This window comes from Blautia fusiformis (assembly GCF_020686995.1).
GTDB lineage: Bacteria > Bacillota > Clostridia > Lachnospirales > Lachnospiraceae > Blautia_A > Blautia_A fusiformis.
Genome location: NZ_JAJEPT010000005.1, coordinates 173,015 through 223,780, shown reverse-complemented (window position 1 = coordinate 223,780; position 50,766 = coordinate 173,015). Strand labels below are relative to the sequence as shown.

Sequence of the window (50,766 nt, the reverse complement as noted above, 5' to 3'; positions counted from 1 at the left end):
TCCTTTTGTCCCTATTTGTTAAGGGCTTATTCTCCTGTATTTGTTGCTTGAATCTATGTGCCATAGACAGTTTAAGAACCCACTTTGTATATTCTGTATGTTCTTCTTCTGTCCATTCCGATTCAGGCTTTTTGAATTTTATGACATCTGGCTTAAAATTTTTCATAATATATCCGGCATAGTCTGCGACCGGAATTGTTTTAGGTATTTCGTTATTTATAATTATATTTCCTCCACATCTTCTTTTTCCCTGATATTTCCAAATGTTAGTTATTGGTCACAAGGGATTGTTTCCCACTTGAATGAAAATTTCACATCTTCTAAAGTAGGGTTTTTCTTTATTTTTACGAGATTTTTTAGGTATTCATTTAATTCTTTTTTGTTTTTTAGGTAGATTTTAGCTTTAAATTTTTTCATTTTGCCTCCATTAAAAAAGCGTATCACCGGTTTTGCCAGTAATACGCTTCGTTTTGTTGGTTGGTTTGCTACAGAATAATTGTTTTTACAAATTATAGAAAAATGCTAGTTACTTCTGTACAATTCTCACCAAGAAATTCTTCCGCATCAAGAATCTTGCCGTCTCTCCAAATCCTCTCAAGATCGTAGAAAAGTCTGTTTTCCTCATCAAAGATATGGATGATCATATCACCGTAATCCATGAGGACCCAGCTGGAGTTTCTGGTTCCCTCGATCTGTTTTGCTTCATATCCGGCACGGCCAAGCATTTCATCTGCATTGTCAACCATTGCCTGTACCTGATTCTGGTTGGAAGCACTTGCGATCACAAAATAATCTGCGATCACGGAAACCTCATGGATATCAATGATCTTGATATCCTTTGCTTTTTTATCATCCAGTGCCTTGCAGGCGATCCGGACCATCTCTTTTTCGATACTCATAGAATTTTAATCCTCCTGTCTGTTGGCTGCATCCTGCATTTTTCTGTCATGGAGTTCTTTATAATAAACATAAGCATCCCTGGTCGTACTGTCGATTTCCTTGGGATTTTCCTCCAGATATTCCAGTGTATCCTTTAAAATCTCATACATACACTCATCCAGATCTTCAAAAGCAATCTTTCGCACCTTCGCAAGATTCGGAGCTTTGTCACGCATTGGTTCAATATAGTCTGAAATATATACGATCTTCTCAAGAAGGCTCATTCCCGGTCTTCCTGTTGTATGATAAGTGATCGCTGTCAGGATCTCTTCGTCTTTAATATCATATTTACTGCTGGCCACATAAGCCCCCAGTTTGGCATGAAGAAGAAACGGATGATCCTTTTCAAAATCTGATACCGGAATATCATGCTGGCTGCACAGCTTCAGTTTCTTTTTATTAGGAATACACTTTGCACTGTCATGAAGAAGTCCTGCAGCCTGTGCATCCTCCAGATCATAATCATAAACCATGGCAAGCGCAGCACAAGTGTACATAACCCCCATTGTATGCTCAAATCTGGCCTCATCCAGATATTTGGAAAGTTTCTTTTTTATCTTGATAAAATCATATTTTCCCATCTGAATCATTTCCTTTATAGATATCGTTTTTCTCAATATAGGAAATCACAGGCTTGGGAACATAATAGCGGAGACTCTGCCCGCTTTCATGCCAGGAACGGAGCAGCTCACTGGAAACATCAATATTCATGGTATCCAGTCGAATAAAATTCCCGTTATACTTCTGTGACAGAAGTTGCATCTGCTGATCAAGTTCCTTCAATGGAGTATGATCTCTGGTTGCCACTACCAGTACTGCTTCCTGACAAATGCGTTCCGGTTCCATCCAGGTATCAAAATTAAAAAGCGAATCTGCACCGATGATAAAATAATACTCTGTGTCCGGATTCGCTTTATTCAGCTGTTCCAGAGTCCGGTAAGTATACGTATAGCCTTCCTCATGCATCTCGATCAGAGACAGCTCAAAGTGAGGATTATCCTCTATGGCAAGACGGACCATTTCCGCACGCTGTTCATCAGTCGCTCTGCCCTTACGGTTCCGTTTATGAGGTGGATTTCCGCAGGGCATGAACAAAACTTTATCAAGCTCAAGCTGTTCATAGGCTTTTTCTCCCAGGATCAAATGCCCCATATGAATGGGATCAAAAGTACCACCCATGATTCCTATTTTTTTTGTTGCTTTGCTCATTTATAACCTCCCGAGATTACGGAAGAATGATTTTTTTCTTGTCCTTTTTACCTTCTCTGTAGAGAACGATCTTTTTACCGATCACCTGTACTACCTGAGATCTTGTTCTCTCTGCAAGAACCTGTGCCATTTCACGTGGATCCTCCAGACAGTTCTGAAGAACGCTGATCTTGATCAGCTCTCTTGCTGCAAGAGCTTCCTCAACAGCAGCGGTATTTTCAGGAGTAAGACCACCCTTGCCAAGCTGAAGGATCAGATCCATTGTCATGGCAAGGCCTTTTAAATATGCTCTCTGCTTACTTGTCATTGTCATACCTCTTATTTATAATAATCAAAATCAAAGCCATACATACGAACCGTATCGCCTTCCTGGATACCGGCTTTTTCCAGTTCCTCCAGGATACCGCCCTCTTTCAGGAATTTCTGGAAGAAGGCAAATCCCTTCTCAGAATCCAGATTTGTATAGCCAAGCATTTTTTCAATCTTAGGACCTTCCACAAGGAATACTTCCGGATCTTCCTCGCTGCGCTCCACAGTAAACGGAAGATTTTCATTTACAAGAACATCTTCCGGGAAGAATTCCTGTTCAAACACTACCGGTTTCATCGGGCTCTTATCCAGAAGCTCTTTCACATGGAAAAGGAGTTCTCTGACACCCTGCCCGGTAACGGCTGAAATTGGATAAACCGGAATACCCTGTGGCTCAAATTCTGCTTTCAGTTGATCAATAGGGCTTTCTTCGCCATCATCAAAAATACAGTCAATCTTGTTGGCTGCGATCACCTGCGGTCTTGCTGCAATTTCCGGATTGTAGGCCTCCAGTTCTTTATTGATCTTGTGGATATCCTCCACTGGATCACGACCTTCTACGGAAGCGGCATCTACAATGTGGATGATAACTCGTGTACGCTCAATATGACGGAGGAATTCATGTCCAAGCCCCACACCTTCCGATGCACCTTCGATCAGTCCCGGGATATCAGCGATAACAAAGCCGCCGTTATCAGTATCTACAACGCCAAGATTAGGGCTCAACGTTGTAAAATGATAGTTAGCGATCTTCGGCTGTGCATTTGTCACACGGGAAAGGAAGGTAGATTTACCTACATTCGGAAAGCCTACCAGACCAACATCTGCGATCACTTTAAGCTCAAGGAGAACCTCAAGCTCCTGAGCCGGCTGTCCAGGCTGGGCATATTTCGGTACCTGCATGGTAGCTGTTGCATAGTGCTGATTGCCTTTTCCACCACGACCGCCTTTTAATACGACCTGTCTACGATTCTCACCGGACATATCCGCGATGACCTTGCCGGATTCCGCATCCATGATCACCGTACCTTCCGGAACCTTCAGGACCACATCCTTACCGTCTGCACCATGGCAGCGTTTTTTACCGCCTTCCTGGCCATCCTCAGCTTTATATTTTCTTCTGTGTCTGTAGTCTCCGAGAGTATTCTGGCCCTCGTCGATCTCAAAAATCACATCACCGCCACGGCCACCATCGCCGCCATCCGGCCCGCCATTAGGTACATACAGCTCACGTCGGAAGCTTACATGTCCGTCGCCGCCTTTACCGGAGCGGATAATGATCCTTGCTCTATCTGCAAACATATTACACCTCTATTCCAAAAAAAGGCTCCAAACCGGATCGATTTGAAGCCTTTTACCTATTTCATTACTCTGCGTCTACAGGAACGATAGAAACCTGTTTCTTATCGCGACCTTTTCTTGTGAATCTTACGACTCCGTCTGTAAGTGCAAATAAAGTATAGTCTTTACCGCAGCCTACGTTTTCACCTGGGTGAATCTTGGTTCCGCGCTGTCTGTAAAGAATGTTTCCGGCTTTTACAAACTGTCCGTCTGCTCTTTTCGCACCTAATCTCTTAGACTCGGAATCACGACCGTTCTTTGTAGAACCAACTCCCTTTTTATGTGCGAATAACTGAAGGTTCATCTTCATCATTGTTGTTACACCTCCTTGACTTTTACTGTCAAATATCGATTGTTATAACTACCAGCAATTTCCGTCAGACCGAGAAGTAAGGAATCCATAAGGAGCATCCCCCGTTCAGAAAGATCATTTCTGAAATGAATGGAAACAAATCCATCCTTTTCCTGCACATCAAATTTATCATCTGTGAATTTCTCAAGAGAATTCACCGTGGTAATGATCAGTGCAGATACCGCAGCACAGACAATATCCTGTCCGGCTTCTGCATAACCGGCATGTCCCTTCGAAATAAATTCTTCATAAGATCCGTTTTTCTTTCTGACTTTAATTGTAATCATGATGACACCAGATTAACCGTTAATCTTTTCGATCTTAACTTTGGTGTACTGCTGTCTATGTCCGTTTTTCTTGTGATATCCAGTTTTGCGTTTGTATTTGTAAACGATGACCTTGCGATTCTTACCGTTTTCAACTACAGAAGCGGTAACACTGGCATCTTTTACATCCTCGCCAACCTTTAATCCGTCATTGCTGACTGCGATCACGTTGTCAAATGTTACGGTTTCACCAGCTTCTACACCGAGCTTTTCAACTTTAATTACGTCACCCTCGGCAACCTTGTACTGTTTACCACCTGTTGCAATAATTGCGTACATCTGTGGCACCTCCTAATTATTTACTCGCCAAATTCGGTGGCTCCTGTTCTGAAACTGAAGCTCTTTAACCTCTTTGTGCGGCATACTCAATTATCATAACAGTGACATACTGTTATGTCAATAGTTTTTTTGATATTTTTATTATTTTTTTGTAAGCTCACGAATGTCCTCGATCACCGGACGTCTTACTTTCTTTCTGGTCATTTCCAGGATATGCAATGGTGTGATATCAATGGCCCTGCTCTTTATCGGATCCTTTCTGAGAAGCTTCTGTAAAACATGAAAGAGTTCATCTCTGTGATCCGGATTTTCCATGTTGATAAAATCGATCAGGATAATACCTGAAAGATTACGCAGCCGCAACTGCCGGCCGATCTCCGCTGCCGCTTCCAGATTGATCTTACGGAAGGTTTCTTCCATTTTCTTCTTTCCGATATATTTTCCACTGTTTACATCAATGGATACAAAGGCCTCCGTCTGCTGGATCACCAGAAATCCGCCGCTGTTCAACCATACTTTTTCTTTCTGGATCGCATCCAGTGCGGTTTCCACGCGATACAGCTTATAAAGCGGAAGAAGTTTGTCCTGATAAAAACGAAGCTTTTCTTTAAGCTCCGGGCTGATCTCTTCCAGATATCCTAGGATCATTTCTCTGATTTCCGGCACATCGGTAATGATCTCATCCAAGTCACGACCATAAGCATCCCTTACAGCAGCCACATAAAATGGTTCTGTCTCCAGTACAAGACTGAAACAGGTACGGTTCCGTCCCTGAACTACGGCTTTATGGTAGCGGCCCTTCAGCCACTCCAGTTCCTTCAGGATCTCTTCTTTGGAAGCGTCTGCGGCATTGGTCCGGACAATGATACCGAATTCCTTATCCGGACGCTCTGCTTCCTCTTTCAGCCATCCGCTGAGGCGATGGCGATCTTCCAGTGCCAGCTTGGAAGACAGACCAAACTTTTTATCTCCTGTAGTGAGAACAAGATATCTTCCCGTAAAATTCAGATTGGATGTCAGTGCCGGAAGTTTTCCCTTCATGGCATCCCTGCTCACCTGTACCAGGAGCTCATCTCCAGGCCGCAATGGTCCGTTTCCTTTTCTTCCTGCGGAAAAAACAGCTCTCTGTGCCTCTGCAAGAGAATAGTAGCATCTCTTTCCAGGCTCGATCTGCACAAAAGCCGCCTGGATATTGGATGCGATATTTTCGACCTGTCCGGTGTATATATTTCCAAGAATGGATTTTTCCTGATCGGATTCCAGTCGGATCTCAACGATCCGTTCCTCCTCCGAAAGAGCCGCTACTGTACAGGGCACACCATGGATCTCCATTCTTGTTATGATCAGTTTACTCAATTTCCTCACCTAATGATTCCAGAGTCACAAAACGTGGGCTTGCATTTTCTCCTTTATCGGCATACATTTCCAGACGTTTCACTGTGAAGGCAAATTCCGGAAGTTCTTCTCCAATCCAGTGGAAAAAGGTGTTTGTTACCATCTCCGGCTTCGTATAATTAGAGCTTGCAGATGCCAGCATATAAAAGAACCCATTCTCTCTTACTTCCATTTTATAGATATTCGGACGAAGATCGATCTCCTTTTCGCTACGCTTGGTCTGCTTGGTCACTTTGATCTCCGGCTGTGCCAGAAATTCTTTCACACGGCTTTTCCAGTCAATAGAAGGCTCTTTGCCCGGACGGAACTCCACAAGATAATCTGCTGCTGCCACCAGTGCCATCGCTTTACCCGCTTTTCCATCCTCTACCTTGCGGACGCTAACGATATGCATCCCCTCTGCCATCTGTTCCTCCAGACGGGCTGCGATCTCTGCAGTAGGCATATCTTCTGCCATTTCCAGGTCAAAATAATCTCCGAGACTCTCCATCCCCACTCCAAGTGGAACCGCAAAAGACATGATCATATGCGGGCTGTATCCACCGGAAAACGCTACCGGGAGCTCTGCACGACGAAGCGCTTTCTGGAAATAACGCATGGTATCCAGATGTCCCACAAACTTCATAGGACCCTCTTTGCTGAATTTAATTCTTACCTTCAAGGCAGACACCTCCTTTAAATTTCATAGCTCCACATGCAGAACATTTCTGACGGCAGTTTTCCGTCACAACACCCTCTTTTGCACGCTGCCATTCACGCTCCAGGAATCTGCGGCTGACACCGGTATCAATGAAATCCCATGGAAGGATCTCATCCAGGCTTCTTTCACGAAGTGTGTAGAATGTCATATCCACTCCGCATTCAGCCATAGCTTCCTTCCAGATATCATAATCAAAATTTTCTGTCCAAGCATCGTAAAGGGCACCTTTTTCATAAGCCTTCAGGATCACATCCGCGCATCGTCTGTCCCCGCGTGCGAGAAATCCTTCCAGAGCTGTTACATCCGGTTCATGCCAGTTATAACGGATACTTCTCTGATTCAGCTGGGCGCGGACTTCATTTTTAACCACCTTGGCTTTTTCCACAAAATCCTGCTCTGTATACATTGGTGCCCACTGAAATGGGGTAAACGGCTTCGGCACAAAGAAAGATGTGCTGACGTTGATCTGTACCTTGCCTTTACGCTGTTCTTTCGGAACCACCTCATAATAGGTCTCTGCGATCTTCTGTGCCAGATGAGCAATTCCCTTCATATCGTCTTCTGTTTCTGTGGGAAGACCGAGCATAAAGTAAAGCTTCACCTGATTCCAGCCACCCTTGAATGCTTCGCCCGCACCATGGAGGATCACTTCCTCTGTCAGACCTTTGTTGATAACGTCACGAAGTCGCTGAGAACCGGCCTCCGGAGCAAAAGTCAGGCTGCTTTTCTTTACATCCTGCACTTTACTCATAACATCCAGTGCAAACGCATCGATCCTGAGAGATGGTAAGGAAATATTAACAGCCTTTCCATGAAACTCTTCGATCAGGAAGTTCACCAGTTCTTTCAGCTGGGAATAGTCACTGGAGCTTAAGGAACTAAGGGAAATCTCTTCGTGTCCTGTATTTTTCAGCATGATACGCGCCGATTCCTTCAAAGTCTCCACATCACGTTCACGGGTCGGACGATAGATCATACCTGCCTGGCAGAAACGACAGCCTCGAATGCATCCTCTCTGGATCTCAAGAGTTACACGATCCTGTGTTGCCTTAATGTGAGGAACGACCGGTGCCTCCACAGCACGATATTCCTTTTCCATATCAATGATCAGCTGTTTCTGGACCTTCTCAGGAACACCATCCGCCGTCGGTGCAAAGGATGCGATCGTGCCGTCTTCTTTATAGGTAACTTCATAAAGAGATGGAACATAAATTCCAGGGATCTTAGCTGCTGCCAGAAGAAAATCCTTCCTGCTGCCACCAGCCTTTTTATTTGCCTTGTACGCATCAAAAAGTGCATCATAAACCGTTTCACCTTCTCCGATATAAAACATATCAAAAAAAGGTGCCAGCGGCTCCGGATTATACGCACAGGCACCGCCACCGATCACAATAGGAAAATCCTCACCACGGTCTGCACTTTTCAGCGGGATACCACTGAGATCCAGTACCTGGAGGATGTTGGTATAACACATCTCGTACCCGATCGTAATTCCAAGAAAATCAAAATCCCGGATAGGCTCCTGGGATTCCAGTGCAAACAACGGGATCTTCTCCTCCCTCATCACCTTATCCAGATCCGGCCATGGGGAAAAGAGCCGCTCACACCATACGTCCTCGCGCTGGTTGAACATGTTATAGAGGATCATCATGCCCAGGTTTGACATTCCGATCTCGTAGACATCCGGGAAGCACATTGCGAAACGGATATCTACTGCATTTTTATCTTTCATTACGGAGTTGACTTCACCGCCGATATAACGGGCAGCTTTGTCAACCTTCATTAAAATTTCATCACTAAGTGCTAATTTTCTCATTCTTTTCCTTTCAACAATTGTTACTTTCTGCCAAAACAGAGATTTTCCTGATGGTGGCATACCGTATCCTTTTTTCTGAATAAACTTGAAAAATAGTATGCATTTTCCAGGCCGTTTTGACTCAAAAAATGGCACATGGTCACTTATGTTTTTATTTTAGCATATGCCGTTAATTATCTTATTATAATACAGGTCATTTCATAAATTCAAGGGAAATCGTTTGCTTTTTCCAAAGTGCTAAAATTTGTCTTTTTTCATTTCGGAATATTCTAAGTAAAAAATTTTTTCATTTTGTCAAAAATTGATAAAAATGGAGGGATAATAGAATGCAAATCATACATATCAGTAATGTAAGAGTTAAAAGCAGAAATTAAATCCGCTTATAACTGACCAAAAAACGGCCTGTAATGGCTGATGACAGAAAAGAAAAAAGACATGAAAGAAACAACCGAAAAGAAAGAAGGCATCACTTTGGAAGATTACCTGGAATACTGGTACTACAACAATTACCTTCCCACTTCAACCAGCAGCAGTACAGATGCTTACTACCGCTAGATGATTTTTAGTGTTATTGAGCCGAATCTTCCAGCTATGGGGCTGCCCGTGGAAAAGACATATGCGATATTCCTGAATGCACTTTTGGAACGTGTGAGCATAAAAAGCGAAAATACGGCAGCTTCTTTACACCGTTTTCTCCGTATTCTCATAACAAATGGGCTTGGAAACAAAATTGGAAATCTGTGGCTTTTCCTGGATTTGAAAAATTATTCTGCAATTGAGAAAGAATTGATCCTTTATACGCCGGAACAGCTTTCCTGTTTCCTGTCAGCTGCAAAAAATGATACGGCTTCCCATTATCTTGAATTTGCCCTGGCACTTTACTGCGGACTGAAAGCCGGGGAAATCCTGAACCTTAAGTATGACAGTTTTGATCTGAGAGCAGGTACTGTTACCGTAACTGGGATGCATATCAGAAATTATAGTACCAATGAGCATTATGAATCAAAAGCAGGACAAGAAAAATACAGTAACAGAAAGCTCCGTGGTGAAAGTAACTACCGCACCCTACCTGTGCCAGATTTCCTTTTTGATGAAATTAAATGCAGAAAATCTCAGAATGAGCGCATCCATAAAAAATATCCAGGCCTGGCTGAAAAAGATGTTCTTTGTCTTGGACCATACGGAAAGACAAAGACACTTCCAGCATTAAACACCAGATTGAAAAAGATTACGCAGGCTGCAGGCCTGCCTGGTATCACAATGGGAGATCTTCGCTATATGTATCTTGCCAGTCTTATAAAAGAAGAAAAGCATATTAAAAGGATCATGGAGCTCTTTGGTTATACAAACCCCAGCCGGATGCTGACCCTGTGTCAGCAGATTGCGGAACCGCAGGGAGAACTTTCCACTATGAAATTTATATTACCAGTGATGTTTTAAATGGAATAAAAATTATTCAAAAAATATTCCCTGTAGACGGAATCTCCTGGGAGCAGGTAGACATCTGTTTCTTTCCAGCTACGGGGAACAGGTAGAAGACGGTTCGTAGAAACATATTCCCCGATTGCGTGAGAAATGTCATAAACGTCCGGCTCTTTTACAAACACGTAAACTTTCTTGGTGAAATCCGGGCTGTAATGTCCCAGACACTGAGAAATTGTTTTGATATGGACCTGATAATCAGACAGAATTGTCGCATAGGTATTACGGAATTTTCTCCATTCAAGTCTTGGAAATTCACATTGTTGCAGAATCCGATTATAAGCATCTGTATAAAATCTGCGATTATAGCAGCGTCCATCTTTCTGGCAGCAGATATATCCCAGATTCTGAAAGCCTGGATCTTCTGCTTTGCGTTTTTCATACCGCTGCCGTTCCAGCAGAATCTCGTCAAGGACAAAGTCTGCCAGTTCTACCTGCCGGTGGCTCCTCGCTGTTTTCAGCTGGATTTCCTGCGACAATGCTGGCCGCTCTATATGAGAGTTTTCCGGATACAGACTTCTTCCGAGCTGACGTGTCACGGTAAGTTTTTTATTAAGAAAATCAATATCTTCATATTTCAGTCCGATCGCCTCCGATACTCTGAGACCGGCAGTAACGGCAAGAAGCATAGGAAGATAGATCTGTGGTTCCTGTTTCCGGCAGAGATGTAAAAGATGCGCATCCTGTTCTACTGTATATACGTTTGCTTCTGTTTTCGTTTCTTTTTGAAAAAGACCGGATTTCTTTAATTCATAATTGAGACCGCTGTATATGTTTACTGGAAAATAACTCCGTTCCTGTGCATAGCGCAGAGACCCTGATATCATTCCGATGGCGGTACGCTGTACATTTCTTGAAGGAATCTTCCGTAATGCCCGGATCAGGTCTTTTCTCTGCAGACAATCAAGTTTTTGGTGTCCGATCACGGGAAGGATATGATTATTCAAGATGCTGCGATAAGAAGTATAGGTATTATAGGAAATTCGTTTTTCTCCGATCATATGATGATAAAACCAGTATTCGTAGAATTCCCTGACTGTATAAGAAAAAGGGATGAAAGTTCCCCTGGCAATGTGCATCAGTGCAAGATCCCTTTCCATACGGGCCGTCTGCTTGTCAGATGAGGTTCTCTGTACCGTCCTAACATCACCGGATTCAAAAACCAGTTGAAGACGGAAACAGTATTTTTTCCTGGATGCCAGGTAAACCACATCTCCCAGTGATCGTCCAGAAATAATATTTCCATAGAAAAAGGGTTCTTTTACGGCTGGAAACAATGGATATTTTTTCTTTTGCATAAATAGATTTCTCCTTCTCACCGCTCTGTTCCGGATTCAAAAACAGGATCCAAGGTGTTTCCGATGACTATGCCTATTTCGGGTTCCTCACATGGGAATATACTACAAAATGCCAAAGTCGTATTTAGTTTTGTATGACCGAGAATGGCAGAAATTGTCTCCAGGGAGAATCCCTGTTCCATAAGAAAACGGGCAAACATATAGCGGAGGTCACCCATACAGACTACAGGGAGGCCGGCTTCTATTGCGATCTGTTTTAAAGAAACCCCAAGTGTGTTGTCGGATTTTGTCTTTGCAGCCGGGCCAAGACAGATGCTGGATTTATATTTGGTTTCGGATGGATATTTTTCCAGGATAGAAAGGTTCTTTTTTCTGCGTATGGCAAGTTCCTGGAAAATAAAAGAAGGGATTTTTAAGGTACGGTTTTGTCTGGTTCCGGAAAGCTTTTTGAACTGATAGCCATCTTCTGTATTACGCTGTATGGTATATATACGCTGTATTTTTACTGTACATTCTTTTTTATGGAAATCTGAATATCTAAGCCCAAGAATTTCTCCTTTTTTCAAGCCACAGAAAAGTGCCAGCTGAATCTCCAGATAACTGCTGGAATGTGAAGCTACGTCCAGAAATCTGCGAAGCTGTTCGTTGGAATAAAACGTTACATTTCTCACAGGCTCCGGATAATGTCTGATCTCCTGAAAGTTAATATCCGGAATATAGGAATTATAGTAAGCGAAACGCAGAGCCGTATGAAGAAGCCGGTAAGCGTAATATCCTCCATTGGTACAGACTTTTTGACAGTCTCCCAGAACTTTATTAATATAACCGGTACTGATGCAGTCAAGGAGGATATCTTTGTGAAGATGCGGCAGTATGATCAGTTCTATCACCCATCGATTACGCAACTGGGCACTGGAACTGTTAAAAATCGGTGTATAGACATCTCTGAGCCAGTAATTCAGGTATTCCGAAAAAGTAAACGGCATGTTCCGGGATTTTTTTAACCTGGATATTTGATCCTGGTAAGCATCCATGGACTGCTGGTAACTCTCTAGGGCGTCTTCCTTTGATGAAAAACCGGCACTGCTGCCATATTCAATAGTGCAGATGAGGGAATTCACAGTTTTAGTGAGATGTCTCCAGGTGCCATTTTTTTCCTGAAATACGGGAGTTCTTGTGTGTTCTTGCATTTCTTGTTTTTTCCTTTGTGTGTTATTTCCTTATCGTAAAGATATTTTACATTTTACCATAAACAGATCATGTATCTTTTGCAATCCATATCTAACTCCTCAGTAGTCATTTCTTTCGTATGATTCTGTAATACGTTGCCAGTAGTTCTACCTCGATAAGAATAGATGAATGAATATTCCGGTCAGCAAGTCCATACTATCCAACTATTAGGAAAATGATTGGCAATTATGTAGAATACAAGAAATCTCACAAATGCAAAGCCGACTTACTCCCCACAAAGCGGCTCTGGGCTTGGAATTCACTCAATTCTTATCAATTGTAAACAAGCCAAGCAAACGATATACAAACAAGTGCTTTTGTGTTAATGTTCTCTAAATACAATAAAAGAGTAGAGAACTTATTGATATGCCCCATACCCTTATTCTATTATTTTTGCGTATAATTTTTAAACAACTTTAGAAATTATCATTACATTTGAAAATTTTATTTCATATCCTGCATCAGCAATTCCCATAAGTAACGCTGCCAGAAACGCCGGCGTAAATCCTATGCTTTCAATAAAATTCTGAACATTAAAAATCCTATAGTAGGATTTCCCATTTGGGGCTGTACATATCTCAACTTCATTCAGCAATTCTATTTTTTTTATAACAATCTCAAAATAACTTTTTGATTCAAATATTGGTCTGATTTCTGATTCCAAGAAACTTTTCATTTTTGTAATATCATCCAGGCATATCAAAGAATAATGCTCCATATATTTTTTGAAAAGAAACGGCGTATCAATAACAGAAAGCATATCTTGATACATTTTTCTAAAATATTGCAAAACAAAACTTTTATTTAAATATGGTTGGTTTGTTAAAAATTGTGGGGAATGCTTTTTTTTCATATCATTATATATTTTTTCTATCGCTATGCAATGTTCTTTGAAACTTTTCTCCGCACTTATCCCCTTAGTTCTTTCTATCAGAAAGTAATTTTCATTTCCAATAAACTGAATATGATTCAGTTCATTAAATTTGTTCTTTATTTGATTATAGTTACTAACGATTTGTTCCTTTCCAAAATCATCTCTAAGGCTTATATAAAATTGCTCGATTAAATCTTCCATATCTTTTGGGATAAATCCTTTAATTTTACGTGTTCCATTCCATTCAATACAATATTTTTCAAATATAATACTATACCCCATCCATTGACACAAATCATACATAAACTGGTTTGTACGGTCATCTGATTCATTATAATAATGGTACTCCATGTCATAGGAATAATGGTCACACCAAACTTGCAGATATTCTTTTGCAGATACACGTTTATCATTATACGAAACAAATTGATTCTCAGAAAACTTATCCCATTTATCAATACGCTTTTGGTTGAGATTTTTTGCAAATGCAACTTGCACTGCATGATACTCTGTCAGTTTCGCTGCTCGTAAATCTGCATATTTTACTATTCGATCCCAAATATGCGTGAATTCATGAAATAAAATAACTTTTAAATACTCCATAGGACATTTGGCCTTTAAATATTTTTCATTAATCCTTATTTCAAGTTCACTACTGAAAATTGGAGATACTGCCGCATCACATCCACGCATATTCATAAAAGTTATTTTTTTAATTTCCGGCAATTCGTAAAAGCTAATATATATCTTAAAATTTTCATATTCTTCATAGACCATCTTTCGCAATTCAGTTTCTCTCTTTTTTCGACGCTCTTTAATTTCGCCCTCTGATATCATTATAAAACTTCCTGTAATCATACTTTTTCCTGCCTTTTATTTTATTATCAAAAAATATATTTTCTTTAAGTCCTGCATCATCAACCACTAATGTTTTTATCATAGGTTACACTGTTGATTTCTAATCGTTGTACTTAATTAAGTAATTGTTATTCTTTCTTATCGTAAAAAGTTGCCAACAAACGCAAATCAAATCTGGCTGTAACTCCGGTACTATTATTAAACATATACTTTCTGCTGAAGAACTAACTATCAGATTTCCTGATAGTTACAAGGAACTCTCTTTATAATTGTTATAAAGGCTACTTGGAATAGATATCTTCTTTATTCTACTCTATAATATCATGTATTGCTTTATTCTGCGGCTTCGGTCAATACATTAGACTCATACATTTTTATACTGATCTCAAGGCATCCCGCAATAAAGTCTGTAAATTTTTGTTTGTAATGTTAAAGTTGTATTTCCATTCAACCAAAATGACCCCCTTATCTTGACATATTTTGCGTTTTTTCTCATCGAGAACTTTTCTATGCTCCAATGCTTTCTTTCCTCCAAAAAAATCTACATCCGTATAATGTTGTATTCCCTGATATTCTATTCCAACATTTAATTTGGGAATATAAATATCCAAACTTTGGGGAGAAAGCCATTCCGGTCTATATTGAAATATAGCATCTGAATAAGTTTTCTTTACTAATAAAAAAAGAGATTGTTCATGTTTCCATTTAGATATTATGATTCCATTTTCAATTAATTCTCCCTTTAAAATGCTCTTTGCTGTTTTCCAGTCATAATTCTTATCCCCTGCATTCTGTGCCTTAAGATACATAGCTTGTAAAAAAGGCATTAATGTATTTTTTAAATTCAAATACAATTCAAATTCTGATCTAAAAAAGCCCTTTTGCACTAATCCTTCTATATTCTTTCGAGTAGCATATATTATATATGGATTTGTGTCCTTTCTTGTAACATAACCCTGATAATGCATTAAACTATTAGGAACTCTCATAGTATATGCGTAAGAATCATTTCCACAGCATTCCAAATAATAGCATAAATGAACTCCCAGCAATTTATATCCACCGAAGTTCTCTCCCAATACTGCTGAATAAACTAAGTGATTCATTAATTCTATTGTTTCTTTTTTATCGCGACAAAAAATAGCCAAATGATTAATTGTATCATCATCCGGTAATAAATTTTCTATTACATAATCCTTTTTAGCTTCTTTTTTTATTAATGCTTGTATCATAAAATAATTAGGTGTATATGACTCTGGATAAATAAAAGCAACATCTGAATCATCAATATTATTAAACTGCTCTAAAAAGCTCTGTACATATTTATTAACAACATATTTATACGAATTCTCTTCTAATATTGTCTTTTTTGCATCATCCCACTCTTTCAGTGTTTGCCTCCACAAAAATTTTTCATATCCGGATTCAATAAAATCATCTTTAATTTTTTCTATTCCAACATTATATTTTGAAAAGGCTTCTTCTTTCAAAAATTCATTTAAATTCATTTTAATCTCCATTCCGCCGCCTTCGGCAGACGGCACAAATAGCAATGAAAGTGTTCCAACTCTCTACACTGAAGTAAAAACAGTAGCGTTATCATTCTTAGCTCTGTTAGGCGGAGTCTTTTTAGACTTCATTTCCGCTTTCTCATTCAGACTTCACAACTCAAGCAACTGAGGAAGAGAAAATTTATCGGTATCTCCAAGATTTACGATCTTTTTCATCAGCTCATTATATCCCAGAAGCGCATTCATTGGTGTTCGGATATCATGAACGTTTTCCATCAAATCGTGCCTTTGAGAATCTGTATAAAGCTTTCCTAATATGGAAGCCTGTTTGATAATTGCCTTTGGATTCAGAACTTCATATATATGCTTCAACAGCGTTGATCTTGACATTTGGAATTTGTATTTTATAAATAGGTAAGCCCAAAAGCAGACCTGCCCATCTTCCATATTTATTTCATTATACACAAATATCTATCTGTTTTTTACAATACAGACCAACCAGTATTTCAGATATTATAATTTAACCTATTGTGCTATTTCAAATAAAATGTTTAAAAACTTGTAAAAGCCGCAAAAAATCCCTGTTTTTTGATAAACAAATTTTTTAGAATATCAGTTCTTTGATTTTTCCAAGTTCGCAGGTTTCACCGAAAATACTGTTTAATGCAATGCAGAGGTTGTATGCTAATACTTTATTAACCAAACGGGTGCATAAGCCCTGAAAGCTTTTGGCAAGTACTCTTTCAGCATTTAACTGACCGCTTAACTGTGAAAAGACAGTTTCTACCCGTCTTCTCAATTTGAAGATCAGTTGACGCACCGATTTTGGCCAGTTTTCTTTACTGTTGGAACGCTTGAGTGCAAAAAGACAGATCGTTTGTTCCTGCATTTCCTGCATGAGTTTTTCGCCAACATATCCTTTATCTGCTAAAATTGTAATATTTGAACAATTATCCACCAGATCTCGTAATCCTTCACGGTCATCTGTGGATGCCGGCGTAATCTCAAATGCAGTAATGTAACCTTCTAACGTGACCAGGGCATGCACTTTATAGCCGAAGTAAGTTTCCTTTTTAGAAGGGCACTTTCCGTAATCAGCACCCTGGCTGCGAAATGTTTTGCAGTATCGTGCACGTCCGAATTTGCAAACTGCAAGCGGAAAACTATCAATAATGCAATAAGAACTGACCGGAACCGGAAAAACAGAGAGCATCTTTTGTCTTAATAATTCGGTTGTCTGCATCAGAGCACGTCTCATTTATATATGGATAAAACGAACTCTTTTTCCAGTGTTTCCCGTAAATATAGGAGGGAAGAAAAATCCCTCTTCTTTTTTTCCAAGGAGAAAACCGCCTCCGTGCAGGTTAAACATGACTGGAAGTTTTCCTTCATAATTTCGGGGACGGTAAATATCCATGAAATGACAGGGCTTTCCATCTCCCATATAGTCAATGTCACAAATGAGTTCCACATCTTCCGGAAACGGATATTCCGCTTCATGTTTTTTCAGAAAATTATCAAGAAGTTTTTCTTTTTTTGCGGTTTGCTGTGCAATCATTTTATTAAACATGATTTCCCCTCCAGCTATGAAACAATCTACTATTAATACAAATGAATTTTCTTCTCTACAAGTCTGTCACCTTCATACTGCAATTTTACAGAAAAAAAGCGTTTTTCTCCTGAAAGGAGCAGATCAAGAAATACCTGATCCCCCTCCCATGCCGGAAGATTCGGCACCATGGCTTTGTCAACCCAGCAAAGTTCTCCCTCATCACATTCAATCAGTTCTCCTGCATATTCATCGGCCGTGAACACACACATAAGTTCTGATTCGCATTCACTGTTTATAAATGTCACCAGGCCACGGAACTTATAGGAGGTAAGTGTCAGCCCTGTTTCCTCTTTCACCTCACGAACAAGGCATTCTTCCGGAGTTTCCTGACTTTCCACATGCCCGCCAACGCCGATCCATTTGCCCTCATTCATATCATCCTGTTTTTTTACTCTGTGAAGCATCAGGAATTTATCATCGTTTTCTATATAACATAATGTCGTTGTCGTCATTTGATCCCTTCTTTCAGTTCCATCATCCTGCCACTGCCAGTGTGATATAAACCAGGATTGAGACCACACAATACAGAGAATTTGTTGTGGATGCATAAGCACTGCTCTCTTTCTTTCTCAGAAAAGTCTGCATACTGAATGTAGCAGGCGAGGACATATATGTAATAACCGCCAGGTTCAGAAGCCTGGAACCTCCTACCAAATATTTTACTGCCATGAGAACTCCCGCAATCATCACTGCCTGCAAAAGGATTCTCAGCAATATGGTTTTGAGGCAGGGGCTGATAAGTTCCGGCGCAAGTTCCATACTGTACCCAACTACAATAAGAATAATCGGCGTAATGGCCGTTGTCAGAATATTCTCCACACTGAGATAACAATTGCCAAAAGGACTGTCCAGAAGCCGGGTGATCATTCGTGTCAGTCCTGCAATAATTCCAAGAACCGTTCCTATAAAAGCAGGGGTTCGCAATGCACTGTAAAACAGGCTTTTTGCATTGATCTTTTCCCCGTTTTCCGTCTGTCCCAGCATTCCCATATACACACTGAATCCAAAAAGAAGTCCCGCAATATCCAGCACTGCAATCTGTGAAAGATTTTCGCTGCCACAAAGACTTGTATACAACGGGTAAGCCATCATTCCACCTTCATAGATACAGACCAGAAACGGAAGATATTTCTTATATGGCTCGTCCATAAATCTTTTCATCCAGAATCCTGCCCCAAATGAAATCAAGAGCATCACAAACATGATCAGAACCAGAATTCCGATCTTTCCACTGTACTCTGCTGTTGCCAGTGCATGAAAAATTGCCACAGGAAGCATAATATTTGTTACCAGTGTTTTCATGTTATTGACACCACTCTGATCTAAAAGTTTCCATTTTCTGCACAGGATTCCAAGAATGATCATCGCCAGTACAGGCAAAACAATCTCCAAAACTTCCATCTCTCTGTCTTCCTCTCCATTGTCTTTAATCTTTTGTTTTTATCTGTTTCTGTGCATCTGCAAAATCTCCATCATCACTTCATATAACGCCATATTCTCTCTCACCACCAGAGCCAGGCTCTCTTTCGCCTGATTCAAAAGATGAAAAAGTTTTCGTACACTGGAATATTTTTCCGCGGAGCACCTGGATCTTAAATATCCTTTTTCGTCGTAATAATACTGTTCATCCAGCAATACAACGATCTTCTCCGCATCTCTCACTGCCTGGATACCAAGCTGTCCAGAACCCTCTGGCATCCGCTGCTGATATCCCTGTCCCGCAAAATCATTCAGAAAATTTTCCACCTCGCGGTCATTATTGGCATACACCACTGCAATATGCGGATACCATCTGGGGCTTCTTTTTTCCGGCAGGTGCATCATGTTCTGGATAAAAGAGGAAAGTTCCGCATTGGTACGGATCCGGTTTGTCAGATGGAATTTCTGGATCTCCGGCAGATTTCCCAGGCTTTCCACAATGCTACGATCCATCTCTTCCGGTGAGATCACATCCTCGGAATCACTGGAAAAGATCACCGGCCTGTGCTCACTCCATGTAAGCAGAACCGATAATTTTTCCAGGGACAGAAGATGTGCTTCATCTACCAGAATGCTGCTGTAACAGCCAAGATCCGTCGTTCCGTCCAGCTGAGTATCTGCCAGAAAATCTATCCGCCGCAGACGTTCATGAAGAATCTTCCATTCTTTTCCCGCCTCTCCACAGTGAATGATACAGACTCTCTGGCGCACGGACAACTTCATCGCAATATCATAAAGCAACAATGTTTTTCCGGTTCCTGGAAGTCCGCTGAACCAGAAATATCCTCCTCTTTCTCCACGTATTCTCTTCAGAATCTGCCGTTCAATATCTCTCTGCTGGGAAGTAAGGAAATACTCTTTTTTGAGAAAACGCTCCGGTTCTGTCAGTGGAGAGATCAGATAAAGCTCTGCCTGAAACAGATCCTCGATATCTTCCTCATAGTCCGGGCTTTCTTTCCCCAATGCAATACATAGCTGTTTCCAGTCCCCCTCCACAATGTGATCGTGATTGGTCAGTCTCACCAGACGATCTTCACTGCTGATATAGGTATAAGACAGGATCGATTTCCCAAAAACAGACAGATAATACCGGTTCTGAATCAGCTGTCTTCGAATGGCCTCATCCGATACACTGCCGCTTTTCAGTTCAATATTTACGATCTGATCATCCTTGATCTGAAGGAGATCAAACTCCTTTCCAAGCTTCGGGATCTGGAACGAATAAAAAAGCCGGAGCTTATATACCTCTTCCATATGCAGTTCCAGTTGCTTCACCAGTGCTTTCATACTTTCCAGTTCCCACTCTTTGATCCTGAGAAAAAAATCTCTGCTGGAAAGCTGGCGTTCCAGCTTCTGGACACATTCCATATTCTGATTTCTTGTAAGTGCATAGATCGATATTGCCTTCATATTTTAACCCTTACCTGCTGTTTATTTCTTTATCCGCAGTGTCCTGAGATGATCCTTCTGCTCCTGTGTGATCCGGTAGCTTTCAATGGATTTCTGGATCGTCTTGTTATGAGTCCAGATATCCATTCTCTGCTCTTCCAGGAATGGAAGGATCTTCTCATACTGTTTTGCCAGTGCTGTAGCAAAATACCAGGCTCGCATCATATTTACATAATATTCTTCCGAGCGGATCGCTGCCACTTTCTCCGGATATTCCGGTTTAAATCCTTCGTCCAGATAATGGCGCATCAGCATACTGATCCCGAACCGGATAGTATAGGGCTGATCCGATTCCATCCAGCGATAAACCTCCCGGATAAATATATCACGGTGTTTTTTCATCATATGGAGCGTCAGCAGATCACAGGTCGCCCAGTTATCAATATACGGAAGAAAACGCTCCAGTTCTTTCAGACATTTATCATAATCTCTGATCTGCTCGATCAGCAGGCCATGGAGATTATTTTCCTCATAATACTGATGAGGAAGAACCTTCAGGAACATTTCGGATCTTTCTGTTTTTCCAAATTCTTTTGCAAATTTCCGGAGTATCGGTGTCCGGATACCGATGATCTTTTCTTTCTCCACAGTCGGAACCAGCCTTGCATGAAAATCCCGATATCCTGTATCCTGCATTTCAAACAGTCTTTTCCGGACATCCCGGATCATCTCTTCCTGATTCATTTATCATCCCCGCCTTTTATACCAAAGATCGCGATCAGAGAACTCACCAGCAGAAGCATGGGGTAAAACAGTTTCGGCATGATCTGAAAAGCAGAAAGCTCAAATCCCAGTTCCTTTGCCGCAGAAATGGCAACCAGCATCTGGGCTCCATATGGGATCACCCCCTGGAAAATACAGGAAAATGTATCCAGGATAGAAGCTGTCTTTCTGGAAGTGATCTTATATTCCAGCGCCATTTCCTTTGCAATGGGGTTGGCCATAACAATGGCCACCGTATTATTGGCTGTTGCGATATCCATAGTTCCAACCAGAAGTCCCATACCAAGAAGTCCGCCTTTTTTCCCTTTAAAAACTCTCTGTATTCCAGAAAGCAGTGCTTCAAAGCCTCCATGCTCCCGGATCAGCGCACACATGGCTGCTACAAGGATAGCCACCATACAGGTCTCGAACATTCCAGAAACACCGGATCCGATATTGGTCAGAAGCTCCACTGGCGTGATATGTCCTCCAAGAAGCATAATAAATGCTCCGGAGACAATTCCGATCAGAAGTACCACAAATACATTGATGCCGATAATCCCGCCAATCAGCACCAGAATATATGGAAAGATCTGTATAAGATGATAATCCTGTACCACTCTTCCCTGGATCTCTGTCTGAAAAGACAGGATAAGGATCAGGATCAGTGTAACAACAGCTGCCGGAAATGCGATCCAGAAATTTTCCCGGAATTTATCTTTCATCTGACAGCCCTGACCGTTGCAGGCTGCGATCGTGGTATCAGAAATAAAAGAAAGGTTGTCACCAAACATGGCTCCTCCCATCACCGATGCCACACAAAATGCCATATCAAAACCGGAAGCTTTGGAAACCGCTACCGCAATAGGGGTAAGAAGCGTGATCGTCCCAACGGAAGTTCCCATAGCCACAGATACGAAGCAGGCAACTACAAACAATACCGCAACAGAAAAACGTGCCGGTATCAGAGAAAGCATACAGTAGGCCACACTTTCTGCACTGCTGCGCCCCACAACACCCACAAAAGAGCCTGCGGTCAGAAAAATCAGAAGCATGGTGATGATATTTTTATCTCCTACTCCTTTTGCCATAAGCTCCAGCTTTCTGTCAAAGCTGATCGTTCTGTTCTGAACACATGCCACCAGGATCGCAGACAGAAAAGCCACAACGATCGGTACATTATAAAATCCCATAGGGATCTTCATCACATACTCAAACAAAATCCCCAGTCCCAGATACAGGACCAGAAAAACACCGATAGGCAGCAGTGCGATCACATTTCCTTTTTTCTTCATTTCCTCCATAAAACAATTCCCTTCATCACTTATTATATTCCCGGTTTTTTTCTCCGGGTGATCTGTTTTCTATCATATCATATTTCCCCATTCCTGTCCTGTTGCTGACGGAAACTTCTTCATATTTCCGTCACGATCCTGTTATCTCTGATATTTTTTACCTTATTTAACAAGATTTTCACCAATTAAATCGTTCCTTCCGTTGAAATCCAAAGCTTTTTTCAGTATAATTGGCTGTAGACAATTGTGAAAAAGATATCCGAAGGATTTATGTTGATATCTCTGATCACAGTCATTAAAGGAGGAATATGATTATGGCAACATGGAAAAATCTGGACACTCTTGCTTCTTACAGCAAACTTAACAGTCTGAAAGATCACGTGAACATTGCAGAAGCAATGTCCGGCGAGCAGGGTGCAGAACGTGTAAAGAAGTACAGCGTACCGATGGCAGCAGGTCTGGCTTACAATTACGCAGCTAAGGAAGTGGACGAGACCGTTCTTGACGCACTTTCCAAACTGGCTGATGAGGCAGAACTGATCGAAAAATTCCAGGAATTATATAACGGCGCAGTGATCAACACAGGCGAGAAACGTATGGTCCTTCATCATCTTGCACGTACACAGCTTGGCGAGCCTGTTGTTGTTGACGGTGTGGACAAGCGAGAATTCTATGTAGCTCAGCAGAAGAAAGCTGCAGATTTTGCAAACAAAGTACATGCAGGCGAGATCACAAATGAAGCCGGTGAGAAATTCACTACGGTTGTACAGATCGGTATCGGCGGAAGTGACCTGGGACCGCGTGCATTATATATCGCACTTGAGAACTGGGCAAAGGCAAACAACACCTTCAAGATGGAAGCAAAATTCATCAGCAACGTTGACCCGGATGATGCAGCTGCTGTTCTTGCATCTGTAGATCTTGCTCACTCTCTTTTCATCGTTGTATCCAAATCCGGTACAACACTTGAAACTCTGACAAATGAGGCATTCGTAAAAGACGCCCTTACAAAAGCGGGCCTGAACCCGTCCAGACATATGCTTGCTGTAACCAGTGAGACCTCTCCTCTTGCAAAGAGTGATGAGTACCTTACCGCTATTTTCATGGACGACTATATCGGCGGACGTTACTCTTCCGTTTCCGGCGTAGGCGGAGCGATCCTTTCCCTTGCATTCGGACCGGAAGTATTCGCAGACATCCTTGACGGAGCTGCCGAGGAGGATAAGCTTGCAACAAATAAGAACATTCTTGAGAACCCGGATATGCTGGATGCCCTGATCGGCGTTTATGAGAGAAATGTACAGGGTTATCCTTCTACTGCAGTTTTACCATACTCACAGGCATTAAGCCGCTTCCCTGCTCATCTTCAGCAGTGTGATATGGAGTCTAACGGTAAATCTGTAAACCGCTTTGGTGAGCCGGTGGATTATGTGACCGGACCGGTGATCTTTGGTGAGCCAGGAACCAACGGACAGCACTCCTTCTACCAGCTTCTGCATCAGGGAACCAATATTGTTCCGCTTCAGTTCATCGGCTTTAAGAAGAGCCAGCTTGGTGTTGATGTTGATATCGAGAACAGCACAAGCCAGCAGAAGCTCTGTGCAAACGTTGCAGCACAGATCGTTGCTTTTGCATGTGGAAAAGAAGATGAGAACCTGAACAAAAACTTCAAGGGCGGACGTCCTTCCAGTATCATTGTTGGTGAGGAACTTACACCGAAGTCTCTGGGTGCGCTTCTTGCACACTTTGAGAACAAGATCATGTTCCAGGGCTTTGTATGGAACCTGAACAGCTTTGACCAGGAGGGTGTACAGCTTGGTAAGGTTCTTGCAAAACGTGTTCTCGCTCATGATACAGACGGAGCACTGAAAGTTTACAGTGATCTTCTTGATATCTGATAAACAGATAGGTACCGTCCCGGAAAATGTTTTTTCGGGACGGTTTTTCTGTATATGTGACCTTAACCGGGAAAGGAAAGCTTAAATATGCAGCAGATAAAAATGATCGGTCTTGATCTGGACGGAACTCTTCTGAATACAAAAAAAGAACTCACAGAAAATACCAGGCGCGTTCTCAGGGAAGCTATTGATGCAGGTATCCTTGTTCTGATGGCTACCGGCCGGCCATATACCGGCATTCCCGCGGAACTGAGAAATTTTCCGGGAATTCACTATGCTCTCACCTCCAACGGAGCCAGAGTCCTTGATACAGACCATAATAAACTTCTTATCGAGCAGCTTCTTCCCATGGAAAGTGCAAAAAAAGCTCTCCGTATCTTTGAAAAATATGATACTTTAAGTGAGATCTATTTTGACGGCCAGGGATATGCAGACGCTGCCAAGCTTGATAATGTAGGAAAATACCATCACGACCCTAATATGTGGAATTATGTCCGTACTACCCGTATCGCGGTTCCGGACATCCAGGATGTCATTACAAAAGAAAACAGAAGCATGGATAAAGTCCAGGCGCTTTTTGCAGACATGGAGGAACGTGCCTCCGCCTGGAAGGAATTAAGTGAACTTAAGGAGCTGGAGCTTGTAGGCTCCTTAAGCTACAATATTGAGATCAACGCCGCCGGTGTCAACAAAGGAACCGCTCTTGTTGCTCTTGGCAAAATGCTGGGAATCCCAAGGGAATCCATTATGGCATGCGGAGACGGTGACAACGATGTCCATCTTCTCCGGGAAGTCGGTTTTGGCGTAGCCATGGCCAATGCACAGCCCCAGGTAAAAGAAGCAGCCGATTATATTACTGCTTCCAATGACGAAGACGGTGTAGCACGCGCCATTGAAAAGTTTGCGCTGCACCGATGAGATATTCTATTATGTATGCCAAAAAGGAACCGACAGTTTTTACGCTGTCGGTTCCTTTTTTAGAATGGGATTGAATAGCGGTACATTCACATTCGATCAATATTCATAGTTTCCTGCCGGCTGTTTGATCCTGGTAAGAAGATCATGCCAGGACTGATCCCAGATATACCATTTTCCGGTTTTGGAGTGCTTATATGTACAGATCCATCTGGAACTGTCGCTACCTGCAAAATCAGTAAATGATCTGTAGATCGCAGGAGTGGTCTGGGTCGGTTCAAAATACGGGATATCTTCACTGATGGAATTTCCCTTACCCGGAAGTGTGTCCTGTCTTAACGTAATGGAAATCGGTTTAGACGGAGTATAATTGTTGGCTGGAGTTGCTCCGTTCAGGTAAGAATTGCCAAGATATTTATATCCGTTATCCGCTTTCATACGATCCCTCAAAAAGTTTTTGTAATACTGAGTCATCTCTTTATTATTGAGATAAGAAATCATCTCCTCGCAGTCCGTCGGATTGGTCGGTGTCCAGGTACGATATGCAAGAATCAGCAGAGCCATGGTCTTATAGCGTCCGTCTGCCGTTGTGATATCATACTGTTTCAGCTCCTCTGCATTGGTCGGGATCGTGGTAAAGGTGTAAGTATAGGTATTTATCGTTACATTAATAACTTCCTTCTGTCCTTTATCATTGGTGATCTCTTTTTTTGCAGATTTAGTTCCTTTTGTAAGAACCGGCTCCACCTGTTTCTTTACTGTCTGTGTCACGTGGACAGTACAGCTGCCTCGCCAGGTACTCTTATCCCGGACCTGGATCTTTGTTGTTCCCACATTCACTGCCGTTACCTTACCTTTACTGTCTACAGTTGCAACAGATGTATCATCACTGGTCCATACAAGAATCTCTTTATAATTCTTTACCTGAAGCTGTCTCACATCACCTTTATTCATATTTAAGGTGGTGTCACTTAAAGATGGTTTCGGCACCGGTGTAGGTGTCGGCTTCGGTTTCTGCGCTGCTTTTACTGTAACCTTACAGTTGAATTTCTTCGTATTTGCCTTCGCTGTGATCACTGCTGTTCCTTTTTTCACTGCGGTGATCTTTCCTTTGGAATCCACACGTGCGATCTTCGGATTGGAAGAAGAATATTTCACCTTCACAGTTGTTCCTGTCAATTTAATGGCACTGGATTTCTTTTCTGTTAATGTCAGCGATGTCCTGCTGAGCTTCGGTGTTTCTACCTTTACAACACATTTATACGTTTTTTTGCTTACCTTTGCATAGATCGTTGCGGAACCTTTATTTTTGGCAACCACCTGACCTTTGCTGTTTACGGTCGCAACACTCTTTTTGGAAGATCTCCAGGCAACCTTCTGCCTGGTTCCGGTAACCTTAAGTGTTGTCTTCTCACCTTTTAAAAGAGTTACTTTTGTTCTGTTCAGTTTTGGTGCGGCGCTGACCGTCACACTTCCAAATGCCATCGTAAAAATAAGGCTGATCAGCAGCACAAAACACAATAGATTTTTTCTCTTTTTCATTCTGATTTCCCCCTTTCCGGTAAAACGTATATTTACGTCATATATTGCTTTAATCACATTTTAGAGGAAATCCCTTATAAAAACACTAGCACTTATGATAGTATCCTTGTAAATATGATCGTTTATATTCTTTCATCGCCCATACCGGGGCTTATTGTCAGGAAACAAAAATAAAACAGGACTGATTTTTGATACAGATACTTGAAATCGAAAGTTTCATCTGTTTAAAAATCAGTCCTGTTATATAAAAAATATCATGGTTGATCCGTAATAGCAGGCAGATCAAGACATTCGCTATCTGCTCATAATGATACAGTCACGTAACATCGCCAGTGCATGCGCTGTAGTCTGCTCGCGGATCCGCATGCGATTTCCTGTAAAGTGGAACTCTTTGGCAATAGCCTTGCCCTTATAGCAGCAGCCCATAAATACAGTACCAACCGGAGTTTCCTTTGTTCCGCCTCCCGGTCCTGCCAGACCCGTCACGGAAATACTGATGTCTGCTCCGGATGCTTTGCAGGCGCCCTTTGCCATTTCTCTGGCACATTTGGCGGAAACTGCCCCCTGCTCCTTCAGAGTACGCTTCTTCACTCCCAGACATTTATGCTTGGCCTTGTTACTGTAAGTCACAAAGCCATAGCCAAACACCTCAGACGCACCGGATACATTGACAATGCGCTGGGCGATCATACCGCCGGTAAGCGATTCCGCCAGGGAAAGCTTCAGATCTTTCTCTTTCAGAAGATCGATCACTGCTTCCTCCAGTGTCTTGCTCTCATCTGTAGCGAAAACATTCTCTCCAAAACGCTTCTTTAGCTCCTTGACAACCGGTTTGATCAGCTTTCTGCAGGCCTTTTCATTCTCTGCGCTTGCTGTCACACGAAGATGCACTTCACCGGTTTTTGCATAAGGTGCAATGGTAGGATTGGTCTGGCTTTCGATCAGATCCTGGATTTCCTCTGCTACCTGACTCTCACCGATCCCGCTGATCTTTACCATCTGGGACACAATGATCTCCGGCTGGTTTTTCTGCAGATATGGGACAACGTACTCCTCGAACATGGGCTTCAGCTCATTGGGAGGTCCAGGAAGAAGGATCGCGGTTTTTCCTTTTTTCTCAAGGATCAGTCCCGGAGCAGTTCCGTTATGATTGTCAAGAACAATGGCTCCCTCAGGAACCATGGCCTGTTTATAGTTGTTCTTCGTGATACGTCTCTGAGGATTGTTTTTCTCATATTCCTTCAGATATTTATCGATCAGTTTCCTTGAGTGGGAATCTTCCTTAAGAGACATTCCCATCAGATCCGCAGTTACTTCCTTGGTGATATCATCCTCTGTTGGTCCAAGACCTCCGGTGAGGATCACAACATCGGAACGATCCAGTGCAGTACGGATCACGTCACGCATACGGCCTTCATTATCACCTACTACATCCTGATAGTAAACACTTAACCCAAGCAGGGCGCATTTTTCAGAAAGATAGGCGCTGTTGGTATTTACGATATTTCCTAGAAGGATCTCGGTTCCTACGGATATCAGTTCTGTGATCATGAAAAGAAACTCCTTTCGTATACTCTGATCCCTACTCCTGCATGGAAAGGACCTTTCTGTTCTGCATGATATAAGTCAGCAGGGAAATAATGGTCAGTGCAACGGACAGCCAGATAAATATCTGTGTCAGCACTGCAAAAACACCTCCGAAATCCAGCATCAGAAGTATGATCATGATCATCTGGGAAACGGTTTTGAATTTTCCCCAGTAGTTTGCGGCAATGACAATTCCGTTCTCCGCTGCGATCAGACGGAAACCGCTAATGATAAATTCCCGTCCGATGATAATGATCACAACCCATGCCGGAAGCTTGTCAACCTCGATCATGCAGATCATGGCAGAGCATACCAGAAGCTTGTCTGCCAGCGGATCCATAAATTTTCCAAAATTGGTTATCAGATTATATTTTCTGGCAAGATGACCGTCAAACCAGTCTGTCACACTTGCTGCGACAAAAATCGCAAGACAGATCCAGCGGTTTGCTTCTCCTCCCCAGCCTGTCAGTAAGAAAACTACAAGAAATGGTACAAGTATCATTCTTGCAACTGTAAGTTTATTCGGTGTATTCATCGCTCAGCACTCCTATCAAATCATACTCAAGCGCACCTGTCACACGTACCTTTGCAAAATCACCTGTCATAAGCAGTTCGCCTGTCTGAACGAAAATGTATCCGTCAACCTTCGGTGCATCCCCGTAGGTACGTCCGATATAGGCACTTTCATCTGCAACTTTTCCTTCGATCATAACAAGAAGTTCCTGTCCGATACGGTCCTGGCCTCTGTCATAAGAAATCTCCTGCTGAAGCTCCATCAGCTCGTCTCTGCGTTCTTCCTTCACTTCTTCCGGAACCTGGTCTGCCATCTCTGCTGCCGGGGTATTCTCCTCCGGAGAGTAAGTGAAGACACCGAGACGGTCAAATTCCATCTCATCTACGAACTCCTTCAGTTCTTCATGGTCTTCCTCCGTCTCACCCGGAAATCCGGTGATCAGAGTTGTACGCAGTACGATATCCGGAATCTCCTTACGGAGCTTTCCGACAATATCGATCAGTTCCTGTTTGGAAGTACGGCGGCCCATTCTTTTAAGAATTCGGTCCGATGCGTGCTGGATCGGAATATCCAGATAATGACAGATCTTCTTCTCATCACGAATAGTTTCGATCAGTTCATCGTAAATCTCCTCCGGATAACAGTAAAGGATGCGGATCCAACGGATACCTCTGATCTCACAGAGCTTCTTTAAAAGAATGTGAAGAGATTTTTTGCCGTAAAGATCCTTTCCGTAAACGGTGGTCTCCTGTGCTACCAGGATCAGCTCTTTCACTCCCTGTTCAGCCATATCCTCTGCCTGGGCGATGAGGCGCTCCATAGGAACGCTTCGAAATTTACCTCTGAGCTTCGGGATGATGCAGTAGGTACAGTGCTTGTCGCAGCCTTCCGCGATCTTCAGGTAGCCGAAATGTCCACCTGTTGTAAGGACACGTTTGCTTCCTGTATCCGGCAGATAATCAATATCACGGAATTCTTCGAAATGATTTCCGGCTACTGCTTCCTCCAGAGCCTTTACGATGTCGCCGTAGGATGTGGTTCCAAGAACAGCATCGACCTCCGGAACCTCCTCAATGATCTCTTTCTGGTATCGCTGTGCCATACAGCCGGTAACGATCAGTGCATGGCAGCTTCCTGTTTTTTTGTACTCTGCCATTTCAAGAATGGTTTCCACACTCTCTTCCTTGGCATCCTTGATAAAACAGCAGGTATTGATCACGATTGCATCTGCCTGTGTTTCATCGTCTGTGATCTCATGACCTCCGGCTGTAAGAAGTCCCAGCATTTCCTCAGAATCCGCCAGGTTCTTGTCACAGCCAAGAGAGATGAATAATATTTTCATAAAACTACTCCGCTTCTGTCTGAGCTGCTTCTGCAGTCTCAGTGCCTTCTGCGGTCTCGCCCTCTGCTGCCTCAAGAGCCTCCTTCTCAGCTTCAAGAGCCTCCAGCTCTTCCTCTTCCTCCTGTCCGGGAAGGATCTTTACTTTGCCCTTGTAAAGCTCATCAATGGCAACGGAAAGCGGTTTCTTTCCTGCTGCACCCGGTACAAGCGGCTCTGCTCCTGCGATCAGCTGGCGGGCACGTTTGCTTGCTGCAAGTACAAGAGAATAACGGCTGTTCAGCACGAGAGCCTCATCGTCGTCCTCGTTGTTTGTGTTGATAGCCTCAATTAATTCTGAATAAGATGGATGTATCATATCTTTTCTCCCTTCTGTAACGGCAGGGCCGTATTTAACTTGTTAATTGGTATTTATAAAAAAGCTTCCGCTTCTTTCTGGATCCTGGATACAAAATCATGATTCCTGGATGTACGCATGCGCTCACACCGGATGGTCTCATGAAGTGTATCAACACATTCCTCCAGATCATCATTGATCAGGAGATAATCATATTTATCCATTCCTCTGGATTCTTCAACCGCTCTTCTGAGACGCCCGTTGATCACATCCAGAGTCTCTGTTCCGCGACCTACCAGACGGTTCTTAAGCTCCTCCATAGACGGCGGACATACAAATACCAGCAGTGTATCCGGAAACTTCTCACGGATCTTCATGGCACCCTGGATCTCGATCTCAAGGATCACATCTTTCCCTGCGGAAAGCTGCTCCTCTACATATTTGCGGGGTGTGCCATAATAATTCTCCACATACTGTGCATACTCGATCAGTCCGTCTTCCCGGATCAGCTGTTCAAATTCTTCTTTTGTGCGGAAGAAATAAGCCTCTCCGTCCTTCTCGCCTGGTCTTGGATTTCTGGTAGTAACAGAAACAGATAATGCATAATTGTCATATTTTTCCATCAGCCGTTTCATGGCAGTACCTTTTCCGGAACCGGAAAAGCCCGAAACAACAACTAAAATTCCCTTACTCATTTCCTTCCTCCTTCGTTTCCTCTCCATACGCTTCCGAAAATCTCCTGGCAATGGTTTCCGGCTGCAGAGCGGAAAGGACAAGATAATCATCGGAAGTAACGATCACTGCTTTTGTTTTTCTTCCCTGTGTGGCATCGATCAGAGTTCGTGTCCCCTTGACACTCTGTATCATGCGCTTTACAGGAGCGGCATCCGGACTTACCACAGCCACGATCTTGCGTGAATTGACAACATTTCCAAAGCCTACATTAATAAGTTTCGCCATTTACGCTCTCCCTTTCTGTCTGTGTACAGCCTGTTTCCTGTCCGGTTACTCGATATTCTGGATCTGCTCACGGATCTTCTCGATCTCTGTCTTCAGATCGATGGCCGCGTTGGATACAATAAGATCATTAGATTTAGACAGGATAGTGTTCGCCTCACGGTTCATCTCCTGTGCCATGAAATCCATCTTACGCCCCACGCCCTCGTTCTCATCCAAGATCTTTCTCATTCCGTGGATGTGGCTTCGAAGACGTACCGTCTCCTCATCATTGCAGATCTTATCTGAAAAAAGTATCACCTCTGCGGCGATCCTGGAATCATCGATCTGGTTATCTTCAAGTAGCTCGTGCATCTTGGCTTCCAGTTTCTCCCGATAAGCCTTCACTACTTCCGGAGAACGTTTTTCCACTACATCGACCTTTGCTTCCAGTCCGTCCAGCTTCCCAAGAAGATCCTGTTTCAGATTAGCACCCTCACGCTGGCGGGTCTCCACAAATTTCCGGCAGGCCTCATGAAGCGGACCCTCCAGAAAATTCCAGAGCTCTTCCTCATCCGGAGCCTGCTCTTCCATCGTAAACACATCCGGATATCTGGAAAGTGTGGAAACACGGATATCATTCTCGATCCCCAGTTCCTCACTCATCTGGTTCAGATAACCCAGATATTCCTTTGCCAGCTCTGCATTGTATTTCAGAGCCATTCCGCCCATTGTATAGTCTTCATAGGTGATGAACACATCGACTTTGCCGCGGCGGATATAAGTCTTCATCACATTTCGGATCTCTCCCTCAAAATAGCTAAGTCTTTTCGGCATTTTGATGTTCAGATCCAGATATCTGTGATTGACGGATTTCAGTTCAACAGAAACCTTACGCTCTCTGGAAACTGCTTCTGCCCTGCCAAAGCCGGTCATACTTTTTATCATGTTATCCTCCAATACTGCCTCTTAAGTTTATCAGCTGCTGATAAATACAGTAACTGATTGCATACGGATTTATTATAGTTCATTCCAAAACCCTAGTCAAACTCTTTTTTTACTGTTATAATGATTGATGTTGAAATGGAGGTAAAATCATGGCATTTGACGGAATTACAGTTTCTGCTCTCGTGGCAGAGATCGATGATAATTTAAAAGGCGGACGTATCAACAAGATCGCCCAGCCGGAAAACGATGAACTTTTGATCACAGGAAAGGGCGCAAATGGACAGAAACGTCTTCTCTTAAGTGCAAGCGCATCCCTTCCTCTGATCTATTTTACAGATAAGAACCGTATCAGTCCTTTAACTGCACCGAACTTCTGCATGCTTCTCAGAAAGCACATCGGAAGCGCCCGTATCCTTGATGTGAAACAGCCTGGAATGGAGCGTGTGGTGGAATTTGAGCTGGAGCATCTTAATGAGCTGGGGGATCCCTGCAGAAAGCGTCTGATCATGGAACTGATGGGCAAGCACAGCAACATCATCTTCTGTGACGAAAAGGGAATGATCCTGGACAGCATCAAACATGTCTCTTCTCATATGAGCTCTGTCCGTGAGGTTCTTCCCGGAAGAGAATATTTCATTCCCAATACCAGGGATAAAGAAAATCCGCTGACTGTTTCCGAGGAGGAGTTCACACAGCACATCTGTAAAAAGCCTGTGAATATTTCCAAGGCGCTTTACACTTCACTCACAGGTATGAGCCCGGTAATGGCTGAGGAGATCTGCTACCGTGCATCCATTGACGGGAGCGATGCATCGCAGTCCCTGGATGAGGCAGCCTGCACCCATCTTTATCATACCTTTCTCCGCCTTATGGAACAGATCCGGAACAGAGAGTTCACCCCAAATATTGTCTACCGCGGAGAGGAACCTGTGGAATACGGTGTCTTTCCTTATCAGCAGTTTGGCAGTGAATACCGCAGCGAAATCTTTGACAGTGTCTCTGTTATGCTGGAGACCTATTATGCTACCAAAAGTCTGCTGACACGTATCCACCAGAAATCCTCCGATCTTCGCCGTGTAGTACAAACCGCTCTGGAACGTAACCGAAAAAAATACAACATCCAGAAAAAGCAGCTGAATGATACTGCAAAAAAAGATAAATTCAAGGTCTACGGTGAACTGATCAACACTTACGGATACGGGCTTGAGGAAGGCTGCAGATCCTTTAAGGCACTGAACTATTACACCAACGAGGAGATCACTATCCCTCTTGACCCGACACTGACTCCGGCACAGAATTCCAAGAAATATTTTGATAAATACGGAAAGCTGAAGCGTACAGAGGAAGCCGTCACAGAACAGATCACAGATACGGAAAGTGAGATCTCTCATCTGGAATCTATCTCCAATGCTCTGGATATCGCCAGATCTGAAAGTGACCTTTCCCAGATCAAGGAAGAGCTCACTGAGTACGGCTATATCAAACGTCACTACACAAACAAAAAAGGCCAGAAAGCCCAGCCGAAATCCAAACCGCTCCACTACATATCCAGTGACGGTTTTGATATCTATGTGGGAAAAAACAATTTCCAGAATGATGAGCTGACTTTCAAGTTCGCAACCGGAAATGACTGGTGGTTCCATGCAAAGAAAATGGCTGGTTCCCATGTGATCGTCCGCACCAAAGACGGTGAACTTCCGGACCGTACCTTCGAAGAAGCAGGCCGCCTGGCAGCCTGGTACTCCAAAGGACACTCTGCTCCCAAGGTAGAGATCGATTATATCCAGAAAAAGCATGTGAAAAAACCTGCCGGTGCGAAACCCGGTTTCGTTGTTTATTACACCAATTATTCTCTCATGGCTTCTCCGGATATTTTGGATCTGAAAGAGGTTACGGAGTAATAACTATTCAACAAAAAACCTTCCTGTGTTTTCTTATTTCTTCAAGACCGGATACCTGTATCTCTGCAAGTATCTGTCCTGAGAAATTTTTCTGTAAACACAGGAAGGTTTTTTTTATTGAACATTCGCACTCCGCTTCGTTACATGCTCACGAACAAAAATCGCAAAACGATTTTGTTCAGATCTCCAGTTTTTTCTTCACTGCCGGTGCAATAGACGTATCTGCTTTATGATATGGGATCAGTGTAGACTGCAGTGCATGGTACAGATCGGATTTTCCGGGCCATACGGTTCCTTTCAGATGATTCTGCTCATCCAGCTGATGAAACCAGGAGCCGTTTTCGTGATCCATGACCACTTCATCCAGGTACTTCATAAACGCAGCATAATCTTTCGCATATTTCTTCTTACCGGTCACCTGATAAAGAACTGCAGAGGTATTGATCGCTTCCGCAAGAGTCCAGTGCATACGGTCATGTACCACCGGTTTGCCATTCCAATCTGTCGTGTATACAATTCCCGGTGCACCATCTGCGTTCCAGCCATCTTTTATTGCTGTTGTGTAAAGGTTTTCTGCTGCCTGAAGATGTTTTTCCAGTTTTTCTTTCTCTTCTCCACAGTTTGCAAGCGTCCACTGTGTGATCAGCCTTGCCCATTCGATTCCATGTCCCGGTGTTGCGCCGTATGGCTTGAACGGATCATCCGGACGGTCACGGTTGCAGTCAAGATCTGCCACCCATTCCTTCGTAAAATGTTCCGGGATCCTCCAGTTATTATCTTCTGCCCACTGGATCACATGATCAATGATCCTGCCTGCACGAATGTGATATTTTTTATCCCCGGTGACATCTCCTGCTGCCAGAAAAGCCTCTACCGTATGCATATTGGCATTTAATCCCCGATAATCATCCAGCACAGTAAATTCTGTATTCCAGGTGTCACAGGCCAGCCCTTCTTCTTCATTCCAGAAATGTCGGTCATAAACAGCCAATGCCTCTTCAAGGAGCTCTTTCGCCCCGGGCCTTCCGGCTGTCAGTGCGGAAGATGCAGCCAGGATCACAAATGCATGGGCATAACACTGTTTATTGGGCACAATATCTCCTTCCGGTGTTACACCTGCATACCAGCCACCGTTTTTTTCATCGTGAAGCTCTCCCTTCAGACCTTTCAATGCCGCATCCGCAAGCTCTCCGCTTCCCTCATGGCCAAGCATCAGACCCAGACTGTATACATGAGCCATACGACAGGTGATCCAGGTTTCCCGATTTCTGTCCTTCCATGGTGTTCCGTCGTCCCCCAGATAATAGGAACCTCCATTCGGTGAAGGAAACCGATGTCCGAAATTCAAAAGCTCCTCACAGGATGCTTTCAGGAATTCCCGGTTTTCTTTTGTGCTGATCTCATATTTGCTGTTCATTTCAACCACCCCATCTACTTTTTTCTTTAGGATACCATTCTTTTTTGGGGACTTCAATTCCTTTGGATTCTTTTGACAGATTGACGAAAAAAGGAGAATGCCCTATATGCATTCTCCTCATATCAGATTTCTTAATTCCATTACCGTAACGGTCACAGATATCCCTGTATTAATCTTCAAAACAGGTGATCACATAACGCTCACTTTCCATGATCACATCGGAAACATTGTCTCTGTCCCAGATCGCATCACTGATGATATCTTTCAGCTTATCATCCATAACGATATTAAAATTCTCCTCGATCACCTGAAACGGGACTCCCTCATTCTCCTGTGCATACTCCATGATAAAATCAAGAATCTTCTCTTCCATACCTTAAAATCTGCCTTTCTGTAAATACTAACGTTTAATATATTACATCAGATTTCCGCAGATGTCCAGATATTTTCCAGCCATGTCCATGCGGTATTCCATAAGATATTATGCCAGTATACACACCCCTTCACATTTCGTTCTATATCAGAATTTGGTATGTCGGTTCACATATTTTGCTTTATATTTGGAGTACACAATGGTCTGATCCTTGTAAAGGCCATAATATCCCGATGCTGCATAGCTGATAGATACTGCGATCAGATAGAAGGATACTCCCTTAAATCCAAACATTTCAAAAGCGATCAGGATCGAAGTGATCGGACAGTTGGTCACACCGCAGAAAACTGCTGCCATTCCGCAGGCTGCACAGATCGACGGAGAAATTCCCATAAGATTACCCATCACACAGCCAAAGGTAGCTCCAATGCAGAAAGAAGGTACGATCTCTCCCCCGCGGAATCCTGCGCGCATAGTCAGTGCTGTAAGCACCATTTTCCAGAAAAAGGCGAAAGTATCCGCCTGTCCGTTTTCCACCGCTTTTTCAATAAGCTCCGCACCAGCGCCCATATATTCATCTGTTCTCAGAATAAAGGTGACAACAATGACCAGGCAGGCGCCCACTGCAACCCTGACATATTTATTCTTAAACCATCTGCCATAAAGTCCTGCTGCACCATTCAGCGCAATACAGAACATAATGCTGACAACTGCACAGCCCAGAGCGATCACTCCCATTTTCAGGCCAGTTTCCACAGTCAGTGCCGGAATATCCGTCACATGAAAACTTTCCGGTGTGACTCCCATTCCGGCTGCAAATCCGGAAGCAATCAATGACGCGATCATACACGGCATCAGTGCTGCATAATACATCACGCCCACACTGACCACTTCCAGCGCAAAAACTGCCGCTGCCATCGGTGTTCCAAACAATGCGGAAAACGCCGCGCTCATGCCGCACATGACAATTACATGACGGTCCTCCTCGTCCAGATGGATCCATCTTCCAAGCTGGTTGGCAATACTTCCTCCAAGCTGGATCGCTGCTCCCTCACGTCCCGCAGAACCACCGGCAAGATGAGTCAGCGCCGTTGTGATAAAGATCAGAGGCGCAGAAAGGATTGGCACATCATCTCTGGAACGCACGGTAGAAAGAACCTGATTGGTCCCTCCATCCTCTTTTCCAAGCTTCTCATACAAAAATACAATGACAAGTCCGGATAATGGCAGCAAAAGAAAAATCCATTCATGCGCCTTCCGATAACTGGTCACTGCCTTCAACGTAAAAGAAAACAGTGTGCTGGCAGCACCTACGATACATCCTGTAATGACAGCAAAAACCAGCCACTTGATCAGATTTGAGATATCCCGGCTGATTCTTGCACTGTAATAATATAAATGTTCCTTTAATCTTTTGTTATGATCGATCCCCATGTTCCTTCCCTTCTTTTCTTTACTGTCTGCATTATACTACATTTTTCCTCTCAGTAAAAGCAGGAAGAGAAAGCCCTGTTATTTTTTCTTCCGTGAAATATGCCTGTGTATCAGGATCGAGAATACACTGATCATCACAAGAAGCACTGCGGAGAGCCAGAATGCCGGAGACTTCGGATTTTTGATATTTGCTCCAAATATTGTAGCGAGAATAACTCCCGGCAGCGTTCCAAGCACGCCACCTGCCATATAGGTTCCAAATGGAATCTTTTCAGCTCCGAGAAACAGACTCACAGCATCTCCCGGTAAAAAGTTCAATGTCCGCATAAAAAATGAAATATACAGGCAATTTCCGTTCTGGTAATCTACTACTGTTTTCAGTTTCGGATATTTAGCTGTAAGACTTTCCACCATGGATGCACCTGAGAAGCGTCCCATCCAATATGGAAGTGCCAATGTGACTGCTCTTCCCAGAAAGTTCACCAGAAGTGCTGTTCCTGTAGAAAACAGATGCCCTACAGCAAGCTGCAGGATCGCAATGGGGAATACAAAGGAAACACTTTTCACGGCATAAAACACAAGCATAAGCAATGCAGCCTTAACAGGTTCCTTCGGCGTATAGCGCAGAATCTTTTCCACAGACAGATCCTCTCTATAACGGATACAGAAAAGGAGAAGCACAAGAAGGAGCACCGCCGGCAGATATTTTCTGATGTTATCAATCATTTTTTTCATGGTCTGATCCCTCCGTTTTCAAAAAAAGAGCACCGGCACCTGTTTCCGGTACCGTGCTCTTTCATAAGTTCTGCTTTTTTAAGTTTCAGGATCAGCAGCCTTTCTTCGCTGCCTTTCTCTCCTGGTCTTCCTTCCACATTTCCTCTGCTACCGGCTTCCAGTTTTCAGCATACCGGTCACATTTCGCACAGAGATGCTCTGCACTCTCCGGTGACTGAAGATCTGTGGAATGTGCTCCGGATTTTTCTACCATTTCTCTCAGCTTCTGCGGATTTTCAAGCATCGGGCATGGACGGTACATATTGTCATTAAACGGCTGTCCGTCATGATATGCCATCATCATCGGAGACTGCAGTGCTTCCAGAAGTGTTTTCTCGCGGATATTGGAATCAGAATAATGGATAAACACACATGGATCGATATCGCCGTTTGCATTGATATGCAGATAGCGACGGCCGCCTGCAATACATCCTCCCACAAACTCTGCATCATTCTGGAAATCCATGGCAAACAACGGCTTTGTTGCACGGTATTTACGGATACGCTCATAGGTTTCTCTTCTCTGTGCAGGAGTAGGAAGCAGCTCCGGTGCTGCATCATTTCCAACCGGCATATAATGGAAATACCAGATAAAGTACGCTCCAAGATCGATCAGGCTGTCGTAAAATGCCTCTGATGTGATAGACTCGAAATTTGCACTCGTATAACATGCAGAGATACCAAATACAAGCTTCTTCTCTCTGAGAAGATTGATGGCCTTGATAACCTTCTGGTATACACCATTTCCTCTTCTGCCATCTGTTGCAGTCTCAAATCCTTCCAGTGAAATTGCAGGAACAAAGTTTCCTACCCGAAGCATATCATTTGCAAAATCCTCATCGATCAGTGTTGCATTTGTGAAGGAAAGGAAGATACAGTCATTATGTTTCTCGCAAAGACGGATCAGATCCTTTTTTCTTACAAGTGGCTCTCCGCCTGTGTAAATATACATATAAACGCCAAGCTCCTTACCCTGGCGGATGATGTCATCGATCTCATCGTAGGTGAGGTTCAGCTTGTTTCCATACTCTGCTGCCCAGCATCCTGTACAGTGCAGGTTACATGCACTTGTTGGGTCAAGAAGGATTGCCCACGGGATATTACAGCCATATTTCTCACGGCATTCATCCTGTTTCTTCCAGCCTGCAAGATTTGCATTGATAAAGAAGTTTGCAACCAGAGTTTTCATAACATGCGGATCAATATCAGTTACCAATCTATGAATAAACGGATAATACGGATGTTCCGGATTGGAAATGACTTCGCGGATCATTGCTCTCTGTGTAGGAAATCCACCACCGGAAAATTTATCTGCCCAGTCCATGATCTTGATAAAATTCTTATCCGGATCTTTATAAACATAATTGAATGCCTGTTCAAGTCCGAATTTCTTAAGTGTGTTCATTGCGCTCATACTATCTCTCCTTATTTCTCTCAATGTAAATATGCAATCTAGCTAAACGGACATCTTCATTCCGTCACACTGCATTTCGAGTACCAAAGCTTTCTTACTATCTTTGCCTGACTCATGGTGTTACTGTACGTTTTTTCCATTTGAATAACAATAGGCAATATAATTGGTATGACCGAAAACTAGGCAAATCTGTTAAAATGCCTAAATATTTTTTAATAATCCCTATAAATAAAGGGTTTTTAGGTCAATATTTGTGAGTTGACACCATTTTTACACCATTTTACCCAGGCTATTCAGCTCGCCTTCTTATAGTTTCGTTCATCGCATCTTCAAGCATTAATATATTGTGAGTTTTTTGAGATTCATTGATATCCGTATAGATATCAAGTGTAGTATTTACGCTCTTATGTCCTAAATATGCTTGTACAATTTTAGGATTGATACCTTCATCAAAGCATCTTGTCGCAAAAGTATGTCTTAATGTGTGTGGATGTGTCAAGTATAGGACAAAAAAAATTTTATTTTTTTCTGCCGAAGACTATCTGACGCTCCCATCAGGTAGTCCCAGCACCTCTATTATCTTTTGATAAGTCATTCTCGTCCTGCTCAAGTTATCTCTGTTCTGAAAAAATATCGTCAAAATTCCATTCGATTTCAATTTCATCCTGACTATGAACACGGATCACCTTGATAATCTCACGCAGCTTCTCTGTATCGAACTTCTGAATTCCCAAGAAATCTTTTAGTTTTATTTTATCAGGAAGTTCATTTTGTTCAAGAAGCTTTTTGCTATTCTCCGCATCTTCTATTTTTCGTTTGATTTCATCCAGCTGTCCACTTATCTTTTCAGCTCTCTGCTTATACAAATCACGATCCATACGACCATCTTTGTAATCATCATAGAGCTTCATCTTTTCTGAAGTCAATTGTCGGCTCTGTTTTTGCAATTCTGCAGTATTGATCTCTTTATATTCGCATTGACTTTTGGAAGATGTTTTCTTTTCTTTTTCCAACAATGACGCTGCATACTGATGGACAAGTTCAAGGATATTCTCCTCCAGCGGTTCCCGTCGGATCACCAGACTTCGGCACACAGGATCTCCATTGGTTCTGGCATCAGAGCATTTCAGCAGATGCTCTGTTTCTTTTAACAGAGAATGCCCACAGTTGGCACATATCAGCAATGCCGGCTGTTTTTTACGTCTTTCCAGAGTAAAATTGGTGCGTGATTCTGCAACAATTCTCCGTTTTTTCGGATGCATTTCATTTGCTTTTTCAAACAATGCCCTGTCTATAATTGCTGTATGATGATTTTCCAGGCGAACCCATTCTGTTTCATCATTCAGAACTGCTTTATGGGCAGTATGCATACTGCAACGTGTTTTGCCCCAGATTCTGGTTCCAATATAAATCTCATCCCGGACAATTGCCGCTACTGTCGTAGCACTCCAGTGTTTCTTTTTGATTGTATCAAACCTCTGGAACTGCACCTGATCCCCTCTTGATAATTTCTGCTCATCACAAGTGGCAATCGCCTGTCTGTTCAATCCCCTTGTAATATCTGCAAAACTTGTTCCTTCCGCTGCCATCTGAAAAATCATTTTCACGACTTTTGCAGCCTCCGGATCAACTTCCAGCCTTCCATCTTTTCCTTTTTTATAGCCATATCTGGCATTTACCGGAAGACGTGTGCCGTTTTTTGTTCTCGTCTGCATTGCTGATGAAATTTTCTTTGACAAATCCAGGCTATACATATTGTATACCAGATTCTGCAATGCTACATTCATTCCACCAGTCATTCCGTTGCTTGCTGCACTGTCATAGCTGTCATTAATCGAAATAAATCGAATCTGTAGAAGCGGGAAAATATATTCAATATAAAATCCAACTTCCAGATAGTCTCTTCCGAATCTGGAAAAGTCTTTTACAACTACACAGCCGATTTCTCCGCTTTTCATGTCATCCTGCAGCTGTTGAAATCCCTGCCGTTTAAAGTGAGTACCGCTGACACCGTCATCCACATATTCCGGGATATCTGCCTCAACAACACCCAACTGATCAATCACAAATGATTTTAACAGAATTCTCTGAGAAGTTACACTGTCGCTCTCTTTTTTGGCTCTGCCATCTACATTGTCATCCTCTGCGGACAAACGGATGTAAACAGCTGTTTTTCTAAGATCTGTCATCTTGACTGCGCCTCCTTCTCTTTCTTTAATTTCTGTAAATCTGCAAACTGATCGTCATATACCAGCTTGATCTCATAATCATACTTACCATGGATGATAATTGAATCCACAAAGGCATCTGCCATTTCTTTTGTCAGCTTACGCTTTGACATATAAGTATGTATCACATTTCCCCAGCCTTCTTCGATGTGGTAATCCTGGGAATAACGAACCTGTGCCGCTAATACTGTGTCCAGACGGCTCTTGATATTCTCAATTTCATTGGAATAGATCCGAGAAAACTGTATGTACTCTTCTTCCGTAATCAAACGTTCCGAGTAATCTTCATATAAATCCGATTTACGCTTACTGATTCGGCTTAGTTCCCGTCGAAGTTTCCCCACTTCTTTATCCAAAAGCAGGTACTGTGTCTGGTTTTTGGAAGCTGCATTCATTTCCTGAATCATTTTTTCTGTATCCAATACGGTTTTCATATGCGTTTGGATCAGGCGAAGAACATCGTCATCCACATATTCTTTTCTGACTCTGTGCCCTTTGCATTGCTTTCCTCCGGATTTATGGTTAGTATTGGCTCCGCAGATATAAAAGAATGTGCCATTTCTTTCTCTGGACAACGTCATGCGGTTGCCACAGCCTCCGCACCATATCTTTCCTGTATAGAAATTATGGTTTCGAATAGCCCCATTGTTCTGCTGATGTTTCTTCTTATAAGCTTCCGTATATTCCTGGATTTTAGATTGTACCTGTTGAAACAACTCTCTATCTATAATCCCTTCATGCGTGTTCTCCACATGCACCCATTCACTCTCTGGTCGATTTCTCTGTTTATTTCCCTGGAAAACACTTTGCTGATATTTTCCAAATACAGAATCACCTGTGCAATGAACATCCTGAAGAACTCGTTTCACTTCATAATTATTCCAGGGTTTTGACTCCGGAAGCGGCTTTTCACCAGTTTTATAGAATTTTCTCTGTAAAGTCGGCGATAAAACTCCATCTTTATTGAGCTGTCTTGCAATATCACTATAGTTCCTGCCATCCATATACATAGAAAATATACTTTTCAGATGATCTGCTGCTTCTTCATCAACAATCAACTGATGATTGTCTTCTTCTGACTTTCTGTAACCATACGATTCCCAGGCACTTGTAAATTTTCCCTCTTTCCAAAGTGCTTTTTTTGCGCTGCTGCTCTTCTTGGCAAGGTCTTTCGAATAGAATTCATTGATAATATTCTTAAGTGGAACTGTAAGATCTACACCCTCTCTGAAGGAATCGAAATCATCTGTCACAGCCAGGAATCTTACATGGAAAAACGGGAATACTCGTTCAATATAATTGCTGGTTTCGACATAATTTCTTCCAAGTCTGGACAAATCTTTTACAATAACACAATTGATTTTTCCATGCTTGATATCTTCCATCATCTGTACGAATCCAGGACGGTCAAAATTTGTACCTGAATAGTCTGAGTCCTTATAGACTTCCGCAACCGAAATATCTTCTGTATCTGCTACAAAGTTTTTCATCAATTCCACTTGAGTTTCTATCGTTCCTCTTTCTAATGTTTCTTCTGTTTCCATTGAAATTCTGGCATACAATCCTGCCCGGAACGGTCTGCTCACCTCTGTCTGGACGGTTGCACTGCTGACTACTTCCGGAATGTTTTTCCTGCTCTTTCGTGCCATTTTATACAACCTCCTTTACCTTGATCTGCAGATTATTATCATTATCTATTACCGTATCAACTCCCATAGCGGGTAATTGATTCAGCAATGTCTGATAACAATCATCAAAATCAAAAGTGATTTCTATATCCTTTTTATCATATATTCTGATTTGCCTGATCAGTTCTACCACCACAGTGCGGGACAGTTCTTCAATATCCTGATATTTCACAAAATAATCCAGCCAGGTATTGGCATTGTCTGCTTTTTCTAACTCACTATCCATTTCTTTCTGGATCACACGGATACTCTCTTCCGCATTTCTAAGCCTCTTTCCATAGGCTGCATGAAGCTCTACATAGTCTTCTTTTGATACAATGCCCTCTTTCATATCCGAATAAAGCATCATCCGTAACTCCTTACAGCGTTCTGTCTCCTGCTTTTTCTTCTCCAGCCTGTCCTGCAGCTTCTTCATATTGATCTCCTGAAATGGCACAGTACCAATAAATTCCAGGACTCTTTTCAGGTGCAGGATATTCTGGATATGCTGTTTTAGCATCACCAGTACGGCATCTTCCAGATCCTTTTCCGGTATTCTATGACTGGAACAACGTTTTGTTTCTTTATTTGTGGAACATAAATAATAAGCATATTTTTTTCCTGCCACAGTAGAAACTTTTCTTGTCATAGGTGCTCCACAATCCGCACATATAGCAATTCCGGATAACAGATATACTTGCTTTTGGTCAGGTGAAGTACGTGTATCCATGCCAAGAAGCCTCTGAACTATTTCAAAATCGCGGTCACTCACCAGTGGTTCATGATTTTTCTCAATCCGGATCCAGTCATCTTCCGGTTTCACATAAGTCTGCTTCACTTTATGGTTCGGTGTCGTCCTTTTTCCCTGCACAAGGTTTCCGATATAAACCTCGTTTTCCAGTATCCTGCGGACGGTAACGGAACTCCAAAGTGCCTGTTCCTTCTGCCGGAAGCCTGTTTCATAACGACTGCCGTTGCTGATTTTATACTCAAATGGGGAAAGAATACCCAGTTCATTTAAACGATTAGCGATCGCATCCTGACTCATTCCCTGCAGCTTCATCTTAAAAATATCCTGTACTACACTGCCTGCAGATGGATCAATCTCTAATTTATGCTTATCTGTCTTTGTCTTCCTGTATCCAAAAGCTACAAACGGGGTCACACACTCACCTTTTTTCCTCTTAATCTCAAGATTACTCCTGATCTACTACAATATATTTATGGTTAATATCCCTTACAGCCAGTAAGGATTTATCCATCTTGTTGCTTAAGCTGTATAATGATGGAGCAATTGGTATATCGTCCCTTTTCTTGGACATCGCGTCCGCAATTAAGACTGATAACCAGCTCCTCATTCGCAGCGTTCGTTTTATGCAGGTTGAATCGCCATAGGTGCATTCGCGTCACACCACAGTAGATTGAATAGGCAATGAGTAAAACTGGTATTTATCCATTGCAATAATCTTAAGGAGTGACAATTTATGAACGCAGTAGGTATCGATGTTTCAAAAGGTAAAAGTATGGTTGCTATCATGCGACCATTCGGTGAAATTTCACTAAAAAAAGAGCTTCAAGATCTGGGCGTTACCAAAATCCCAACCTCTGAAAAAATCCAGAAGCGGATTGAAAGCCTTGAATCGGAACAGGCTGCTGTTATCTGCGAAAAGCAAGAATTACAGAAAAAACATGGAATCATTCAACAGAATTTTTCCGCACTGCTCAATGTTCCGGTAATGCAAATTCCAGTATCCAAAGCAGAAAAAATTCTATAAAAAATAGAGGTGCCAACATGGTACCTCCATTTATTCCTCGACTCTTCCTAATATTTTTTCTGTAATAACATACACTTTTCCAAGCATTCCTTGACTTTTTTTCTAGAATAATTTTCATTATTGCTATACTCTATCAGATACCAGTATATATCAGAATCAACATTTAAATATTCCTTAAAAGCTACTATTGCTTCCTCATACTGCCTCTGTTCCATAGAACAATAACCATATTGTAGTATTGCAAATCTTTTTTGCTGCCAGTCATCAACTACAAAAATACTTATCAGCATCACACACAGCACTACTCCAATTATAGCTTTTGCTTTCAAAGATGTCCGAGTTATCTGTTCTGACTTATCTTTAAATTTCCATTTTATCATTTCTCTCTACTCGTATAATCACATTTTCATAATATTTTTCCTAAGTTTTTATATTTTTCTATACAGATTTCTTCAACTTTGTAGATAGCGATATTCTACATATCAGGAAACTCTTTAATGTATAAATTCCTATCTTTTGTCTCACTTAAAGAATCCGATATAAAATGTATTGGAATCAAGAATTTCAATAGACTCCACTCTCTTCATCTCTAATTTTTGTTGCATTTACTGATTATTTTGTTATTTAATCATCGTACATACCAGTAACATCTTTTCTTTTTCGCATCCTCAAATTTAATTATGAATTTTCTTCATCGATTTGTGCTGTTCCAAAAAGCTCATCGAACTTAGCTTCCAAAATTTCCTGCAAGGAACAGTCTTCTTCATCAAAATCATTATCAACATTCCTCTGTTTCTTTTCTTTTTCCTCATTATGACGCATAATATTCCTCATTGCTTCTGCAAATTCTTTATGTCTATCAGTCAATTTATTTCTCCTCCATATACTTATTAATTTTCCTCAGCCAGTTTAATCTGCGCTCTTCAACAATTATTAAACAAATGTATCTTTGCTCTCACGGATATCCCTGATGCAATAATCAGCTTTCTATTATTTTTTCCTGGTTTCTTGCATTGATCACCTGAATTATTCCATTGTTACCATGAGCTATGAAAACAAGTTCATCCATTGTATAATCTCCTCCCCGATATGCATATTCAATTTTTTGATACTCTGGTGTCACAATTACATTGCCATCATAATCAACAACTCCCATCAGGTTGTCCTCTGTCCAAACAAAAGCAAATTGACCATTATAAACACAGGAAATTCTCACAAAAGATTCATAATTTGCAATAATTCTTATTTCTTCTTCGTTTTGTTCAAACGGAAGTAATTCAAACAAAACTGCTTTTCCATCGACTATTGCACTTCCTAAACACGTTACGTTTGGCAAATCTCCAATCATTTCTGCACCAGAAAAAATGACCTTATCGTCACGATTAATAATTTCCCATGTACCATCCTCTTCTTGAACTCTGCAATATAATCCTTGCATTTCAAATGTTAGTGATCCATCTTGATAATCTTTGGTTATTCTTTTTCCTTCTTCATTAATGTAATAAATTTTTCCCGATGTTTCTTGAACTCTTGCTGTTCCATCTGCAAATTCAGCTGCTTCTACAAAAATAGGATCCGTCAAAAGGTTTCCATCTTTCTTGAGGTATCCGTATTTCCCGTTATTGCCGATGTATCTTGCAACATTCTCCCAGGAAAAATAGAATTCATCCGTATACAGATACTTGAACGGCCCTACATCAATACCCGTGGGGGCATGGTATATAGTGCCAAATTGGGTATACTCAAATCTATTTTCTTCAGATGTATTCTTCGCACAATCTGTTTCATATGCAATTTGTTCGTTCATCTGGTTAATCGCTGGAACAGCACCTGTGGCAATATGTAGTGTATATTTCCATGCCAAGCACGCAACTATAATCCCAAAGATCACCAAAGCAACACTTAATATCTGGTTATTTGTAAAACAATTCTTCATCTTCTTAATCATTCAACCACCTCCATACAATCAGGTCTATTATTCTCCATATATTTCTGAAGTATTTCACTTCTAACAGTGTCGTCCTCAACATCATGCCAAAGATCTGTATCAGCTGATTTTTCAACAATAAGCACACAAGTTTCATCCAAATCTATTGGTCTTAGTACCATTACATTATGCTCTTTATATTCTTCAGCAAAACAAATCACTGTAGCTTCTTCAGCACAAGTCAGTACAATCTTAAATACATTATCCTCATCCCAGTCCATAAGCTTAATCTCTGCCCCTTCAAATATATCGGATACTCTTTTATCAGCATAAAAACTCTCATCAATACACTTTGATTCGATTACAGACCAGATTAACAATCCCAAAGCAATTGTGTCCATGTAAAATCCTATTCTACCCGCAAATGGAAGAGCGATTGGCAGCGGAAGAACACCTATGCTATATGGAATCCCCCAAATCACCCTCATTGCTAACGTCCACCAGGCAGCTTTATACACGAGATAATTTCTGTTAAAGACTACATTTTTACCTAAAAGTCGATATGACGCAATCAGAAACAAGAGCAATACTATGACAATAGCCACCCCAACTACCCAACCGCCATAATATAGTCCAGCAAGGAAGTAATTATTTCTATCAGCCAGAAAAGCTGTTACCGTACTATTAGAAATCAGTTCAGATGAACACCCAAATGCAGACGCTCCGGTAATGATTTGCTTTATATTATTCTGATAGACTCTCCAATCCTTGCCATACGAATACTGATCAAATGACATACCCGTACGATAAAACACAACTAATAAAGCACCCCAAAAGAATATATATAACCCTATGAGGGCAAGTACATTGCCTTTTTTATTGCAACAACTCCATGCATATTTTCTGACTGCAACAATCACAGTAATAATTTCAATAGCAGCCAACTCAATCAGCCAGATGTTTGGCAACTTCATAAAAAGCAGATATGAGATCAGTGAAAGCATTAGCAGCTGCATAACACCTGATATTACTGCTTTCATGCTATAGTATTCTTCACGGATCCCTCTAAAGATCATCTGCGTCCACAATGGAAATACAATAAAGAGAATTGGATCAAACATATATTTTTTATTTATGTTGAGAAATCCTATCGTAATATAAGTAGAATCTGTAAACACAGTAATATCTGTCCACATTTCAAATACAAAAGCCAGAAGACAAAGAAACGCTAAGCTTCCCATTGTAAGCATGGATTTTCTCAATATGCACCATCTTTTGCCATCCCCACCAGGCATCTCTTCTATATAGTCCTCCGGTTCATCATCAAAAAGAATCGAAAACCAACTGCCGTTTCCCGCTGGCTTAAGTAGGGACCAGTAGAAGAAGGTTCCTAGCAGAGTTATAACTGCAAATATCAAAAAACTGTATGCTCCAGTTCCTTCATCATAACTTGCCATATATGTAAATGTTCGAAGCCAGATAAACGTGAGCCAACATACTATAGATAACAGAACCGATATTTTGTATCCTTTTTTACTCTTAATCATGTGTCTATCCTTCATCCTTTCTGAAATTGATGACCAGACTATAGCCGGTCACCAGAAACCAATATTTGTGTTTAAGCGTTCTCATCCCGAGCGTCTATTGGGGAAAATTCTGCACGATAATGCATAGATAATGCATAGCCTCAACCTTGTTTCCGACCTCATGTAGCACATTAGGTGCAGCATCTGCAAAGGCTTTTGCCTCCTTGAGTCCCATCCAGTTAATTCACGTACTGCCTTAATGACCTTAACTTTTTGCGATCTGGAATTTATCAACCGCATTTCATATCCTGTTTCAGATAAAACATGATTAACAACACCTCTCTTTCACGATGGTTTGCTTTTAAGGCAACATTATCTTAACAATTCCTATTACATTGCTCAGTTCCATATCCGAAAAATGAGTTATCTAATCAGCTACCATCCAGTTGGTAAACACGGTAAGCATCACTGCATTCAACGGAGGCTCCCATATTGAGCAGTATTCCTGCCACAATTGATCTATGACATGTTTTTTCCTCATCATCAGGGCAAAAGCAAACAAGACATATATTCTTTTCGTTGCTTACAGCCACAAGCTTTCTAATCAGTTTCATAGAAGCATCACAGCCTTGAATATCATTTAAAAATCTCGGCACATAGTGTTCTGTAAAGGCTTGTTTGTTCCACAGTCCTGAATGAACCATACTTCTATACTCTTTAAACAGGCTTTCTTTTGGCGCCAATTCCGGAACATGAAAAACATTATCAAAATCCTCAAACAGACTTCTCAACTCATCGACTGCAAAGCATATAACCCAAACTTCATCAAACTCTGCCGGATTGGTTTTAAAAATATTACCAATGGAAATCATACATATCCTCCTTTCAGGCTGCCTCTCGGAAAGATTCTTTTCTTTCCGGAAGGGCATACCAATTCTGTGTATTATCATCTGCCAAAGCGTAGATAGACACTAAAGAACGCTTCATATTCAGCAGGTCTTCTGTGAAGAGAATGGTGTTTTCCTCACTCCACATTCCATTTGCTCTTAAATACTCTGCAATCTTGATGTTGTGATCACGAGATTCACCGCAGATAATCATCTGCGGATATGAAGCATCCCCATGATAATTAGAATCAAGATATGTCTCATTGTGAATCAGATTGTAGTAGCGTTCGAGCTTGCTCATTAACTTCTCATAAGAATCCGGAGTATCACGAATCACTTCATAAGCCAGCACTGAGGTGTTATCGATCTTTACAGTTGCGGCTGTTCTAATCATGCAACTGCTCCCTGCCAGTTCAAGATTTGTAGCACGCATAGTCTCCATGATACCGAAGCGCTGCATCTGCGTATTACTCATCATAAGGTTGAGAATAATCTGATTGCCAACCAGGATTCTCTTTACATCACAGGCAGTATCATCAGGCATACCCTTCTCTCTTCTCTTTGAAAAAGACACGTAACGGTTGCCCATATGGAAGTTAACACCTTGTTCCAATGCAAGCTGATATCCGAAATAGTCAAGCTCATAATACTTAAGTCCATGTTCTGCACCAGCTGACACCATCTCGTTCTCCTGGATCACACGATACTTCATCAATTTAAGAATACGCTTTCTCAGTTTAGGACGATCAACGTCATAGCCTCTCAGGGTAATATACTCAAAAATCTGGAGAGAATTGAGATACTTAGAGCAAGCAACTTGCTCCACAATTGCATAATCAACGCTGTCAAGGAGCTCACGAAGTTCATCTACGCTTGTCATGCAGTATTGTACACGTGAATGTTCAATATGCTCATCGTCTCTTGCCGCAAAAATCGGGGTCTCCGGCACGGTATACGCTGCCAGTTCTGCA

At 42.0% G+C, this 50,766-nt stretch carries 50 protein-coding genes and 2 pseudogenes (1 of these 52 running past the window's edge); 5 read left to right on the top strand and 47 right to left on the bottom strand.

The genetic code is table 11. The features are described 5' to 3' along the window. Positions 1–270: 270 nt before the first annotated feature. The 12 genes from LKD46_RS06730 to LKD46_RS06675 all read right to left on the bottom strand — a co-directional run bounded on the left by LKD46_RS06730 (position 271) and on the right by LKD46_RS06675 (position 8,666). Positions 271–417 (bottom strand): hypothetical protein, encoded by a 147-nt coding sequence (locus LKD46_RS06730; protein ID WP_158526511.1) that lies wholly within the window; start codon positions 415–417, stop codon positions 271–273. A 92-nt stretch (positions 418–509) separates the two neighbouring features. Beyond that, a complete protein-coding gene (rsfS, locus tag LKD46_RS06725) occupies positions 510–899 on the bottom strand; it encodes a ribosome silencing factor (RefSeq protein WP_021652066.1) in 390 nt (129 codons plus the stop codon). Between the two features lie 6 nt (positions 900–905). Then, complete coding sequence (gene yqeK, locus LKD46_RS06720) at positions 906–1,520, bottom strand: bis(5'-nucleosyl)-tetraphosphatase (symmetrical) YqeK (RefSeq protein WP_015525164.1); 615 nt, start codon at positions 1,518–1,520, stop codon at positions 906–908. After that, positions 1,507–2,148, bottom strand: coding sequence for a nicotinate-nucleotide adenylyltransferase (nadD, locus tag LKD46_RS06715; protein WP_021652068.1), 642 nt, complete (start codon positions 2,146–2,148; stop codon positions 1,507–1,509). The genes yqeK and nadD overlap by 14 nt, the downstream gene beginning before the upstream one ends. Positions 2,149–2,164: 16 nt before the next feature. Then, on the bottom strand, positions 2,165–2,455 hold the full coding sequence (yhbY, locus tag LKD46_RS06710; RefSeq protein ID WP_227573944.1) for a ribosome assembly RNA-binding protein YhbY: 291 nt from the start codon (positions 2,453–2,455) through the stop codon (positions 2,165–2,167). Positions 2,456–2,466: 11 nt separating this feature from the next. Continuing rightward, positions 2,467–3,759 (bottom strand): GTPase ObgE, encoded by a 1,293-nt coding sequence (obgE, locus tag LKD46_RS06705; RefSeq protein WP_110104101.1) that lies wholly within the window; start codon positions 3,757–3,759, stop codon positions 2,467–2,469. A gap of 64 nt (positions 3,760–3,823) precedes the next feature. After that, positions 3,824–4,111, bottom strand: coding sequence for a 50S ribosomal protein L27 (gene rpmA / locus LKD46_RS06700; RefSeq protein ID WP_015525168.1), 288 nt, complete (start codon positions 4,109–4,111; stop codon positions 3,824–3,826). A 5-nt stretch (positions 4,112–4,116) separates the two neighbouring features. Further along, complete coding sequence (locus LKD46_RS06695; RefSeq protein ID WP_015525169.1) at positions 4,117–4,437, bottom strand: ribosomal-processing cysteine protease Prp; 321 nt, start codon at positions 4,435–4,437, stop codon at positions 4,117–4,119. Positions 4,438–4,449: 12 nt separating this feature from the next. Then, positions 4,450–4,755, bottom strand: a complete 306-nt coding sequence (gene rplU / locus LKD46_RS06690) for a 50S ribosomal protein L21 (RefSeq protein WP_015525170.1) — start codon at positions 4,753–4,755, stop codon at positions 4,450–4,452. A 141-nt stretch (positions 4,756–4,896) separates the two neighbouring features. After that, positions 4,897–6,120 (bottom strand): ribonuclease E/G, encoded by a 1,224-nt coding sequence (locus LKD46_RS06685; protein ID WP_110104102.1) that lies wholly within the window; start codon positions 6,118–6,120, stop codon positions 4,897–4,899. Then, positions 6,104–6,820 carry a TIGR03936 family radical SAM-associated protein gene (locus tag LKD46_RS06680; RefSeq protein WP_334292737.1) on the bottom strand — a complete coding sequence of 239 codons (717 nt, stop codon included), beginning with the start codon at positions 6,818–6,820 and terminating at the stop codon, positions 6,104–6,106. Before LKD46_RS06680 ends, LKD46_RS06685 begins: the two co-directional genes overlap by 17 nt. Continuing rightward, positions 6,795–8,666 carry a TIGR03960 family B12-binding radical SAM protein gene (locus LKD46_RS06675; RefSeq protein ID WP_110104122.1) on the bottom strand — a complete coding sequence of 624 codons (1,872 nt, stop codon included), beginning with the start codon at positions 8,664–8,666 and terminating at the stop codon, positions 6,795–6,797. The genes LKD46_RS06680 and LKD46_RS06675 overlap by 26 nt, the downstream gene beginning before the upstream one ends. Before the next feature lie 603 nt (positions 8,667–9,269). On the opposite strand from LKD46_RS06675, the gene LKD46_RS06670 reads away from it, so the two are divergent. Further along, a complete protein-coding gene (locus tag LKD46_RS06670; RefSeq protein WP_158526512.1) occupies positions 9,270–10,106 on the top strand; it encodes a tyrosine-type recombinase/integrase in 837 nt (278 codons plus the stop codon). On the opposite strand, the gene LKD46_RS06665 is transcribed toward LKD46_RS06670, so the two are convergent. From LKD46_RS06665 to LKD46_RS06610, 12 genes and pseudogenes are all read right to left on the bottom strand, one after another. Beyond that, positions 10,103–11,446 (bottom strand): tyrosine-type recombinase/integrase, encoded by a 1,344-nt coding sequence (locus tag LKD46_RS06665; RefSeq protein WP_021652076.1) that lies wholly within the window; start codon positions 11,444–11,446, stop codon positions 10,103–10,105. The two genes, LKD46_RS06670 and LKD46_RS06665, sit on opposite strands and share 4 nt — an antisense overlap. Positions 11,447–11,463: 17 nt before the next feature. Beyond that, a complete protein-coding gene (locus tag LKD46_RS06660; protein WP_110104103.1) occupies positions 11,464–12,636 on the bottom strand; it encodes a site-specific integrase in 1,173 nt (390 codons plus the stop codon). A gap of 446 nt (positions 12,637–13,082) precedes the next feature. Beyond that, positions 13,083–14,408, bottom strand: coding sequence for a hypothetical protein (locus tag LKD46_RS06655; RefSeq protein ID WP_129974506.1), 1,326 nt, complete (start codon positions 14,406–14,408; stop codon positions 13,083–13,085). A 374-nt stretch (positions 14,409–14,782) separates the two neighbouring features. Then, complete coding sequence (locus LKD46_RS06650; RefSeq protein WP_118752692.1) at positions 14,783–15,916, bottom strand: PDDEXK family nuclease; 1,134 nt, start codon at positions 15,914–15,916, stop codon at positions 14,783–14,785. Positions 15,917–16,069: 153 nt separating this feature from the next. After that, on the bottom strand, positions 16,070–16,366 hold the full coding sequence (locus tag LKD46_RS06645) for a hypothetical protein (protein WP_021652613.1): 297 nt from the start codon (positions 16,364–16,366) through the stop codon (positions 16,070–16,072). A gap of 157 nt (positions 16,367–16,523) precedes the next feature. Further along, a pseudogene (locus LKD46_RS06640) lies at positions 16,524–17,174 on the bottom strand (IS982 family transposase); the annotation flags it as partial. A gap of 3 nt (positions 17,175–17,177) precedes the next feature. Next, positions 17,178–17,489 carry an alpha/beta hydrolase family protein gene (locus LKD46_RS06635; RefSeq protein ID WP_021652615.1) on the bottom strand — a complete coding sequence of 104 codons (312 nt, stop codon included), beginning with the start codon at positions 17,487–17,489 and terminating at the stop codon, positions 17,178–17,180. 32 nt (positions 17,490–17,521) lie between these two features. Further along, positions 17,522–17,983 (bottom strand): NUDIX hydrolase, encoded by a 462-nt coding sequence (locus tag LKD46_RS06630; RefSeq protein ID WP_021652616.1) that lies wholly within the window; start codon positions 17,981–17,983, stop codon positions 17,522–17,524. Between the two features lie 22 nt (positions 17,984–18,005). Further along, the gene (locus LKD46_RS06625) at positions 18,006–18,932 is read right to left on the bottom strand and encodes an AEC family transporter (protein ID WP_110104105.1); all 927 of its coding nucleotides are present in this window, start codon (positions 18,930–18,932) and stop codon (positions 18,006–18,008) included. A gap of 39 nt (positions 18,933–18,971) precedes the next feature. Continuing rightward, entirely contained in the window at positions 18,972–20,420 is a 1,449-nt protein-coding gene (locus LKD46_RS06620; RefSeq protein WP_110104106.1) for a P-loop NTPase family protein, read from the bottom strand. Positions 20,421–20,441: 21 nt separating this feature from the next. Continuing rightward, complete coding sequence (locus LKD46_RS06615) at positions 20,442–21,143, bottom strand: DNA alkylation repair protein (protein ID WP_110104107.1); 702 nt, start codon at positions 21,141–21,143, stop codon at positions 20,442–20,444. Then, on the bottom strand, positions 21,140–22,465 hold the full coding sequence (locus LKD46_RS06610; RefSeq protein WP_110104108.1) for a Na+/H+ antiporter NhaC family protein: 1,326 nt from the start codon (positions 22,463–22,465) through the stop codon (positions 21,140–21,142). Before LKD46_RS06610 ends, LKD46_RS06615 begins: the two co-directional genes overlap by 4 nt. Positions 22,466–22,770: 305 nt before the next feature. On the opposite strand from LKD46_RS06610, the gene LKD46_RS06605 reads away from it, so the two are divergent. After that, positions 22,771–24,354, top strand: a complete 1,584-nt coding sequence (locus tag LKD46_RS06605) for a glucose-6-phosphate isomerase (protein WP_044962188.1) — start codon at positions 22,771–22,773, stop codon at positions 24,352–24,354. Positions 24,355–24,441: 87 nt separating this feature from the next. Further along, a complete protein-coding gene (locus LKD46_RS06600; RefSeq protein WP_173741185.1) occupies positions 24,442–25,272 on the top strand; it encodes a Cof-type HAD-IIB family hydrolase in 831 nt (276 codons plus the stop codon). A gap of 96 nt (positions 25,273–25,368) precedes the next feature. On the opposite strand, the gene LKD46_RS06595 is transcribed toward LKD46_RS06600, so the two are convergent. From LKD46_RS06595 to LKD46_RS06560, 8 genes and pseudogenes are all read right to left on the bottom strand, one after another. Next, positions 25,369–26,811 carry a DUF6935 domain-containing protein gene (locus LKD46_RS06595; protein WP_110104110.1) on the bottom strand — a complete coding sequence of 481 codons (1,443 nt, stop codon included), beginning with the start codon at positions 26,809–26,811 and terminating at the stop codon, positions 25,369–25,371. Between the two features lie 294 nt (positions 26,812–27,105). Next, positions 27,106–28,362 carry a competence/damage-inducible protein A gene (locus tag LKD46_RS06590; protein ID WP_110104111.1) on the bottom strand — a complete coding sequence of 419 codons (1,257 nt, stop codon included), beginning with the start codon at positions 28,360–28,362 and terminating at the stop codon, positions 27,106–27,108. A 31-nt stretch (positions 28,363–28,393) separates the two neighbouring features. Next, complete coding sequence (gene pgsA, locus LKD46_RS06585) at positions 28,394–28,933, bottom strand: CDP-diacylglycerol--glycerol-3-phosphate 3-phosphatidyltransferase (protein WP_015525184.1); 540 nt, start codon at positions 28,931–28,933, stop codon at positions 28,394–28,396. Continuing rightward, a complete protein-coding gene (rimO, locus tag LKD46_RS06580; protein ID WP_021978070.1) occupies positions 28,917–30,254 on the bottom strand; it encodes a 30S ribosomal protein S12 methylthiotransferase RimO in 1,338 nt (445 codons plus the stop codon). Before rimO ends, pgsA begins: the two co-directional genes overlap by 17 nt. 100 nt (positions 30,255–30,354) lie before the next feature. Beyond that, positions 30,355–30,609: pseudogene (gene rpoZ, locus LKD46_RS06575) on the bottom strand (DNA-directed RNA polymerase subunit omega); the annotation flags it as partial. A gap of 53 nt (positions 30,610–30,662) precedes the next feature. After that, the gene (gmk, locus tag LKD46_RS06570) at positions 30,663–31,283 is read right to left on the bottom strand and encodes a guanylate kinase (protein WP_110104112.1); all 621 of its coding nucleotides are present in this window, start codon (positions 31,281–31,283) and stop codon (positions 30,663–30,665) included. Continuing rightward, positions 31,276–31,548, bottom strand: coding sequence for a DUF370 domain-containing protein (locus LKD46_RS06565; RefSeq protein WP_110104113.1), 273 nt, complete (start codon positions 31,546–31,548; stop codon positions 31,276–31,278). The genes gmk and LKD46_RS06565 overlap by 8 nt, the downstream gene beginning before the upstream one ends. Positions 31,549–31,593: 45 nt before the next feature. Next, positions 31,594–32,472, bottom strand: a complete 879-nt coding sequence (locus tag LKD46_RS06560) for a YicC/YloC family endoribonuclease (protein WP_015525190.1) — start codon at positions 32,470–32,472, stop codon at positions 31,594–31,596. 149 nt (positions 32,473–32,621) lie between these two features. Here LKD46_RS06560 and LKD46_RS06555 point away from each other — a divergent pair, with 149 nt between their 5' ends. Further along, on the top strand, positions 32,622–34,373 hold the full coding sequence (locus LKD46_RS06555; RefSeq protein ID WP_110104114.1) for an Rqc2 family fibronectin-binding protein: 1,752 nt from the start codon (positions 32,622–32,624) through the stop codon (positions 34,371–34,373). Between the two features lie 178 nt (positions 34,374–34,551). Here LKD46_RS06555 and LKD46_RS06550 read toward each other — a convergent pair whose 3' ends face one another. The 9 genes from LKD46_RS06550 to LKD46_RS16650 form a co-directional block, all read right to left on the bottom strand. Continuing rightward, complete coding sequence (locus LKD46_RS06550; protein WP_110104115.1) at positions 34,552–35,790, bottom strand: AGE family epimerase/isomerase; 1,239 nt, start codon at positions 35,788–35,790, stop codon at positions 34,552–34,554. Positions 35,791–35,959: 169 nt separating this feature from the next. After that, entirely contained in the window at positions 35,960–36,163 is a 204-nt protein-coding gene (locus LKD46_RS06545; protein ID WP_015525195.1) for a hypothetical protein, read from the bottom strand. A 147-nt stretch (positions 36,164–36,310) separates the two neighbouring features. Then, positions 36,311–37,597: a chloride channel protein gene (locus LKD46_RS06540; protein WP_110104116.1), complete on the bottom strand. Its 1,287-nt coding sequence runs from the start codon at positions 37,595–37,597 to the stop codon at positions 36,311–36,313. A gap of 78 nt (positions 37,598–37,675) precedes the next feature. Continuing rightward, a complete protein-coding gene (locus LKD46_RS06535; protein WP_110104117.1) occupies positions 37,676–38,332 on the bottom strand; it encodes a TVP38/TMEM64 family protein in 657 nt (218 codons plus the stop codon). A gap of 91 nt (positions 38,333–38,423) precedes the next feature. Next, the gene (locus LKD46_RS06530) at positions 38,424–39,785 is read right to left on the bottom strand and encodes a radical SAM/SPASM domain-containing protein (RefSeq protein WP_110104118.1); all 1,362 of its coding nucleotides are present in this window, start codon (positions 39,783–39,785) and stop codon (positions 38,424–38,426) included. Positions 39,786–40,074: 289 nt separating this feature from the next. Continuing rightward, entirely contained in the window at positions 40,075–40,284 is a 210-nt protein-coding gene (locus LKD46_RS16735; RefSeq protein WP_207724838.1) for a tyrosine-type recombinase/integrase, read from the bottom strand. 112 nt (positions 40,285–40,396) lie between these two features. Beyond that, the gene (locus tag LKD46_RS06520) at positions 40,397–41,974 is read right to left on the bottom strand and encodes a recombinase family protein (protein ID WP_110104120.1); all 1,578 of its coding nucleotides are present in this window, start codon (positions 41,972–41,974) and stop codon (positions 40,397–40,399) included. Further along, on the bottom strand, positions 41,971–43,662 hold the full coding sequence (locus tag LKD46_RS06515; protein ID WP_110104121.1) for a recombinase family protein: 1,692 nt from the start codon (positions 43,660–43,662) through the stop codon (positions 41,971–41,973). The genes LKD46_RS06520 and LKD46_RS06515 overlap by 4 nt, the downstream gene beginning before the upstream one ends. Position 43,663: 1 nt before the next feature. After that, a complete protein-coding gene (locus LKD46_RS16650) occupies positions 43,664–44,845 on the bottom strand; it encodes a recombinase family protein (protein ID WP_227573943.1) in 1,182 nt (393 codons plus the stop codon). 319 nt (positions 44,846–45,164) lie between these two features. Between LKD46_RS16650 and LKD46_RS16600 the strand changes: the two genes are divergently transcribed. Further along, the gene (locus tag LKD46_RS16600; protein WP_110103855.1) at positions 45,165–45,455 is read left to right on the top strand and encodes a hypothetical protein; all 291 of its coding nucleotides are present in this window, start codon (positions 45,165–45,167) and stop codon (positions 45,453–45,455) included. A 47-nt stretch (positions 45,456–45,502) separates the two neighbouring features. Here the strand turns inward: LKD46_RS16600 and LKD46_RS06500 are convergent, their stop codons facing one another. The 6 genes from LKD46_RS06500 to LKD46_RS06475 form a co-directional block, all read right to left on the bottom strand. Next, the gene (locus tag LKD46_RS06500; protein WP_110103856.1) at positions 45,503–45,835 is read right to left on the bottom strand and encodes a hypothetical protein; all 333 of its coding nucleotides are present in this window, start codon (positions 45,833–45,835) and stop codon (positions 45,503–45,505) included. 298 nt (positions 45,836–46,133) lie between these two features. Then, entirely contained in the window at positions 46,134–46,322 is a 189-nt protein-coding gene (locus tag LKD46_RS06495) for a hypothetical protein (RefSeq protein ID WP_110103857.1), read from the bottom strand. A gap of 112 nt (positions 46,323–46,434) precedes the next feature. Next, positions 46,435–47,403 (bottom strand): WG repeat-containing protein, encoded by a 969-nt coding sequence (locus tag LKD46_RS06490; RefSeq protein WP_110103858.1) that lies wholly within the window; start codon positions 47,401–47,403, stop codon positions 46,435–46,437. Next, positions 47,400–48,929, bottom strand: coding sequence for a hypothetical protein (locus LKD46_RS06485; protein WP_227573942.1), 1,530 nt, complete (start codon positions 48,927–48,929; stop codon positions 47,400–47,402). The genes LKD46_RS06490 and LKD46_RS06485 overlap by 4 nt, the downstream gene beginning before the upstream one ends. 410 nt (positions 48,930–49,339) lie before the next feature. Then, a complete protein-coding gene (locus tag LKD46_RS06480) occupies positions 49,340–49,780 on the bottom strand; it encodes a DUF488 family protein, N3 subclade (RefSeq protein ID WP_158526491.1) in 441 nt (146 codons plus the stop codon). Between the two features lie 13 nt (positions 49,781–49,793). Further along, positions 49,794–50,766, bottom strand: partial view of a hypothetical protein gene (locus tag LKD46_RS06475; RefSeq protein WP_110103862.1) — the 3' portion only. Its footprint extends 50 nt past the window's final position; the window shows 973 of its 1,023 coding nt (coding positions 51–1,023); the start codon falls outside the window, past its right edge — the gene reads right to left on this strand; its stop codon occupies positions 49,794–49,796.

Excerpts from the sequence above, each read along its gene's own strand:
- LKD46_RS06730 (WP_158526511.1), bottom strand. The coding sequence starts at position 417 with ATGAAAAAATTTAAAGCTAAAATCTACCTAAAAAACAAAAAAGAATTA.
- rsfS (WP_021652066.1), bottom strand. The coding sequence starts at position 899 with ATGAGTATCGAAAAAGAGATGGTCCGGATCGCCTGCAAGGCACTGGAT.
- yqeK (WP_015525164.1), bottom strand. The coding sequence starts at position 1,520 with ATGGGAAAATATGATTTTATCAAGATAAAAAAGAAACTTTCCAAATAT.
- nadD (WP_021652068.1), bottom strand. The coding sequence starts at position 2,148 with ATGAGCAAAGCAACAAAAAAAATAGGAATCATGGGTGGTACTTTTGAT.
- yhbY (WP_227573944.1), bottom strand. The coding sequence starts at position 2,455 with ATGACAAGTAAGCAGAGAGCATATTTAAAAGGCCTTGCCATGACAATG.
- obgE (WP_110104101.1), bottom strand. The coding sequence starts at position 3,759 with ATGTTTGCAGATAGAGCAAGGATCATTATCCGCTCCGGTAAAGGCGGC.
- rpmA (WP_015525168.1), bottom strand. The coding sequence starts at position 4,111 with ATGATGAAGATGAACCTTCAGTTATTCGCACATAAAAAGGGAGTTGGT.
- LKD46_RS06695 (WP_015525169.1), bottom strand. The coding sequence starts at position 4,437 with ATGATTACAATTAAAGTCAGAAAGAAAAACGGATCTTATGAAGAATTT.
- rplU (WP_015525170.1), bottom strand. The coding sequence starts at position 4,755 with ATGTACGCAATTATTGCAACAGGTGGTAAACAGTACAAGGTTGCCGAG.
- LKD46_RS06675 (WP_110104122.1), bottom strand. The coding sequence starts at position 8,666 with ATGAGAAAATTAGCACTTAGTGATGAAATTTTAATGAAGGTTGACAAA.
- LKD46_RS06665 (WP_021652076.1), bottom strand. The coding sequence starts at position 11,446 with ATGCAAAAGAAAAAATATCCATTGTTTCCAGCCGTAAAAGAACCCTTT.
- LKD46_RS06660 (WP_110104103.1), bottom strand. The coding sequence starts at position 12,636 with ATGCAAGAACACACAAGAACTCCCGTATTTCAGGAAAAAAATGGCACC.
- LKD46_RS06655 (WP_129974506.1), bottom strand. The coding sequence starts at position 14,408 with ATGATTACAGGAAGTTTTATAATGATATCAGAGGGCGAAATTAAAGAG.
- LKD46_RS06650 (WP_118752692.1), bottom strand. The coding sequence starts at position 15,916 with ATGAATTTAAATGAATTTTTGAAAGAAGAAGCCTTTTCAAAATATAAT.
- LKD46_RS06645 (WP_021652613.1), bottom strand. The coding sequence starts at position 16,366 with ATGGAAGATGGGCAGGTCTGCTTTTGGGCTTACCTATTTATAAAATAC.
- LKD46_RS06635 (WP_021652615.1), bottom strand. The coding sequence starts at position 17,489 with ATGTTTAATAAAATGATTGCACAGCAAACCGCAAAAAAAGAAAAACTT.
- LKD46_RS06630 (WP_021652616.1), bottom strand. The coding sequence starts at position 17,983 with ATGACGACAACGACATTATGTTATATAGAAAACGATGATAAATTCCTG.
- LKD46_RS06625 (WP_110104105.1), bottom strand. The coding sequence starts at position 18,932 with ATGGAAGTTTTGGAGATTGTTTTGCCTGTACTGGCGATGATCATTCTT.
- LKD46_RS06620 (WP_110104106.1), bottom strand. The coding sequence starts at position 20,420 with ATGAAGGCAATATCGATCTATGCACTTACAAGAAATCAGAATATGGAA.
- LKD46_RS06615 (WP_110104107.1), bottom strand. The coding sequence starts at position 21,143 with ATGAATCAGGAAGAGATGATCCGGGATGTCCGGAAAAGACTGTTTGAA.
- LKD46_RS06610 (WP_110104108.1), bottom strand. The coding sequence starts at position 22,465 with ATGGAGGAAATGAAGAAAAAAGGAAATGTGATCGCACTGCTGCCTATC.
- LKD46_RS06605 (WP_044962188.1), top strand. The coding sequence starts at position 22,771 with ATGGCAACATGGAAAAATCTGGACACTCTTGCTTCTTACAGCAAACTT.
- LKD46_RS06600 (WP_173741185.1), top strand. The coding sequence starts at position 24,442 with ATGCAGCAGATAAAAATGATCGGTCTTGATCTGGACGGAACTCTTCTG.
- LKD46_RS06595 (WP_110104110.1), bottom strand. The coding sequence starts at position 26,811 with ATGAAAAAGAGAAAAAATCTATTGTGTTTTGTGCTGCTGATCAGCCTT.
- LKD46_RS06590 (WP_110104111.1), bottom strand. The coding sequence starts at position 28,362 with ATGATCACAGAACTGATATCCGTAGGAACCGAGATCCTTCTAGGAAAT.
- pgsA (WP_015525184.1), bottom strand. The coding sequence starts at position 28,933 with ATGAATACACCGAATAAACTTACAGTTGCAAGAATGATACTTGTACCA.
- rimO (WP_021978070.1), bottom strand. The coding sequence starts at position 30,254 with ATGAAAATATTATTCATCTCTCTTGGCTGTGACAAGAACCTGGCGGAT.
- gmk (WP_110104112.1), bottom strand. The coding sequence starts at position 31,283 with ATGAGTAAGGGAATTTTAGTTGTTGTTTCGGGCTTTTCCGGTTCCGGA.
- LKD46_RS06565 (WP_110104113.1), bottom strand. The coding sequence starts at position 31,548 with ATGGCGAAACTTATTAATGTAGGCTTTGGAAATGTTGTCAATTCACGC.
- LKD46_RS06560 (WP_015525190.1), bottom strand. The coding sequence starts at position 32,472 with ATGATAAAAAGTATGACCGGCTTTGGCAGGGCAGAAGCAGTTTCCAGA.
- LKD46_RS06555 (WP_110104114.1), top strand. The coding sequence starts at position 32,622 with ATGGCATTTGACGGAATTACAGTTTCTGCTCTCGTGGCAGAGATCGAT.
- LKD46_RS06550 (WP_110104115.1), bottom strand. The coding sequence starts at position 35,790 with ATGAACAGCAAATATGAGATCAGCACAAAAGAAAACCGGGAATTCCTG.
- LKD46_RS06545 (WP_015525195.1), bottom strand. The coding sequence starts at position 36,163 with ATGGAAGAGAAGATTCTTGATTTTATCATGGAGTATGCACAGGAGAAT.
- LKD46_RS06540 (WP_110104116.1), bottom strand. The coding sequence starts at position 37,597 with ATGGGGATCGATCATAACAAAAGATTAAAGGAACATTTATATTATTAC.
- LKD46_RS06535 (WP_110104117.1), bottom strand. The coding sequence starts at position 38,332 with ATGAAAAAAATGATTGATAACATCAGAAAATATCTGCCGGCGGTGCTC.
- LKD46_RS06530 (WP_110104118.1), bottom strand. The coding sequence starts at position 39,785 with ATGAGCGCAATGAACACACTTAAGAAATTCGGACTTGAACAGGCATTC.
- LKD46_RS06520 (WP_110104120.1), bottom strand. The coding sequence starts at position 41,974 with ATGACAGATCTTAGAAAAACAGCTGTTTACATCCGTTTGTCCGCAGAG.
- LKD46_RS06515 (WP_110104121.1), bottom strand. The coding sequence starts at position 43,662 with ATGGCACGAAAGAGCAGGAAAAACATTCCGGAAGTAGTCAGCAGTGCA.
- LKD46_RS16600 (WP_110103855.1), top strand. The coding sequence starts at position 45,165 with ATGAACGCAGTAGGTATCGATGTTTCAAAAGGTAAAAGTATGGTTGCT.
- LKD46_RS06500 (WP_110103856.1), bottom strand. The coding sequence starts at position 45,835 with ATGATAAAATGGAAATTTAAAGATAAGTCAGAACAGATAACTCGGACA.
- LKD46_RS06490 (WP_110103858.1), bottom strand. The coding sequence starts at position 47,403 with ATGATTAAGAAGATGAAGAATTGTTTTACAAATAACCAGATATTAAGT.
- LKD46_RS06485 (WP_227573942.1), bottom strand. The coding sequence starts at position 48,929 with ATGATTAAGAGTAAAAAAGGATACAAAATATCGGTTCTGTTATCTATA.
- LKD46_RS06480 (WP_158526491.1), bottom strand. The coding sequence starts at position 49,780 with ATGATTTCCATTGGTAATATTTTTAAAACCAATCCGGCAGAGTTTGAT.